The organism is Pseudomonas gingeri (assembly GCF_013385425.1).
GTDB classification, from domain to species: Bacteria; Pseudomonadota; Gammaproteobacteria; order Pseudomonadales; family Pseudomonadaceae; genus Aquipseudomonas; species Aquipseudomonas gingeri_D.
Genome location: NZ_JACAQA010000025.1, coordinates 1 through 56,496, shown reverse-complemented (window position 1 = coordinate 56,496; position 56,496 = coordinate 1). Strand labels below are relative to the sequence as shown.

General features: G+C 62.7%; 54 protein-coding genes (1 of these 54 only partly in view). 17 read left to right on the top strand and 37 right to left on the bottom strand.

The genetic code is table 11. The annotated features are described in order from the left end of the window. The 4 genes from HX830_RS25120 to pdxR form a co-directional block, all read right to left on the bottom strand. Window positions 1–332 carry the 5' end (the start) of an NAD(P)/FAD-dependent oxidoreductase gene (locus tag HX830_RS25120; protein WP_177103277.1) on the bottom strand. Its footprint begins 784 nt before the window's first position, so the window shows 332 of its 1,116 coding nt (coding positions 1–332); it begins with the start codon at window positions 330–332; its stop codon lies off the left edge, out of view. Then, complete coding sequence (locus HX830_RS25115; protein ID WP_177103275.1) at window positions 329–1,261, bottom strand: 4-hydroxyproline epimerase; 933 nt, start codon at window positions 1,259–1,261, stop codon at window positions 329–331. Before HX830_RS25115 ends, HX830_RS25120 begins: the two co-directional genes overlap by 4 nt. A gap of 114 nt (window positions 1,262–1,375) precedes the next feature. Then, window positions 1,376–2,047, bottom strand: coding sequence for an FCD domain-containing protein (locus tag HX830_RS25110; RefSeq protein ID WP_177103273.1), 672 nt, complete (start codon window positions 2,045–2,047; stop codon window positions 1,376–1,378). Window positions 2,048–2,145: 98 nt separating this feature from the next. Then, the gene (gene pdxR / locus HX830_RS25105; RefSeq protein WP_177103271.1) at window positions 2,146–3,633 is read right to left on the bottom strand and encodes a MocR-like pyridoxine biosynthesis transcription factor PdxR; all 1,488 of its coding nucleotides are present in this window, start codon (window positions 3,631–3,633) and stop codon (window positions 2,146–2,148) included. A gap of 78 nt (window positions 3,634–3,711) precedes the next feature. On the opposite strand from pdxR, the gene HX830_RS25100 reads away from it, so the two are divergent. After that, window positions 3,712–5,382, top strand: coding sequence for a M24 family metallopeptidase (locus tag HX830_RS25100; protein WP_177103269.1), 1,671 nt, complete (start codon window positions 3,712–3,714; stop codon window positions 5,380–5,382). 40 nt (window positions 5,383–5,422) lie between these two features. On the opposite strand, the gene HX830_RS25095 is transcribed toward HX830_RS25100, so the two are convergent. From HX830_RS25095 to HX830_RS25070, 6 genes are all read right to left on the bottom strand, one after another. Beyond that, window positions 5,423–6,058, bottom strand: a complete 636-nt coding sequence (locus tag HX830_RS25095) for a LysE family translocator (RefSeq protein WP_100941674.1) — start codon at window positions 6,056–6,058, stop codon at window positions 5,423–5,425. Window positions 6,059–6,230: 172 nt separating this feature from the next. Next, window positions 6,231–7,073: an ABC transporter ATP-binding protein gene (locus HX830_RS25090; RefSeq protein WP_177103267.1), complete on the bottom strand. Its 843-nt coding sequence runs from the start codon at window positions 7,071–7,073 to the stop codon at window positions 6,231–6,233. After that, window positions 7,061–7,864: an ABC transporter permease gene (locus HX830_RS25085; RefSeq protein WP_100941672.1), complete on the bottom strand. Its 804-nt coding sequence runs from the start codon at window positions 7,862–7,864 to the stop codon at window positions 7,061–7,063. The genes HX830_RS25090 and HX830_RS25085 overlap by 13 nt, the downstream gene beginning before the upstream one ends. An 8-nt stretch (window positions 7,865–7,872) precedes the next feature. Continuing rightward, entirely contained in the window at window positions 7,873–8,859 is a 987-nt protein-coding gene (locus HX830_RS25080) for an ABC transporter substrate-binding protein (RefSeq protein ID WP_103499576.1), read from the bottom strand. Between the two features lie 298 nt (window positions 8,860–9,157). Next, entirely contained in the window at window positions 9,158–10,792 is a 1,635-nt protein-coding gene (locus HX830_RS25075) for a GMC family oxidoreductase (RefSeq protein ID WP_177103265.1), read from the bottom strand. Window positions 10,793–10,866: 74 nt separating this feature from the next. Then, window positions 10,867–12,357 (bottom strand): aldehyde dehydrogenase, encoded by a 1,491-nt coding sequence (locus HX830_RS25070; protein WP_177103262.1) that lies wholly within the window; start codon window positions 12,355–12,357, stop codon window positions 10,867–10,869. A 348-nt stretch (window positions 12,358–12,705) separates the two neighbouring features. Here HX830_RS25070 and HX830_RS25065 point away from each other — a divergent pair, with 348 nt between their 5' ends. Then, window positions 12,706–13,620 carry a LysR substrate-binding domain-containing protein gene (locus HX830_RS25065; RefSeq protein ID WP_177103260.1) on the top strand — a complete coding sequence of 305 codons (915 nt, stop codon included), beginning with the start codon at window positions 12,706–12,708 and terminating at the stop codon, window positions 13,618–13,620. 4 nt (window positions 13,621–13,624) lie between these two features. Here the strand turns inward: HX830_RS25065 and argE are convergent, their stop codons facing one another. The 3 genes from argE to HX830_RS25050 form a co-directional block, all read right to left on the bottom strand. Then, complete coding sequence (argE, locus tag HX830_RS25060) at window positions 13,625–14,776, bottom strand: acetylornithine deacetylase (RefSeq protein WP_152742012.1); 1,152 nt, start codon at window positions 14,774–14,776, stop codon at window positions 13,625–13,627. Continuing rightward, window positions 14,777–15,451 (bottom strand): DUF1028 domain-containing protein, encoded by a 675-nt coding sequence (locus tag HX830_RS25055; protein WP_152742011.1) that lies wholly within the window; start codon window positions 15,449–15,451, stop codon window positions 14,777–14,779. Between the two features lie 174 nt (window positions 15,452–15,625). Further along, the gene (locus HX830_RS25050) at window positions 15,626–17,008 is read right to left on the bottom strand and encodes an aspartate aminotransferase family protein (RefSeq protein WP_177103258.1); all 1,383 of its coding nucleotides are present in this window, start codon (window positions 17,006–17,008) and stop codon (window positions 15,626–15,628) included. A gap of 130 nt (window positions 17,009–17,138) precedes the next feature. On the opposite strand from HX830_RS25050, the gene HX830_RS25045 reads away from it, so the two are divergent. The 3 genes from HX830_RS25045 (at window position 17,139) to HX830_RS25035 (ending at window position 19,698) form a co-directional block, all read left to right on the top strand. Next, entirely contained in the window at window positions 17,139–17,771 is a 633-nt protein-coding gene (locus HX830_RS25045; protein ID WP_103499583.1) for a TetR/AcrR family transcriptional regulator, read from the top strand. 114 nt (window positions 17,772–17,885) lie between these two features. Continuing rightward, window positions 17,886–19,205 (top strand): flavin-containing monooxygenase, encoded by a 1,320-nt coding sequence (locus HX830_RS25040; protein ID WP_177103256.1) that lies wholly within the window; start codon window positions 17,886–17,888, stop codon window positions 19,203–19,205. Window positions 19,206–19,260: 55 nt separating this feature from the next. Then, entirely contained in the window at window positions 19,261–19,698 is a 438-nt protein-coding gene (locus HX830_RS25035; protein ID WP_152742008.1) for a RidA family protein, read from the top strand. Between the two features lie 3 nt (window positions 19,699–19,701). Here HX830_RS25035 and HX830_RS25030 read toward each other — a convergent pair whose 3' ends face one another. The 6 genes from HX830_RS25030 to HX830_RS25005 form a co-directional block, all read right to left on the bottom strand. Next, the gene (locus HX830_RS25030; RefSeq protein ID WP_152742007.1) at window positions 19,702–21,087 is read right to left on the bottom strand and encodes a PepSY-associated TM helix domain-containing protein; all 1,386 of its coding nucleotides are present in this window, start codon (window positions 21,085–21,087) and stop codon (window positions 19,702–19,704) included. Window positions 21,088–21,132: 45 nt separating this feature from the next. Continuing rightward, complete coding sequence (locus HX830_RS25025) at window positions 21,133–23,529, bottom strand: TonB-dependent receptor (RefSeq protein WP_177103254.1); 2,397 nt, start codon at window positions 23,527–23,529, stop codon at window positions 21,133–21,135. A gap of 105 nt (window positions 23,530–23,634) precedes the next feature. Next, the gene (locus HX830_RS25020) at window positions 23,635–24,009 is read right to left on the bottom strand and encodes a DUF2946 domain-containing protein (RefSeq protein ID WP_177103252.1); all 375 of its coding nucleotides are present in this window, start codon (window positions 24,007–24,009) and stop codon (window positions 23,635–23,637) included. A gap of 96 nt (window positions 24,010–24,105) precedes the next feature. Then, window positions 24,106–25,128: an FUSC family protein gene (locus HX830_RS25015; protein WP_256350632.1), complete on the bottom strand. Its 1,023-nt coding sequence runs from the start codon at window positions 25,126–25,128 to the stop codon at window positions 24,106–24,108. A 47-nt stretch (window positions 25,129–25,175) separates the two neighbouring features. Then, on the bottom strand, window positions 25,176–26,243 hold the full coding sequence (mdtN, locus tag HX830_RS25010; protein WP_103494275.1) for a multidrug transporter subunit MdtN: 1,068 nt from the start codon (window positions 26,241–26,243) through the stop codon (window positions 25,176–25,178). 15 nt (window positions 26,244–26,258) lie between these two features. Then, entirely contained in the window at window positions 26,259–26,561 is a 303-nt protein-coding gene (locus tag HX830_RS25005; RefSeq protein WP_177103248.1) for a YtcA family lipoprotein, read from the bottom strand. A gap of 208 nt (window positions 26,562–26,769) precedes the next feature. On the opposite strand from HX830_RS25005, the gene HX830_RS25000 reads away from it, so the two are divergent. Together HX830_RS25000 and HX830_RS24995 are read left to right on the top strand one after the other, a co-directional pair. Then, the gene (locus HX830_RS25000) at window positions 26,770–27,792 is read left to right on the top strand and encodes an AraC family transcriptional regulator (protein WP_177103246.1); all 1,023 of its coding nucleotides are present in this window, start codon (window positions 26,770–26,772) and stop codon (window positions 27,790–27,792) included. Window positions 27,793–27,941: 149 nt separating this feature from the next. Beyond that, window positions 27,942–28,292 carry a BON domain-containing protein gene (locus tag HX830_RS24995; protein ID WP_103494278.1) on the top strand — a complete coding sequence of 117 codons (351 nt, stop codon included), beginning with the start codon at window positions 27,942–27,944 and terminating at the stop codon, window positions 28,290–28,292. A 93-nt stretch (window positions 28,293–28,385) separates the two neighbouring features. Here the strand turns inward: HX830_RS24995 and HX830_RS24990 are convergent, their stop codons facing one another. Together HX830_RS24990 and HX830_RS24985 are read right to left on the bottom strand one after the other, a co-directional pair. Continuing rightward, the gene (locus HX830_RS24990) at window positions 28,386–28,841 is read right to left on the bottom strand and encodes a hypothetical protein (protein WP_248764446.1); all 456 of its coding nucleotides are present in this window, start codon (window positions 28,839–28,841) and stop codon (window positions 28,386–28,388) included. A 41-nt stretch (window positions 28,842–28,882) separates the two neighbouring features. Further along, window positions 28,883–29,791, bottom strand: a complete 909-nt coding sequence (locus HX830_RS24985) for a helix-turn-helix domain-containing protein (protein WP_177103244.1) — start codon at window positions 29,789–29,791, stop codon at window positions 28,883–28,885. A 229-nt stretch (window positions 29,792–30,020) separates the two neighbouring features. On the opposite strand from HX830_RS24985, the gene HX830_RS24980 reads away from it, so the two are divergent. The 5 genes from HX830_RS24980 (at window position 30,021) to HX830_RS24960 (ending at window position 34,304) form a co-directional block, all read left to right on the top strand. Beyond that, on the top strand, window positions 30,021–30,632 hold the full coding sequence (locus HX830_RS24980) for a paraquat-inducible protein A (RefSeq protein WP_177103241.1): 612 nt from the start codon (window positions 30,021–30,023) through the stop codon (window positions 30,630–30,632). A 23-nt stretch (window positions 30,633–30,655) separates the two neighbouring features. Continuing rightward, window positions 30,656–31,243: a paraquat-inducible protein A gene (locus tag HX830_RS24975; RefSeq protein WP_218171388.1), complete on the top strand. Its 588-nt coding sequence runs from the start codon at window positions 30,656–30,658 to the stop codon at window positions 31,241–31,243. Next, window positions 31,236–32,909 (top strand): PqiB family protein, encoded by a 1,674-nt coding sequence (locus HX830_RS24970; protein ID WP_177103239.1) that lies wholly within the window; start codon window positions 31,236–31,238, stop codon window positions 32,907–32,909. Before HX830_RS24975 ends, HX830_RS24970 begins: the two co-directional genes overlap by 8 nt. Window positions 32,910–32,914: 5 nt before the next feature. Then, the gene (locus HX830_RS24965) at window positions 32,915–33,523 is read left to right on the top strand and encodes a PqiC family protein (protein ID WP_177103237.1); all 609 of its coding nucleotides are present in this window, start codon (window positions 32,915–32,917) and stop codon (window positions 33,521–33,523) included. Window positions 33,524–33,629: 106 nt separating this feature from the next. After that, window positions 33,630–34,304, top strand: coding sequence for a DUF3313 domain-containing protein (locus HX830_RS24960; protein ID WP_177103235.1), 675 nt, complete (start codon window positions 33,630–33,632; stop codon window positions 34,302–34,304). Between the two features lie 46 nt (window positions 34,305–34,350). On the opposite strand, the gene HX830_RS24955 is transcribed toward HX830_RS24960, so the two are convergent. From HX830_RS24955 to HX830_RS24910, 10 genes are all read right to left on the bottom strand, one after another. Continuing rightward, window positions 34,351–35,379 (bottom strand): DUF2157 domain-containing protein, encoded by a 1,029-nt coding sequence (locus HX830_RS24955; protein WP_177103233.1) that lies wholly within the window; start codon window positions 35,377–35,379, stop codon window positions 34,351–34,353. Then, entirely contained in the window at window positions 35,376–36,365 is a 990-nt protein-coding gene (locus HX830_RS24950; protein WP_177103231.1) for a hypothetical protein, read from the bottom strand. The genes HX830_RS24955 and HX830_RS24950 overlap by 4 nt, the downstream gene beginning before the upstream one ends. Window positions 36,366–36,463: 98 nt before the next feature. Then, the gene (locus HX830_RS24945; protein ID WP_177103229.1) at window positions 36,464–37,435 is read right to left on the bottom strand and encodes an oligopeptide/dipeptide ABC transporter ATP-binding protein; all 972 of its coding nucleotides are present in this window, start codon (window positions 37,433–37,435) and stop codon (window positions 36,464–36,466) included. Further along, window positions 37,435–38,424, bottom strand: a complete 990-nt coding sequence (locus HX830_RS24940; RefSeq protein ID WP_371317543.1) for an ABC transporter ATP-binding protein — start codon at window positions 38,422–38,424, stop codon at window positions 37,435–37,437. Before HX830_RS24940 ends, HX830_RS24945 begins: the two co-directional genes overlap by 1 nt. A gap of 2 nt (window positions 38,425–38,426) precedes the next feature. Further along, on the bottom strand, window positions 38,427–39,308 hold the full coding sequence (gene ddpC / locus HX830_RS24935; RefSeq protein ID WP_103494290.1) for a D,D-dipeptide ABC transporter permease: 882 nt from the start codon (window positions 39,306–39,308) through the stop codon (window positions 38,427–38,429). Window position 39,309: 1 nt separating this feature from the next. Continuing rightward, window positions 39,310–40,326, bottom strand: coding sequence for an ABC transporter permease (locus tag HX830_RS24930; RefSeq protein WP_100941645.1), 1,017 nt, complete (start codon window positions 40,324–40,326; stop codon window positions 39,310–39,312). 75 nt (window positions 40,327–40,401) lie between these two features. Next, window positions 40,402–41,982: an ABC transporter substrate-binding protein gene (locus HX830_RS24925; protein ID WP_177103225.1), complete on the bottom strand. Its 1,581-nt coding sequence runs from the start codon at window positions 41,980–41,982 to the stop codon at window positions 40,402–40,404. A gap of 208 nt (window positions 41,983–42,190) precedes the next feature. Continuing rightward, window positions 42,191–42,730 (bottom strand): D-alanyl-D-alanine dipeptidase, encoded by a 540-nt coding sequence (gene ddpX, locus HX830_RS24920; protein WP_103494293.1) that lies wholly within the window; start codon window positions 42,728–42,730, stop codon window positions 42,191–42,193. 36 nt (window positions 42,731–42,766) lie between these two features. Further along, window positions 42,767–43,627, bottom strand: a complete 861-nt coding sequence (locus HX830_RS24915) for a MurR/RpiR family transcriptional regulator (protein WP_152741991.1) — start codon at window positions 43,625–43,627, stop codon at window positions 42,767–42,769. Window positions 43,628–43,958: 331 nt separating this feature from the next. Next, a complete protein-coding gene (locus tag HX830_RS24910; RefSeq protein ID WP_152741989.1) occupies window positions 43,959–44,867 on the bottom strand; it encodes a LysR family transcriptional regulator in 909 nt (302 codons plus the stop codon). A 137-nt stretch (window positions 44,868–45,004) separates the two neighbouring features. Here HX830_RS24910 and HX830_RS24905 point away from each other — a divergent pair, with 137 nt between their 5' ends. The 3 genes from HX830_RS24905 (at window position 45,005) to HX830_RS24895 (ending at window position 48,517) form a co-directional block, all read left to right on the top strand. Continuing rightward, a complete protein-coding gene (locus tag HX830_RS24905; RefSeq protein WP_177103223.1) occupies window positions 45,005–46,060 on the top strand; it encodes a tartrate dehydrogenase in 1,056 nt (351 codons plus the stop codon). Between the two features lie 106 nt (window positions 46,061–46,166). After that, entirely contained in the window at window positions 46,167–47,480 is a 1,314-nt protein-coding gene (locus HX830_RS24900; RefSeq protein WP_177103220.1) for a dicarboxylate/amino acid:cation symporter, read from the top strand. A gap of 50 nt (window positions 47,481–47,530) precedes the next feature. Then, window positions 47,531–48,517, top strand: coding sequence for a sugar-binding transcriptional regulator (locus tag HX830_RS24895; RefSeq protein WP_152741986.1), 987 nt, complete (start codon window positions 47,531–47,533; stop codon window positions 48,515–48,517). 54 nt (window positions 48,518–48,571) lie between these two features. On the opposite strand, the gene dhaL is transcribed toward HX830_RS24895, so the two are convergent. The 6 genes from dhaL to HX830_RS24865 are packed head-to-tail and all read right to left on the bottom strand — an operon-like array spanning window position 48,572 to window position 54,635. Then, window positions 48,572–49,219, bottom strand: coding sequence for a dihydroxyacetone kinase subunit DhaL (gene dhaL / locus HX830_RS24890; RefSeq protein WP_152741985.1), 648 nt, complete (start codon window positions 49,217–49,219; stop codon window positions 48,572–48,574). Window positions 49,220–49,222: 3 nt separating this feature from the next. Further along, window positions 49,223–50,224 (bottom strand): dihydroxyacetone kinase subunit DhaK, encoded by a 1,002-nt coding sequence (locus HX830_RS24885; RefSeq protein WP_152741984.1) that lies wholly within the window; start codon window positions 50,222–50,224, stop codon window positions 49,223–49,225. A gap of 35 nt (window positions 50,225–50,259) precedes the next feature. After that, window positions 50,260–51,018 carry an SDR family oxidoreductase gene (locus tag HX830_RS24880; RefSeq protein WP_152741983.1) on the bottom strand — a complete coding sequence of 253 codons (759 nt, stop codon included), beginning with the start codon at window positions 51,016–51,018 and terminating at the stop codon, window positions 50,260–50,262. Between the two features lie 54 nt (window positions 51,019–51,072). Then, complete coding sequence (locus HX830_RS24875; protein WP_177103219.1) at window positions 51,073–52,110, bottom strand: substrate-binding domain-containing protein; 1,038 nt, start codon at window positions 52,108–52,110, stop codon at window positions 51,073–51,075. A gap of 45 nt (window positions 52,111–52,155) precedes the next feature. Continuing rightward, window positions 52,156–53,151 carry an ABC transporter permease gene (locus HX830_RS24870; RefSeq protein ID WP_177103218.1) on the bottom strand — a complete coding sequence of 332 codons (996 nt, stop codon included), beginning with the start codon at window positions 53,149–53,151 and terminating at the stop codon, window positions 52,156–52,158. Beyond that, a complete protein-coding gene (locus HX830_RS24865) occupies window positions 53,148–54,635 on the bottom strand; it encodes a sugar ABC transporter ATP-binding protein (protein WP_152741980.1) in 1,488 nt (495 codons plus the stop codon). The genes HX830_RS24870 and HX830_RS24865 overlap by 4 nt, the downstream gene beginning before the upstream one ends. A 268-nt stretch (window positions 54,636–54,903) precedes the next feature. Between HX830_RS24865 and rpiB the strand changes: the two genes are divergently transcribed. Further along, complete coding sequence (gene rpiB / locus HX830_RS24860; RefSeq protein WP_177103217.1) at window positions 54,904–55,383, top strand: ribose 5-phosphate isomerase B; 480 nt, start codon at window positions 54,904–54,906, stop codon at window positions 55,381–55,383. A 78-nt stretch (window positions 55,384–55,461) separates the two neighbouring features. Beyond that, entirely contained in the window at window positions 55,462–56,433 is a 972-nt protein-coding gene (tal, locus tag HX830_RS24855) for a transaldolase (protein ID WP_177103216.1), read from the top strand. The last annotated feature ends 63 nt before the right edge of the window (window positions 56,434–56,496 follow it).

The following is a 56,496-nucleotide window of genomic DNA, read 5'->3' as shown; positions in this document are numbered from 1 at the left end:
TGGGCCTGCAAGTTCAGGTATTTAGCCTGGGCGACGGCCATTTCTTCGGCATTGGCCGCCAGCCACAGGGTGCCGTTGCTGCGGTAGGCGCAACGGTCGGGTAGCGTCGGGGCCGTTTCGCGCCAGCGTTGCAGGGAGTATTGGCTGAGGGCCAGTTCGGCCGGGTTGTCGTCGAGCACCAGCAAATGCCCCATGCCCGCCGCAGTCGCCCCGGGCAGGCCGGCGTCCAGCACCAGGACCTGCAAGCCACGCCGGGCCAGCGCTTGGGCACAGGCGGCACCGATGATACCGGCGCCGATCACGATCACATCGGCTACCCGGCCCTCGTTCACGGGCGAATGCCCCAGGCGAAGGGGTCGTCCTGTTCGAGGATCAGGCTGGCCTCGGCGCTGATAAAGGCGCGGCCACGAATGGTCGGCACAATGCGCTCGCCCTGATGCTCGTAGGAACCCTCGAACTCGCTGCCGATCACACTGGCCTGACGCCAGATCTGCCCCGGTTGCAACTTGTCGTCGGCCGCCAGGCACGCCAGTTTGGCGCTGGTGCCCGTGCCGCAAGGGGAGCGGTCGTAAGCCTTGCCGGGACAGAGGACAAAGTTGCGACTGTCGGCGTGGGCGTCATCGGCGAACAGCTCGATATGATCGATCAGCCCGCCATCTTCACCGCGAATACCCTGGGCCTCCAGGGCTTGCTGGACGGCGAAGGTATAGGCGGTCAGGGCCTCGAGATTATCGCCGGCGATATCCAGGCCATGCTCGGCAATCAGGAAGAACCAGTTGCCGCCCCAGGCGATATCGCCAACCACCTCCCCGATACCCGACACCTCCAGCGCCAGGGCTTTCTGGTAACGATAGGCCGGGACGTTGCGCACGCTCACCGAATGGTCGTCGTGCAAGGTCGCCTGCACCGTGCCCACCGGTGTCTCGATGCTGTGGGTGCCGGGGCCGATTCTGCCCAGGTGCGCCAGGGAGGCCACCAGGCCGATGGTGCCGTGGCCGCACATGCCGAGGTAACCGGTGTTGTTGAAGAAAATCACCCCGGCACAGGCGCTCGGGTCCACCGGCTCACAGAGCAGGGCGCCGACCAGCACATCACTGCCCCGTGGTTCGAGGACGCAGGCCGCGCGCCACTGATCGTGCTGTTCGGCCAGCCGCTGCCGGCGCACGGCCATGCTGCCGTTGCCCAGGTCAGGAAAACCGGCGATCACCAGGCGGGTGGGTTCGCCGCCGGTGTGGGAGTCGATCACGCTGATGCGTTTCATGGGAGGGCCACGTCCGTTCCGATAAGTGACGGACAGAGTGGCCTGGAGAGGGGCGCGGCGGCTTGAGGGTTTTAGCCTGTGCCGATGACGAAATCAGCACAGTACGCGATACCGTCAATGGCTGTGGGGCAGATGCTCGAACAGGGTCTTGCAGACGCCGGCGATATGCTCGTCAAGCAGCGTCACCGCGCGATCCACATCGCCTGCGCGGCAGGCCGCGAGAATTTCCCGGTGTTCGTGGTCGGCGCGTTCCTTGCCGGCGGAAAGGCTCATCTGCATGCGCAGGTAGCGTTCCAGCTTGTCGTTGACCGAGCGGATCAGGCCCACCAGAAACGGCCGTTGCGCCGGTTCGTAGAGGCAGGCGTGCAGTTCCCAGTTGAGTTCGGCCCAGCGACCGACGTCATCTTCACCGATAAATTCCTGGCAGATGCGTTCGGCACGGGCGAAGGTTTCTTCGGTCATGTTCGGAATCGCCAGGCGCAGGGCCTTGTCTTCCAGCAGCATGCGCACTTCGAACATCTGCGCCAGTTCCGCATCCGACACCCGGGTGACCATCGCCCCGCGATTGCGCTGGAACATCACCAGGCCTTCGGCCTCCAGGCGCTTGAGGGCTTCGCGCACCGGAATCTTGCTGACGTTGAACTGCCGGGCGATATCGTCCTGGCGAATCGGCTCATCCTCGGCGAAGTGCCCGGCGACAATGGCGTCGCGCAGATGGCGGGTGATGATTTCCGACGTCGAAGGCGAGTTGCCGAGGTCGGGAGCGTTGAGTTTTGGTAGGGCCACGGTTCTGATCGTTCGCAATGAGTTGTGCAGATGGTATACGAAATCTTCTGGCTGTTCCTTGGCGATGGTGCGGACGGTCAAGCCAGTGGGCACGGCATCTAGCCGGCGATGGCTTGGGCCGCCTGCGCCAAACGCCGCGTGGCCTCGCGGATTTCATCGCGATCCAGTGAGGCAAAACCCAGGCGTAATGCATTCTCCGGTTGATCCGTGGGCGCGAACTGGCGGCTGTTACGCACCACCAGGTCGAACTCCAGGGCTTTCTCCACCAGTTGGCCGACGTTTATCTTGTCCGTGAAACGCACCCACAGTGCCAGGCCGCCTTCGGGCTCCTGCACCGAAATGCGCTCGCCAAAGCCCTCCACCAGGCAACGGTGGAGGATTGCCCGACGCTGGCGGTATTCCTTCGAGACTCGGCGCAGGTGCTTTTTCAGTTCACCGTCATTGATCAGGTCCGCCAGCATCTGCTGCGACACCGCGTCACCGTGGCCCAGGGTCAGCGCGGCGTTGCGGTTAAGCACCTCGATCACATTGCCGGGCGCGACCACATAGCTGCAGCGGAAGGTCGAGCCCAGCGACTTGGACAGCGAGCCGATATAAATCACATGGCGCTGAGCGCTGTCGCTGGCCAGGGGCAGGTAGGGGCGACCGTCAAAGTGATACTCGTAGTCGTAGTCTTCCTCGATCACGCAGAAATCATGCTGCCTGGCCAAGGCCAGCAGTTGTTGTCGACGCCCGGCATGCAGGCTGACGGTGGTGGGGAATTGGTGATGGGGCGTGAGATAGATCATCCGCACCTTGTGCAGCCGGCACAGCGCGTCGATCTGATCGACCCGGCAGCCTTCGCTGTCCAGGTCCACGGTCACCAGGCGCGCGCCCAGTTTACGGAAGATCTCCCACGCCGGCGGATAGCTCAGGCGCTCCACCAGCACCACGTCACCGGGCTCCAGCAGCGCGCTGGCGGTCAGGTACAGCGACATCTGCACGCCCTGGGTCAGGCAGATATGCTCGGCCTCGACGGCCAGGCCGCGATTGTTGCGCAGCATCTCGGCCAGCGCCCGGCGCAGCGCATGACTGGTCCCGTCGCTGCCGTGACGCACGGTATTGGACACGAAGCTCTTGCGCAGCGCGTTGCGGTAATAGCGATGCAGGACGGCTTGCGGCAGCAAACGGTGGTCACAGGCGCCGTTGTCGAAGAACAGCGCGCCGGGATGCTGTTGCAGTGCCGTCGCCGGCTGGCCCGGGGTGAAATACGGCACGGCGGGTTGTGCCCGTAGTTCCAGCGCGAAGGCGGGCGGGGCGCTGCGGGGCGTGGCCGTGGGGGCCAGTTGCGCGTTGACGAAGGTGCCCCGGCGCGGTTCGCTGACCAGCCAGCCCTTGGTCATGGCTTCCTCGTAGGCCAGGATCACGGTCTTGCGGTTGACGTCGAGCAAGCGCGCCATTTCCCGCGTCCCGGGCAGCAAGGTCCCGGGCGTGAGGCGTCCGTCGACAATCGCGGTCACCAGGCCTTCGACAATCTTGCGGTAGGACGCTTGAGTCTCGCCTCCCTCCAGGTTGAGCAAGGGGCGCCATTTACGCATCTGGACCATCTGAACTATCCAAAACTGGAGGTTTTAATGGTCCTAGTCTAACGCAACAATTGGCGCACATTCACCCCCGAGGTCCTTATGAACGCACGCCATGTCATTGAGTTGTCGCCCTCGGGCAAAACCTTCGAAGCCGGTGACGAGTTGTTGCTCGACGCCATGCTCGCCAGTGGCCTGTCGGTGCCGTTCTCCTGTCGTCGCGGGGCCTGTGGTTCGTGCAAGGTCAAGGTCGTGGCCGGGCAGTACCGCGACAAGCTCCTGGCTGCGGACGCTCCGGCACCTTCCTATCCGCTGGCCGCCGATGAAATGTTGTTGTGCCAGAGCCACGCCTGCGCCGATATGCGCCTGGAAATCCCCGGCTGGTCGCTGGACACGCCCAAGCTGGAAATCCCCGTACGGGTCCTGGGCAAGCGTGCACTGAGCTCCGATATCACCGAGCTGGTGCTGATGCCGGAAACCCTGGAAGCGGTTGAGGTTCGCGCCGGCCAGTACGTCCGGTTTCGTCTCGACGATGGCGACAGTCGGTGTTTCTCCATTGCCAATCTCCCAGCGCAGGATTGCGGCCAACTGGTCTTTCATATCCGCCGGGTCCCTGGCGGCGTTTTTTCCGAGCAGATCCTGGCGACGCTGGACGTCGGTCAGACGCTGAAGCTGGAAGGCCCTTTGGGTGCCTGCACCTGGCAGCACGAGGACGCTCGGCCCGTGGTGTTGTTTGCCACGGGGACCGGCTACGCCGGGATCAAGCCGCTGCTGCTGACCGCGCTGGCCCGGGGCACCGAGGTGACGTTGTACTGGGGCGGCTCGCAGCCCGGGGACTTTTACGACCGCGAGTTCCTGGACCAGGCGCGCATCGAGTATCCCGGGTTTGTCTGGTACCCGGTGCTGTCGTCAGAGGCCCGGGTGCAGCAGGTTGCTTTTGAGCGGGCGCATCCTTGGGCGGATGCCCAGGTCTATGCCTGCGGTAACAGCGCGATGATCCGCGATGTCCGCGAGCACTGCCTCGCGGCGGGCGTGCCGGCTCACCGTTTTGTCGCGGAGGCCTTTGTGCCCAGCGGCGTGTCGCTGCCCGGGTCGGCGCCCAAGCCGCTGGATCCGGTCTGGGAAAAAGTCGGTCCGCGTTATTCCCTGGATGGCATGCTGGCCGCCCGCGAGCAATCGGTCCGCGCCCTGGCCTTGATCGCCAGCCAACTGCGGGTCGGGATGACCACCGCCGAGGCCCTTGAGATGGCCAATCAGCAGTTGCAGGCCATGGGCGCGTCCCACACCTGGCATCCGACCTATATCCGTTTTGGCGACGATACCGTGCGCACGCCACGCCAGGGCATCGATCCGCAGCGCAAGCTACGCGCGACCGATATCGCCGTGGTCGATCTCGGCCCGGTGTGGGACGGTTATGAAGGCGATTACGGCGACACCTTCGTCTTCGGCGAACATCCGCTGCACCAGGACTGCGTCAAGGCATTGCATGAAGTGTTCGACGAAACCCGCGAGGCTTGGCACCAGGGGCTGACCGGCCGCGAGCTCTATGATTTCGCCGAACGCAGCGCGGACTCAAAGGGCTGGCGACTGGAGCGAAACCTGGCCGGGCACCGCATCGCCGACTTCCCCCACGCCTTGTTCGGGCAGGAGAAGCTGGCTGAACTGGAGATCGTGCCGAGTGAGATGGTCTGGGTCCTGGAAATCCAGCTCTGCCATCCCACCGAAGCGGTGGGGGCGTTCTTCGAGGATATCCTGATCGGTCAGGGGGGCTGATGGCTGTCGCCCTTTTGCGTTCAAGCGCAAACAGCCGGCTTTAGCGCCGCCCCTCGACGGCCATGCGCACGGCCAAGCCTGTGAGCACCGTGCTCATCAGCCAGCGTTGCACGATCTGCCACACTGGCCTGTTGGCGAGAAATGCCGCGATGGAACCCGCCATCACAGCGATCAGCGCGTTGACGCTGACGCTGATGACGATCTGGGTAAAACCGAGTACGAGGGATTGCGTCAGCACGCTGTCGTGGCCGACGGGGTCGATGAATTGGGGCAACAGTGACAAGTACATGACCGCGACTTTGGGATTCAACAGGTTGGTGACAAAGCCCATGGTGAACAGTTTGCGCGGGCTGTCCTTGGGCAGGTCGCGCACCTGGAACGGCGAGCGGCCGCCGGGCTTGACCGCCTGCCAGGCCAGGTAGAGCAGGTAGAGCGCGCCGCCGAGACGCAGGACGTCATAGGCGTAGGGAACCGCCAGGAGCAGGGCGGTGATGCCCAATGCGGCGCAAAACATGTAGACGACGAAACCCAAGGCCACGCCGCCCAGGGAAATCAGCCCGGCCATGCGCCCCTGGCAGATCGAGCGCGAGATGAGATAGATCATGTTCGGCCCGGGCGTCAGCACCATGCCGAGTGAGATCAGGCCGTAGGCAAGCAGGTTGGACAGTTCGGGCATGGCGTAGCTCCTCGAGGCACCTGGGTGGTGCGCAGGATAATAGAGGGGGCGATGCGAGCCTGTTAGATACAGATTGACTGACAAAACGTCATACAGCGGTCACCGTATTGATTCGGCCCAATCGGTTACGATTGGGCTTTCTCATCCTCGGGAAAAGCGCCCTGCCTGATTCTTAACCGGCCTGGTGATCTTGCGGCCCATCATGCAGCAGATGAAAGATCTCCCGCTTCATCCGGATAAACCCCGGGTCCATGACCATGTCCAGGGTTCTCGGCCGGCCTATTGGAACGTCCAGCACCTCCTTGATCCGCCCCGGCCGGGCACCCATGACGAAGATGCGGTCACCCAGCAGGATGGCTTCGTCGATATCATGGGTCACGAACAGCACGGTCTTCTTGGTGTGCTCCCAGACCTTGAGCAACAGTTGCTGCATCTGCAGGCGCGTCTGGCTGTCCAGCGCCCCAAAGGGCTCATCCATCAGCAGGATCTGCGGGTCGTTGGCCAGGGCGCGGGCTATCGCGACCCGTTGCATCATCCCCCCGGAAAGCTGCTTGGAATAGTTATCGGCAAACTTCAGCAGGCCGACTTCATTCAGGTAGTAGTCCACCGTCTCGCGGCGCTCCGCGGCAGCGATGCCACGGCGCTTGAGGCCGAACTCGATGTTCTTGCGCACCGTCAACCAGGGAAACAGGGTGTAGCTCTGGAACACCATGCCACGGTCGGCCCCCGGGCCGTCGACCAACTGGCCACCGACATAGATATCGCCCGAGGTGGGTTCGGCCAGCCCCGCCGTCAGGTAGAGCAGGCTGGACTTGCCGCAGCCCGAAGGCCCGACCAGCACGGCGAACTGCTGATCGGGGACTTCGAACGAGACCTTCTCCAGGGCGGTGAAGGTTCCGCCCGAAGGCGTCTTGTACTGCAGGCTGACGCTGTCGACACGCAGGCGCGGGGCGGCGCTGGGGGCGATGCTCATTGGCGTGACGAGCCGGGGGGATGTTGCCGTTACTGAGCCCATGCGGCCACCTTCAAGCGAAGAAGTCTGAACAATTGATCGGTGACCAGCCCCAACAGGCCGATAACAGCGATCGCCAGGAAAATCACGTCGACCTGGAAGCCGCGCATGGCCTTGAGGCTGAGGTAGCCCAGGCCGCTGGAGGCCGCCACCAGTTCGGCCACCACCAGGTAGGTCCAGGCCCAGCCCATGGTCACCCGCAGGGTGTCCAGCACCCCCGGCAGTGATGCCGGGGCGATCACATGCAGGACCGCATCCATGCGGTTGGAACCCAGGGTGTAGGAGGCGTTGACCAGGTCCTTGGACACGCCCTTGGACACGTCGGCAATCATCACCAGTTGCTGGAAAAACACCCCGAAGATAATCACCGAGACCCGTTGTTCCAGGCCGATGCCGATCCACAGGATGAACAGCGGCACGAACGAGGTGACCGGCAGGTAGCGGATAAAGTTGACCAGCGGCTCGAGGAACGCCTGCACCACCCGGAAACTGCCCATCAGCAGGCCGATGGGCACCGCCACCAGCGAGGAGATGATAAAACCGACCATCACCACTTCCACACTGGCCCAGACATGCGGCCCCAGGGTGCCGTCACGGCTCAGGCGCAGCGCCGCCTCCAGCACGGCGCCCGGGGTGGGCAGGAACATCGCCGGCACCACGCCGCCATAGGACAGCACGGCCCAGAGCCCGATCAGCAGTACCCAGGCCAGTCCGCTGGCGCTCCAGACCACCTGGACCGGCAAGCCGGTCTTGGGCGTGAGGCAGCGGTTCAACCACGAATTACGCTTGGACATGCCGCCTCCTATTTCGGGGTGATGAAGCGATTGTCGATCAGGTCGGCGTAGCTGACGTTGTAAGGCTTGCCTTGCAACTCGCTGGCGGTTTCGTTGGCCAGCTTGAGCACGCCTTCGGCGGCACCTTTGCTGCCATTGCTGCCCAGCAGGGCTTCGCTCATGGCCTGGTCATAGAAACGCACGCCCTTGGCCGCCGAGGCCAGTTCCGCCGGGTCCGCCAGGTAGCCGCCGACGCCCTTGGCCATGATCGCGTAGGCCTCCTTCGGATGTTCCTGGGTGTACTTCACCGCCTTGTACAGGCCGGCGACCAGGGCTTTGACATCTTCCGGCTGCTTGTCGACGACCTCGCAGTTCAAGGCCACCACATCGACGATCACCCCGGGGGTACTGCTGCTGTCGATCAACACCTTGCCGGTGTGTTTTTCACGCACGGTGCTCAGGTGCGGTTCCCAGGTCACGGCGGCGGGTACGCGGCCGGCGATAAAGGCGGTGGCCGCATCGTCGGCGGTCATGTTCTGGATGGTCAGGTCGCTCATCTTCATGCCGGCGTTCTTCAGCAGGTAGTTGAGCCAGAACTGCGAGACGGAGCCTTCATTGACGGCCACGGCCTTGCCCTTGAGTTCCTGCAGGCTGTTGACCTCCTTGCCCACCAGCACGCCGTCGCCGCCATGGCTTTCATCCAGCGCGGCGACAGCCTTGAAGCAGAATTGCGGGCGATACTTGAGGATTTCATCCAGGGTCGAGGCCGAGCCGGACAGCTTGCCTGAGGCCTGCGCGGCCATGTACATGGAAGCTTCCTCGATGGTCGGCAGTTCCACGGTCAGGCCCTTGTCCTTGAAGTAGCCCAGGTCCTGGGCCAGGTACAGGGTGCCGTAGCCGACCCAGGTGGTGTGGCCGATCGACAGGGTGCCGGCCTGGGCACCACCGGCAACGCCGGCTGCGATAGCGGTCAAGGCCAGTGGACGTATGCAGCGCGAGACGAAAGACTTGATCATTGTGCACTCCCGGAATGTTGGTTTTTTAGTTGGTATATCTCGGGGCAGTGGGGCAAGACGCCAAAAACTGAACAACCTGGGGTCTCTGACGGACCTTGTGCCTCTGTTGGGGCGAGATTGATATTGGCTGATGTGGCGGGCCAGGAAAATGAGTAAATATGTCGTCGCTAAAGAGGAAAAAACTGGGTAGGCCTGCTGGGGCGAAAAGCCTCTGCGGCGGGGGTTCTGGCGGGCGGGCAAGCTGAAAAACGCCGCCGCCCGGCTTCGGGTGGCAGCGTTTTTCCTTGGGGGGCTGCTATCAACCGGTCAGGCGCTCGTTGTCGCGAATGCCGGCGGTGGTCAGGGGGCCACGGAGCAGGATCAGGTCGGCGGCTTTCTCGCCGATCATGATGCACGGTGCATTGGTGTTGCCGCTGATCAGGGTCGGCATGATCGAGGCGTCGACCACTCGCAGCCCTTTCAGGCCATGGACCTTCAAGTCCGGGCCGACCACGCTCATGGGGTCGACGCCCATCTTGCAGGTGCCCACCGGGTGGAACACCGTCGAGGCGTAGTCGCGCACGTAGGTCAGCAGCTGCTCATCGGTCTGTACGGCCTCGCCGGGAAGCATCTCTTTACCGCGAATGCCATCGAACTGCGGGGCGGCGAGAATGCGCCGGGCCAGCTTCAAACCTTCGATCAGCACCTTGGCGTCGGCGGGATCGGAGAGGAAGTTGAAATCGATCACCAGCTTGCCGTTGCGGTCCAGGTGCAGCTCGCCGATGCTTTTGGGCCGTAGTACACAGGTGTGGACCGCATAACCGTGGCCCCACTCGAACAGCTGGCCTCGATGGCTGCGATAACCGGGCACGAAATGGAACTGCACATCCGGCAGCATCTCTGCGAGGGGCGTTCGGGCAAAGCCGCCGGCCTCGACATAGTTGGTGGTCAGCCAGCCTTTTTTGGCCAGCAGGTAGCGCAGCGGCGCGCTGAGAATGCTGGGCAGGGAGCCGAGGGAAAAGCCCAGGGTCAGCGGGCTTCTGGAGCGAACGGTGACCAGGCCGTCGAGATGGTCCTGCAAATTCTTGCCGACGCCGGGCAGGTCGTGCTCGACCGGGATCCCGGCGGCTTGCAGTTCCTGCGCCGGGCCGATGCCGGAGGCCAGCAGCAACTGCGGGCTGCCCAGGGCGCCCGCGCAAAGGATGACTTCACGGTTGGCGTGCAGGGTCTGCTGGCTGCCGGCCATTTCGAGCCTGACGCCCTTGGCCGTGCGCCGCTCAAGGATCAGCGAATGCACGGCGCAGTCGGTCAGCACGGTCAGGTTCGGACGATCGATCACCGGTGCGACAAAGGCCCGGTAGCTGGAGAGGCGGCGGGCATCCTTTTGCGTCAGGTTGTAGATGCCGCAGCCTTCGAGCTGCTCGCCGTTGAAGTCGTCGTTGCGGCGCAGGCCCAGGCGTTCGGCGGCCTGGACGAACAGCTTCGACAGCGGATTGGGATCGCGCGCGGCCTCGACGTTCAGCTCACCGGCGCTGCCATGCCGGTGCGGGTCCTGGCCGAGTCGGTTGTTCTCCGACTTCTTGAAGTACGGCAACACACTGTCCCAGTCCCAGCCGGGGCAGCCGGCCTGCGCCCAGCGATCATAGTCGCTGGCGTGGCCGCGAATATAGATCATGCTGTTCATCGAGCTGGAGCCGCCGAGGGCCTTGCCCCGTGGCGTGTGCAAGGTGCGGCCGGCGAGGTTCTTCTGCGGAGCGCAGAAGAAGTTCCAGCTGTACTTTTTGCTCTTGTACAGGGTGATGGTGCCGGCCGGCGTCTGGATTCGCGGGCTGTTGTCGTGGCCGCCGGCTTCGATCAGGCAGACGCTGAGGGTCGGGTCGGCACTCAAGCGGTTCGCCAGTACACAGCCGGAGGAGCCGGCACCGACGATGACATAGTCGAAGTGCGTCTTCATGCGCTTTTCCCTGCTGGTTGATGGATTGACGCGGGCGGCGGTGCCGGCCCGCGAGGTGGTGGACTACCGGGGATTCAGCGCAACTGAAACCAGGTGGTCTTCAACTGGGTGTATTTGTCGAACGAATGCAGTGACAGATCGCGGCCAAAGCCGGACTGCTTGCCGCCGCCAAAGGGCACGCAGACGTCCAGGGCATCCACGGTATTGACCGAGACGGTGCCGGCATTCAAGCGGGCCGCGACGCGGTGGGCGCGGTTGAGGTCGTCGCTCCACAGCGACGCGGCCAGGCCGTAGATATGCTCGTTGGCCATCCGTACGGCATGGTCTTCATCGTCGAAGGCGGTGATCGCCAACACCGGGCCGAAGACCTCCTCACGGGACAGGCGCATCTCGGGGCTGACCTGGGTGAACAGTGTCGGCTGGATAAAATTGTTCGAGCCGTTGATCGTCACCCGTTCACCACCGGCTACCCGTCGGGCGCCGTCGGTACTGGCTTGGCTGATGTAATCCATCACCCGAGTGGCCTGCCGGGCGTCGACCATCGCACCCATCCGGCTGGCCGGGTCAAGCGGATCGCCCGGTTGCCAGTGGCGGGCCTTTTCCTGCAGGCGTTCGACGAACTCATCGTGAATGCAGCGCTCGACCAGCAGCCGCGAGTTCGCCGAGCAGACTTCACCCTGGTTGAAGAAAATCCCGAAGGCGGCCTTTTCCGCCGCCAGGTCCAGGTCCTGGCAATCGGCGAACACCAGGTTCGGGCTCTTGCCGCCGCATTCCAGCCAGACCTGCTTGAGGTTGGATTGCGCCGCGTACTGCATGAAGTATTTGCCGACCTGGGTCGAGCCGGTAAAGGCCAGCGCATCGATATCCGGGTGCAGGCCCAGGGCGCGCCCGGCCTGTTCGCCAAGGCCGGTGACCACATTGAACACCCCGGGCGGCACACCGGCCTCAAGCGCCAGCTCGGCCAGGCGCAGGGCGGAGAAGGGCGATTGCTCGGCGGGCTTGAGAATCACACTGTTGCCTGCCGCGAGGGCCGGCGCGACTTTCCAGGCCGCCATGTCCAGGGGGAAGTTCCACGGCACCACGGCCGCGATCACACCCAACGGTACCCGGGTGATGGTCGCCAGGGTGCCGGGTCCGGTGGGCGCCACCTGGTCGTAGAGTTTGTCGAGGCTTTCGGCGTACCAGGCAAAGACCTGGGCCGCGCCGGGGACATCGATGTTGTAGGCATCCATGACCGGTTTGCCCATGCTCAAGGAGTCGAGCAACGCCAGCTCCTCGCGGTGGGCCAGGGTCAACTCGCTGAGCCGCAGCAGGATCGCCTTGCGCTCCCTGGGCTGCATCCGGGCCCAGGGCCCGTTGTCGAAACTGTTGCGGGCCACCCGCACGGCCCTGTCGATATCGACGTCCGAGCAGGCCGTGACCCGCGCGAGCAAGGCGTTGGTGGCGGGGTTGATCACGGCGAATGTGGCGCCGTCCCGGGCCGTATGGGCCCGCCCGTCAATACAGGCGACATCGATCAGGCGCTGCTGTCCCGCCAGGCGTTGCCACGTGTTCAAGTCAGTCACTGCACCCTCCAAAATAGCCTCTGATGGGCCATGTCCACGATCCGTTGTGCCGATAGTGGGGGAAGTGCGCGGTCCACGAAATGAGTAAAAATGTCTTCGCTATCGATAAAAAAACTCATCAGGCGTGCACTGAAATGGCGCGTGCCTGGACAGGTTTTTTAGCGTCAGGCCCCAGGAAATTAATGGTTTCTCGCGTTTCGTGAACACCGCAGAATCGGCTGGATGCTCACGTCGTCGGGGCAGTGCGCGCGGTACGGTTTTTACCGGTGGCGTGTAAGCTTCTGAGGACCCGGCCCGATTCTTGATGGGCGATGTGGATGCATTCGCTTTGCCATTTCCGAGGTAGCCATGGCCGCTTACAACTTGCGACAACTCAGATATTTCGTCACCACTGTCGAGTGCGGCAGCGTCGCCGAAGCCTCCCGCAAGCTCTATATCGCCCAGCCTTCGGTGTCGACCGCGATCAAGCACCTGGAAGAAAGCTTTGCCGTGCAATTGTTTATCCGCCATCACGCCCAGGGCGTATCGCTGACCCCCAGTGGTGCACGGTTCTACCGCAAGGCCCAGGAGCTGCTGCGGGTGGCCCACGAGTTCGAGCAGAATGCCTTGGCGGACAACGATGTGGTTGCCGGGCAGATCGATATCGGCTGTTTCGAAACCGTCGCGCCGCTCTATCTGCCGCGCCTGATCGCCGGCTTTCGCGACCGCTGGCCGGGGGTGGAGATCCGTATTCGCGATGGCGAACAACAGGAACTGGTGCAGGCGCTGACGTCGGGCAGTATCGATCTGGCCATTCTTTATGAACATGACCTGGACAGCACCATCGATACCGTACCGCTGATGGCGCCGCAGCAACCCTATGCGCTGTTGCCGGAAGGGCACCGTTTCGCCCACCAGGCCAAGGTCTCGTTGCACGACCTGGTGCTGGAGCCGATGGTGCTGCTGGATGTGCAACCCAGCCGGACCTACTTTGTGAGCATCTTCGAGGAGCTGGGCCTGACCCCGCATATCCTGTTCAGCTCGCCTTCCATTGAAATGGTCCGGGGTATGGTCGGGCGCGGGTTCGGCTTTTCAATTCTGGTCACCCGGCCATATTCCGATTACACCTACGACGGGCAGAAGGTGGTACGCGTGCCGTTGGCCGAGCAGGTCACCGGCTCCGGGTTGTCCGCCGCCTGGTTGCACCGTGGGCAACTGACCAAGCCGGCGCAGTTGTTTGTCGACCATTGCCGCGAGGTCTTGGCGCCCAAGCTGGACGCCTGAGGGATCAGCTTCGCAGCGCCTGGATCAGGCGCTGGAGCATGGCATCGCAGCCCTGGAGCTGCTCAAGGCTGACAAACTCATCGGGCTTGTGGCCCTGGTCCATGCTGCCGGGGCCGCAGACTACCGTCGGAATGCCGATGGCGTCGAACAACCCGCCTTCGGTGCCGAAGGCCACGGTGCTGAACTCGCTCGATCCACAGAACTGCGCGATCAACCGCGCCGCTTCGCTCTGCGGGTCGGTGGCCAGTCCGGGGTAGGCCGAGAGTTCGGAAAAGCGGATGTTGCTGGCCTCGTTGACGGCACGCATTTTCGGCAGTACTTGTTGTTCGGCGTACTGCTCCAACTGCTGGGCGACTTCACGGGGATCGAGGTTGGGGAGTGCCCGCACTTCGAAATCGAAGCGGCAGTCGGCGGGGACGATATTGAGCGCCTTGCCACCGCTGATCAGCCCGGTCTGCACGGTGCTGAAGGGTGGGTCGAAGCGTGGGTCGTGCAAGTGCGGGGCGCGCAGCTGTGAACCGATACGCCCCAGTTCGCCGATCAGTTCGGCGGCGTATTCGATGGCATTGACGCCCTGGGGGGCGTACGCCGAGTGACAGGCCGCGCCGTGGACATCGCAGCGCATCGCCAGCTTGCCCTTGTGGCCGAGCACCGGCTTGAGTTCGGTGGGTTCGCCGATAACGCACAGCAGCGGCTTGTGCGGCCGCTGTTCAAGTTCGGCGAGCAGCGAGCGCACGCCCAGGCAACCGACTTCTTCGTCATAGGACAGGGCGATGTGCACCGGCATGCGCAACGGCGCGGCCAGCAATTGCGGCACGGCCGCCAGCACACAGGCGATATAGCCCTTCATGTCGGCGGTGCCGCGACCGTAGAGCTTGCCGTCCTTTTCGCTCAGTTCGAACGGCGCGACAGTCCAGGGCTGGGCGTCCACCGGTACCACGTCGGTATGGCCGGAGAGCACGATGCCCGGACGGTCGTCCGGGCCCAGGGTGGCGAACAGGTTGGCCTTGCTGCGCGCCTCGTTGAAGATCAGTTGGCAAGGAACATCCAGCCGCGCCAGGTAGTCGCGGACAAACTCGATCAAGTGCAGGTTGGACTCACGGCTGGTGGTGTCGAAGGCGATCAGCGCGGCCAGTAGATCGCGGCTGCTGTTCATCTATTCATCTCCGGGCACGCCGTAGCTGGGCGCCTTGGTCGGGTCCAGGGCGCGGACGATATAGTCCTGCACTTGCGGGCTGTAGTCGGCCCAGAGTTGCGCCAGCTTGCCCACCGGGTCTTCATCCGCCCAGTCGACCCGCAGGTCGATGATCGGCCAGATCAGTTCGCCGACCACCACCATGGCCGCCGAATGCACGGGTCCTGCTTCGCCACCGGCCGCCACCGCGGCTTGCATGGCGGCGACCAGGCGATCGGCGAGTTGCCCGCCGCTGGTTTCGAAGGTGTACACCAGGGCTTCGATCACCCCCGGGTTCGCCAGCATGTTTCCGGCGGCCACACACTGCTCGCCGGACAGCGCATTGTGGCAGCCCAGGGTTTCGCCGCCACTGAAGTGCGCGGTGTTGCCCAGGTGATCGATGGCGGTCAACTGCCTGAATTGACTGTAGCCGTTGCGGGTCAGCGCCTTGTCCAGGGCTTGCGCAGGCGACAGCCCGAGTTCCAGCTGGTCGAGCACCTGCGGGCCGAGAGCGGGGAGGGTGATGTTCTGGGTGGCGACCGCCCCCACACTGGGGCGCAGCCAGGGGCAACGGGCGCCGACGGCAATGCTGGATGAACTGATGGCTATGCCCAATTGGCCTGTTTCGGCACAACGGGCGACGATTGAAAACGTCATGGTGGGGTGATCCTGTTTCCGTCCAGAGTCGCCATCCGCGCCCCGGACAGCCTGCGCAGAGGCTGCCCGGGCGGGGATTGGGTATGACTGCATTCTGTCCATCAGCGGCAGCGGGCGAAACGAGGTTTTTTATGGCGCTTGGTTAAGTAAAAACTTGTCAGTGGGCGTCGGGCGTTACAGGCGGCCGTACTCGCGGGCTGTGCGATCAACCGCGATGCGAGTCTTGTCCACCAGTTCGTCCAGCTCCGCCCGCGTGGCGATCAGGGCCGGCGCCATGATCATGCGGCCCAGGGTCGAGCGGATGATCAGGCCTTCCTCGAAACCGAGGGTGCGGCAGCGCCAGGCGATCTCGTTCTCGTTGGCAAAGCGCTTGCGACTGGCCTTGTCTTCGGCGAACTGCAGCGCGGCGACCAGGCCGACGCCCTGGATCTCGCCTACCAGCGGATGCTCGCCGAACACTTCCCGCAAGCAGTTCTGCAGATAAGGCCCGGTGTCGGTTTTCACCTGCTGCACCACGCCTTCATCACGCAAGGCCTTCAAGTTGGCAATGGCCACTGCCGCCGCCACCGGGTGGCCGGAGTAGGTCAGCCCGTGGGCGAAAACACCGCCTTTTTCCACCAGGGCTTCGGCCATGCGCCGCGACAGGATCAGGCCACCCATGGGGATGTAGCCCGAGGTCAGGCCCTTGGCAATCGACAGCGTATCGGGCTCGAAGCCGAACGTCTGGTGGGCGAACCATTCGCCGGTTCGGCCAAAGCCGCCGATGACTTCGTCGGCGCACAGCAGCACGTCGTACTGACGGCAGATGCGCTGGATTTCCGGCCAATAGGTGGCGGGGGGAATGATCATGCCGCCGGCACCCTGGAAGGGCTCGGCGACAAAGGCGGCGACCTTGTCGGCCCCCAGTTCGAGGATTTTCTCTTCCAACTGGCGGGCCGCGCGCAGGCCAAATGCCTCCGGGCTCAGATCGCCATCGTGGGCGAACCAGTAGGGCTCGTCGATGTGCGCCACATCCGGGATGGTGCCGCCCATTTCATGCATGAACTTCATGCCGCCCAGGGCGGTCGCCGCCAGGGTCGAGCCGTGGTAGCCGTTCCAGCGGCCGATCATGACTTTTTTCTCCGGCTTGCCCATCACCTGCCAGAACCGGCGCACCGTGCGGATCAGCACCTCATTGGCCTCTGAGCCGGAGTTGGTATAGATGGCGTGGCTGTAGTGGGACGGCAACAGGCTGAACAGCAGTTCGGAGAGTTCGATCACCGCCGGGTGGGTGGTGTGGAAGAACATATTGTAATAGGGCAGTTGTTCCAGCTGCGCGTGGGCAGCGGCGGCCAGGTCCTTGCGGCCATAACCGAGGTGGGTGCACCACAGGCCCGACATGCCGTCCAGGTAGCGCTTGCCATCATTGTCCCAGAGCGTCAGGCGGTCGCCGCCGACCATCACCCGCGGGCCTTGCGCATTGAGCGCTTTCTGGTCGACGAACGCATGGATGTGGTGGGCGGCATCGGACGCCTGGTAGTCGCGGGTGCTGCGATTGGGGTCGAGTTCGGCGGACATGGATTATCTCCTTGGGGTGGGGTGGCTAAATAATATTTGGCACTTAAAAATATTTTTGTAAAGAAAATATTTGTTGGTGGAAAACTATTTCAGTAGGCTTGGACCTACGAAAAATCACCTCAGGACCTACATGAGCGGACTCAGAGAGCGGCAAAAGGAACAGCGCCGGCAAGTGATCGCCGAGGCCGCGCTGCTGCTGTTCAAGGCCAACGGTTTCGCCGCCACCAGCCTGGAGCAGATCGCCAACCAGGCCGGGGTCTCGGCACCTACGGTGGTGAATTATTTCGGCGGCAAGCAGGAGATTCTCGTGGCCTTGCTCAAGGCCCCCGACGAGCAGGCGATGCGCGAGGCGCGCGCCCATCTCGATGACAACAGCGACCCGCTGGAGGCCTTGTGCGAGCTTGAAGGGCTGATGACCCATTATCAGTTGCAGGCCATGCCCGCTTCCCTGTGGCGGGAGCTGGCGCCGTCGCTGTTTACCGGCGAGCTGTCCCAGGCCTTGCAGCCGTGGAACAGCGCGGTCATCGAGGAAACCAAAGCGCTGCTGGTGCACTTTCAACGCCTGGGCAAAGTGCGCGACAGCGTGGATATCGAGGTGGCGGCGACACTGTTCAACCAGTACGCCAATGTCGCCTTTATCCGCCTGGCCACTGAACCGACCCCGGACCGTGAGGCCCACGCCCGGCACATGCGCAGTGTCCTGGGGCTGATGTGCCACGGCATGCTGGTCCAACAGGAGGGGGCCACTCCAGCGCCGGCCTGAGGTTTCCCCCCAGGCCTAGTTTTTTCCTGCCTTGCGACGACAAAAATCATAATTTCGCTATTCCCTGTATCTGCACAGAATGCCTGCACACTCGCCTTCGAGAAGGACACAGGCATGACAGCTGGAATCATTGAAATCGATACGCTTGTTGTGGGCGCCGGCCAGGCCGGCGTGGCCATGAGCGAGCATCTGAGCAAACTCGGCGTGCCGCACCTGGTGCTCGAACGCAATCGTATTGCCGAAGCCTGGCGCAGCGGCCGCTGGGATTCGCTGGTGGCCAATGGGCCGGCCTGGCACGATCGTTTTCCAGGCCTGGAGTTCGATGATCTCAGTCCGGATGCCTTCGCCCCGAAAGAGCGGGTGGCGGATTATTTCGAGGCCTATGCCCGCAAGTTCAATGCGCCGATCCGCACCGGTGTGGAAGTGAAAAAGGTCGAGCGCAATAGCGGCCGGCCGGGCTTCACCGTGGAAACCTCCGAGGGCGTGATCCAGACCCGTCGCGTGGTGGTGGCCACCGGGCCGTTCCAGCGCCCGGTGATTCCGGCGATTGCGCCCCGGGACCCCGGCCTCAACCAGATCCACTCCGCGCAGTACCGCAATCCCCAGCAATTGCCCGCGGGCGCCGTGCTGGTGGTGGGTGCCGGTTCTTCGGGGACGCAGATCGCCGATGAGCTGCAACGCGGCGGCCGCACCGTGTACCTCTCGGTGGGCCAGCACGACCGGCCTCCACGGGCCTATCGCCAGCGTGATTTCTGCTGGTGGCTGGGGGTACTCGGCGAATGGGATGCGGCGGCCATGAAGCCGGGTAGGGAGCACGTGACCATTGCCGTCAGCGGCGCCGAGGGCGGGCGCACGGTGGACTTCCGCGAGCTGGCCCAGCGCGGCCTGAAACTGGTGGGGCTGACCCGGTCGTTCGATAACGGTGTGGTCAGTTTCCAGGCCGACCTGGCGGACAATCTGGACCGGGGCGACGAGAATTATCTCGCGCTGCTCAATGCCGCTGACGCCTATATCGAGCGCAACGGCCTCGACCTGCCGCCGGACCCGGAGGCCCGTCGCACCTTCCCGGATCCCGAGTGTGTGACCCGGCCGATTCTCCAACTCGACCTGGCCGAAGCGGGCATCACCACGATTATCTGGGCCACCGGCTTTGCCACCGATTACAGCTGGATGAAGGTCGATGCCTTCGACGACAAGGGCAAGCCACGCCATCAGCGCGGTGTGTCCAGCGAGTCGGGGATCTACTTTCTCGGGCTGCCGTGGCAGTCACGCCGGGGTTCGTCGTTTATCTGGGGTGTTTGGCACGATGCCAAATACATCGCCGATCAGATTGCCATCCAGCGCCAGTACCTCACCTATCGCGATGCCGCCCAGCGTGAGGCGGATATGGCCGCTGCCAGCCCCTCAGTGACCCGGTCCGCCGTCAGCGCTTGATGTCCGCCCGCCGCACTGCGCTGTGCGGCGTTGTCTTTCTTTCGAGGAGTTATCAATGTCCACGCCCACCCATACGCGTATCCGCATGTTCAACACCAAGGACACCTACCCGAACCAGTCGCTGGACAATGACCTGTGCCAGGCCGTGCGGGCGGGCAACACGGTGTATGTCCGTGGCCAGATCGGCACCGATTTCGACGGCAATCTGGTGGGGCTCGGCGACCCCGGGGCGCAGGCCGAGCAGGCGATGAAAAACGTCAAGCAACTGCTGGAAGAGGCCGGCTCGGACCTCTCTCATATCGTCAAGACCACCACCTATATCATCGACCCGCGTTACCGCGAGCCGGTGTACCAGGTGGTCGGCAAATGGCTCAAGGGGGTGTTCCCGATCTCCACCGGCCTGGTGATCTCGGGGCTTGGCCAGCCGCAATGGCTGATGGAGATCGACGTGATTGCGGTGATCCCCGACAACTGGCCGGCGCCCCGGGCCTAGGCCTTATCCGGCGGCCAGGCCGAGGAAGTTGCGCAGCGGCCTGACCCGTGACAGCAGGCAACGCTCCAGCAGCCATAGCATCAGCATGGAGGCGCCGAGCAAGGGCAGGTACAGGCCGAGCAGCACCAGCACACCGAGCATGACGGCCGGATAACGGCTTTCGGCCAGGGCCGGCGGTGCGCCGAGGGCGCCCTGGGGGCGTCGGCGCCACCAGAGCACCAGGGCGCTGAGGGACAGGGTCATCAGGCCGAAGGTGGTGAGCAGGCCGAGCAACTGGTTGGCCAGGCCGAACAGTTGGCCTTCGTGGACCGCCACGCCGTAGCCGATGACACGGTCGAGCAGGGGACGCTGGCTGAAGTCGACACGCTTGAGCACCGTGCCGCCGACCGGGTCTAGCGTCAGGTTGACCCGCTGTGGGCGGTTCGCAGCGTCGGAGCGGGCGGTCCATTTGGGTGACTGTGCCGAGGGCGGGGTGATCAGAACCGGCGACGGCAGGTGTAGCGCCTGGACCATTGGCACCAGGCGCTCCAGCGGGCTGTAGTCCGGAGCGATGGGGGGGCTCGTCGGTATCGGCATATCGTGGTGCATGCCAGGCATATTGGCGTGCTCGTCGGTCATGGGCATGTTCATCGCCCGCCGCTGGGCCATTTCCGAAGCCCGGCCGGTGGTCCAGTCCTGTTCCACGGCGTGGCTCGCGGCCCACTGCCGCACTTCCTTGAGGGCGCCGCCCCAAACGGTCGCCCAGGGCAGGCCGCTGAGGATCAGCAGGACCGCGAACAGCGAGATCCAGAAGCCGACCACCGCATGCAGGTCCCGCCAGAACAGCCGGCCACGTTGGCCCAGTCGCGGATAGATGACCCCGGCCAGGCGACCGCCTTTCGGCCACCAGAGATAGAGCCCGGAAAGCAGCATGACAATGGTCCAGCCGGCGGCCAGTTCCACCAGCGCCGAACCCAGGCCGCCCATCAGCAATTCACCGTGCAAGTGGAACAGCTGGCGGGTGAAGCGCTCGTCATCCGCCACCTGGTGCACCACCTTGGCCGTCACCGGGTCGATATAGACCCGCTGCAACGCATCGCCTTTACCCACCAGGATCTGCACGGCCTCGGTCGGGCCGTCCGGCAGTTGATAGGCGTTGACTACGCTGCCGGGCACCAACGCCAGGGCCGCTTGTATCTGTTCACTGATCGGCCTCCGTGACGCATCGGCCTGGACGTGGTTGTAGGGGCTGTCGAGCAACGCGTCGATCTGCGGACGGAACAGGTAGATCGAACCGCTCAGCGACAGGGCGAGGACAAAGGGAATGCAGAACAGGCCGGCATAGAAATGCCAGCGCCAGATCAGCCGATAGAGCCCTGCGCGCTTGTTGGCCGTTGTGAGCGTGGTCATGGGGCGTGGCTCCCGCTCTGGTGAATGGCGTCGTGCAGTGCCGGATCAATAGTCATAGTTGAGCCCCAGGAAGGCGGTGCGCTGCTGATAGGGATGCGGGCTGACGAAGTACTTTTCATTGCCCAGGTTGTCGACGCCGGCCGAGGCCGTCAGGTGCGCGTCGATCTTGTAGCTGGCCTTGATGTCGAACACGCTGTAGCTGCTGATGCCGCCATAGGTGTCATGGTTGCTGTCGGTGTTCAGCAGGGTGCTGTAGGCGCCGCTGGAGTAGCGGTAGCCGAGGGCGTAGGTCAGCTGCGCGTTCTGGTGGTAGACCGCCGAGATCCGGCTGCGCCAGCGCGGGATACGCGGGAACTCCTTGCCTTCGGCGGCCGGCGCCAGGCTGTCCTGCTGCACCTCGGATTCGGCATAGGTGAGGCTGCCCGACAGGTCCAGTCCGTCGAGGCCGACGTCGTGGGCATCGAGGGCGGTTTCCACGCCACGGATACGTGCGCGGTCGATGTTCTCGACCTGGGTCAGGTTGGGGCTGACCGTGGTGTCGGTCTGCGAGAACAGGGCGTTGCGGCGATTCTCCTGGAACAGCGAGACGCGCATCTGGTACTGGCTCCAGCTGTACTGCGTGGTCCAGTCGTAGGATTGCACGTCCTCGGGTTTGAGGTTGGGGTTGTTCTGTACCAGCTGGTTGCCGCTGGTGACCTGCTGGAACAGCTCGGTCACCGTCGGGTAGCGCACCGCTCGGCCGTAGGAAAAGCGTGTTTGCAGTTCCGGAGTGATGTCGAAGGCCAGCGCCGCCTTGGGCGAGAAGTTGTGGCGACGCTGGTCGGGGTAGCTGACCTGGGCCGGGGTGGTCGCGGTGTTGAGGTTGAAGCCGTCGAAGGCTTGCCAGTATTCCTCGCGGCCACCGAGGGTCAGGGTCCAGCGCGGCGCCAGTTTCCAGACGTCCTGCAGGTACAGTGCCTGGGTGCGGGTCTCGCCGCCGGAGGCCGCGCTCTTCGCTCCGCCGTTGCCGTTTTGCCAGTCGCTGACCTGGTAGGTGTCCTGCTTCAGCAGGTAGTCATCGATGTGATAGCCGAAGGTGACTTCATGGGCCTGGCCGAACAGCGGTTGCGGACGCCAGATCCCGCGCAGCTCTCCGGTCTGCCAACCGGTACCGTCCTGCACCTGGCGGGTGCCGGCCGAGGTCTGGCCATAGTTGGAAGCCGAGCGCGATTCTTCGTTGAGGTACTGGTAGTTGCTGTAGGCGGCATGCCAGTCGAACGGGCCCCGGGTATCGCTGCCCACCGACAGGGCATTGAGGATATGCAGCTCGTCGGTGCTGCCGGGGTTGAGGCCTGACACCGTGTAGGCCTTGCCGCCGATATTCACCGGGCCATTGTAGAAGGTCTGGCCGGCGCTGTTCTTCAGGTAGCTGTCGACGCTGGTATGGGAGTCGTCGGCCCACAAACCCAGGGTGTAGATCGCAGTGACGTCCGGGTTGATGTCCCAGCCAAGCTTGAGCTTGCCCTGGTCCTGGACGCTGTGGTCGATGGAATAGCCGCCGAACACCAGGCGCGGGTTGCCGTTCTGGTCGGTGTCCTGCTGCGCGCCGCTGACGCGGGTGGCCGAGGCCGCGGCGGTCCTGCTCGAGAGGCTGGAGGTGGCAAAGCTCATCGGCTGGCCCTGGGCGTCGAGATGGTCGTAGGAGACCCAGGCCGAGAACGGCCCGACGCGGTTGCCGCCGGCCAGGCTGACGTTGCCGCTGTTGTAGTTCTCGTGGGTGCCGTAGAGCTTGAAGTCCTGTTGCGCGCCAGTGATTGCCGCGTGGAATTCCGGGCGGGTCGGCATGCGGGTTTCCAGGGTGACCACGCCGCCCAGGGAGTTGCCCGGGTAAAGCGCGCTGAACGGCCCATACATGACGTCGACCCGGGAAATCTCGCTGGGCGAGACCAGGCCCCAGCGCGGCGGGAAGCTGTAGCTGTTGCCCAGCAGGTTGGAGAGCAGCAGGTCGTCGGCGTAGACCAGCGACTGGGCGCTGGACACGGTCCCGGTGGTGCGGGTGGAGACGATGCCGTTGCGGTCGCCGATATAGCGTTCGCGCACTTCGAGGCTTGGCAGGTATTTCAGGGCCTCGGCCGAGGTCATCAGGTTGACGCTGTCCTGGATCTGCTCGGCGCTGCGGCTTTCCACCACCGCCGGGGCGCTGGCGATAGCATGGGGCAGCGGCTGTACCTGGTCGTCGGCGGTCACCGTGACATTGCCGAGGACGATGGGGTTGGCGTCGGCACTGCTGGTGCTCGGCGCCGGGGTGTCGGCGTGTACCGGCAGGGCGGTCGGCAGCAGCACCAGGCCGCTGGCCAGAGCCGAGAGCAGGGCGTGGTTCAGGGTTGACAGGCGTCCAGCCGGCAAAAGGGCGGCCGGACGCTTCAACGCGCCGAGGGCGCGTTGCTGGGGAGTCATGGGCATCGGTATGGATCCGTGATTCAGGGCGACAAAACACGCGGAAAAACCACGGGCGCCAGGGCGCTCGCGATGTTCAGCGGATGGTTTGTTGTTGGGGAACTGCCTGGATCAGGCCTGGGGCGGCCCGCGCGGACACAGGTCCAGGGGCCATTGATAGGCCGGGCTGGGTGTTTTGCAGGAAATAAGGGTTGGGGTGGCCGGCACCAGCGGCGGCAGTACCGCCACGGCCCAGAGCAGGGCCGGGCTGTCGTGAAACAGTGAGCAGTAGCCGCAGGCGTCGAGCGTTTCGTGGGTGCCGTTATGCTCGTGCCCGCCCGCGTGGTGGGCCATGTCCATGGCATGTTCGGGGCACTCGATGCCACTTGGTGGCTGGTGCTCCAGGGCCTGGACGGTACGGGAAATCGTCGGCACGAACAGCAGCAGACCCAGGGCCAGCATGGCCATCCAGGTTGCGAATCGCTGCTGGGTTCGAGTGCGGGGCACGTGGGTTCCCGGTCAGGGGCAGGAAGAGGGCTGTGATCTTGCCACGTCGAGCACGGCGGGCAAAGGCCAGCGGCAATCTGCCGCAGAGGGCTGGCCTCAGGCTTTCGCGGACTCCGGCCACAATCCGGCATGAATCAGGGCTGTCACGATGACCCCCAGCAATATGCCCACCAGCCGATCGCGGATTTCGCTCAGATTGGTCATCGGCGCGAAGTCGGCCAGCAGCGCCAGGGCGAAGCCGAACACGATCTGGATCCCGGCATAGCTGCTGCGCGGCGAACCGGCGCTGACCCAGGCGGCCAGGCCCAGCACCGGCAGGCTCATCAGCAACAGGCCGACGATGCTGTCGATCTGTGGCACCACCCAGACCATGCACATCAGGGCCAGGGCGCTGCCGACCAGGCAGCCGATGATGCGCAACAGGCCTTTGTGCAGGGTTTTTTCCAGGCTCGGCATGGCCGTGATCAGGCAGGTAAGCATGGCGGTGTGGATACCCGGCCAGTCGACCGCCGTGTACAGCAGGTAGCACAGCAGCGCGGCGAGCAGGGTCTTGAAGGCGAACTGCAGATAGACCGGGTTTTCAAAGGCATCGGCCACCAGCAGCGGTGGCTTGGGGGCCGATGCCGCTTCACCGGGTGGCGGCGGTGCCGGCAGCAGCAGGGTGTTGACCACCACGGTCACCAGCGTCGGATAGACAATCGCGATCCAGGCCCAGAGGCAGGCCCGGGTCAGGGCTTCGGGATCGTTATTGAGGTCCACCTGGCTCTGGATATAGATGGTTATCAGGGCCACCACGAAAAACAAAGGGCTGAGCCGACAAGTGCGCATGAAAAACACGCTGGCGAAAAACACCAGACTGGCGCCGGTGATGCGCAGCAGGGGATAGTCGAAGCTGAATTTGAGCAACAGGATCGCCACGCCCACGGCCAGCGTGGTGCTGACGATAAACAGCGTGCCGAGCATCCGGGTCAGGGCCACGCTCGACTGGCTCACGAAGAACACCAGCACCAGGGAGATCGACAGCAACGGCACCTGCAAGCTCATGGCGATCAGGATGACGATCGTGCAGGCGAGCAGATGACGAAGGACCGCGTTCACTCGGCCAGGGTGATCGCTCATTTCTTCCTTGAAAATGTCCCATAACGATTGTCCCCGCGCTTCTCCCTTCATGGCGTCGGGGTCGTCGAGGCGGGCGTCGGGCTGTTACCGGTGTTGATGACCGCCACCGCCGACGCCCCAAGGCGAAACGGCTGCAGGTCCGAGCCATTGACCCGGATGCGCACCGGAAAACGTTGTGAAACCCGGACCCAGTTGATCGACCGCGCGACCTTGGGCAAGCCGTTGACATCACTCCCGCCATCGTCCGGAAATACGCCAAAGCCGATCGAGTCGACATTGCCGCTGAATGTCCGGCGGGTATCGCTCATCAGGTAGACGGTGGAGGCGTCGCCCGGGCGAATGTTTTTCAGCTCGGTTTCGCGAAAATTCGCGACCACGAACCAATGCCCGGTGTCGATCAGGCTGAACACCGACTGGCCTGCCGAGGCGAACTGGCCGGCGGTGGTCTTGAGGCCGACCACACGGCCGTCGAACGGCGCGCGAACAGTGCTGTACTCGACGTTCAGTGCCGCCCGGGCGATCTGCGCTTCAATCACCGCCCGATGGGCCACCTGGGCATCGACGCCGCTGACCGCGGTGCTGGCCTGGCGCGCTTGCAGTTGGCTGACATTGAGTTGCGACAAGGCGCTGAGCCTGGAAGTTCGTGACTGGTCGATGGCTTCCGCGGAGATATAACCGTGGGACAGCAGGGCTTCCTGGCGCCTGAGGGTGTCGCCGCTTTGCTTGGCCTGGGCCTGGACCCGCTCGATTTCGGCATGGGCGGCCTCGGCGTTCAAGCGTTGGGCGGCGATCTGCCGTTCGTTCAGGCCGATCTGCCGATCCAGCTCCACCAGCGACGCCTTGGCCTCGTCCAGTGCCGCCTGGTAGGGGCGTGGATCGATGCGCATCAGCACATCGCCCTGATGCACCTGCTGGTTTTCCCGCACCGGCAACTCGACGATGCGCCCGCTGACCTGCGGGGTGACATTGACGGTATCGGCATAGGCGTAGGCGTCGTCGGTGCGCGGCTGCGCATCCAGCCGGGCGATCACCCAGAGCAGCAGGCCCAGGGCGGCGATGCAGAGGGCGGCGATGAGCAGTCGACGAGGAACCTGTGATGACGAATGTGTTTGCATGGGGAAACGCCCGGGTTAGAAAAAGACCAGCCAGCTCAACAGCGAAAAAACCAGCGCCAGCAGTGGGTAGCTCAGCACCCATGGCTGTAGCCATGGGGTACGCTGTGTCCTGAGCAGCACGGCCCTGACCAGAAGGGTCAGCAGGACGCCGGCGATCGCGCAAAACAGCCAGTCCGGGAAATACGCACCGACCACGCTGATCGACGGCGGTTGCTTGCAGCCTGCCAGTGCCAGGCAGGCCAGTGCTCCGGCCAGCACTTTTGCGCTGCCTGGCAGGCGTCTGTCCGGACGGGGGATACGGGGAGGGCGGGTGTTCATCTCGGTCGAGGCTTCTGGTCAAATGGGCAAAATGGAGAGCGCCGCTGACGGTTAGTGTCCGGATCGAAGCGGGCGAGTGTTGCGCGGTCTTGCGTTAGCAATAGTCTAGAGATGGCGTCTGGGGTGAACATGATCTGTTCGGCCATATTATTGATAGGGAGTGCACTGTGATCGACCTTGGGTTCCTTTTGGCGGAGTCGACGCGCGAGTGAATAATCAACAGCGTAGCATCAGCAGTGCGGTGATCATGGCCAAGGTCGGCGTTGAGCGTGGCCTGTCGACCGTGGACTTTCTCGCGGGCTCCGGGCTTGAGCTCGCGGACCTGGAAACCCCGACCCATCTGGTTTCCTTCGAGCAGGAATTTCGCCTGATCCGTAACCTGCTCAAGCACTGTGGGTGCGTCACAGGCCTGGGCCTGGAAGTGGGTTCGCGCTACCGCTTCACTTCGCTGGCCGCGCTGGGCTTTGCCCTGGTCAGCAGTTCCACGTTGCGCGATGCCTTTTCACTGATTCCGTATTACTCGGAGTTGAATGCCAGCCTGGTGCGCGTGGTGGTCGACGCCCAGGCGACGGACCTGCGGATCGAATGCGAAGAGAGCGATATCCCCCTGGATTTGCGCCCGTTCATCGTCGAGCGCTCCTTTGTCGCCGGATTGAAGATCGCCAGCGATCTGCTCGGACGCACGGCGATCCCTCGGGCCATCGAGTTCAGCTTTGCCGAGCCGGCCGATATGGCGCTCTATCAGCAATTCATCGGTGTACGCCCGCGCTTCAATGCGCCGAAAAGCGCCCTGGTCTTCAGCCAGGCCGACGCGGATATCCTGCTGGCGTTGGCCGATCCCCTGGCGCTGCATATCGCCCATGACCAGTGTCGCCGAGGTTTGCCGGTCGGGCCGAAGAGCGCCGGGTTGGCCGGGCGGGTACGCGAGTTGCTGGCCGCGCAGCCGGCCGCCATGCCGGCGATGGGGCAGCTGGCTATCACTTTGTGCATGTCGGTGCGGACCTTGCGGCGCCGCTTGCAGGAGGAGGGCGCGACCTATCTCGGCTTGTGCGACGAAGTGCGCCAGGCCATGGCCGAACGTTTGCTGACGGGCTCGCGCCTGCAGATCGAGCAGATTGCCGAGACGTTGGGGTATTCGGAATCCGCCAGCTTTATCCATGCGTTCAAGCGCTGGACGGGGGAATCGCCCCATGCCTTCCGGCGGGTCCGGGCTCAGTCGCGTTCCGAGTAGGGGTTGGATGGGGTGCCGCCGGGCGCCTGCCGTCGCTTTTGGGCAGAGCGCACTATAATTAATCAGCGTCTGTGTGGCGGTGGCGCGTACTCCACAGCCGCGCCCCGGGTATGAACAGTACGTCTGAAGACTCGACAGAGGGTTCTGCCATGAAAAACCATTCCTTGCAGCATTACTCCCACGATCTGGGCATGGCCGTGCACGACACGTGGACCACCGCCCGGGTCAAATCCGCCCTGGCCATGGCGGACTCCGCGCAAAGCCTGCATATCCATGTGAAAACCCATGCCGGTACGGTGTCGTTGAGTGGCCGGGTGCTGACCCATCGCCAGTGCGAGCAGGTCATTGATCGGGTCCGCGCAGTGCCTGGGGTGCTCGACGTCGATGCCCGCGAGCTGCTGACCCATGTATTCATGCCCGCGAGCTCCATGCAAGCGCCCGATGCCGAAGAGGCCAATGAGTACCGGCCGCCGTTGCCACGGCGTGAGGATGATCAATAACACTCTCGGTATATCAGCGGCAGGGCTGGCGGTTGTCAGTCGGCCCTGCCGGGATGCGCCCCAGCGTCAGCTCTGGACGTGATACCTGGCAGGCTACGGCTCCTCAGACCTGGGGGCAGGTTTGTGTCGAACGCTGGACGCGAGCGCCCAGGCGGTAATGAGCTCCACCAGTACGGCCGACAAGATACCCGGCCCCGCATGACCCGCCCACAGTTCCCCCACACCCAACACCGCCAGGACGCCGCCGGTCACGGCGAAGCCATCGGCTACCGCCGTTCTGGCAACTGAGGGCGGGGCGCTGCGCAAGCGCGCCAGCATCAGGGCGATGCCCAGGAATAGTGCGGCCGAGCGCCGCGCCACCAAACCGGTTGCCTCGGTGTAGCCGACATTCCAGCTTTGCAGCAGAAGTTCTGGCACCCACATCCAGATCAGGGCCAGTGCCAGGCACAATGCACAAACCCATGTACAGACGGTATGAAATCGAAGTGTCATTTTATTGGGCGGCCGATTCGCCTCGGAGTGGAACAGACCTCGAATATATCCGTGCAATCCGGCGCCGTATTGAATGTTTCGGACAAACTGGAAGGGGCCTAAGCCCAGATGCGGTAGACCCAGAAGCTTTCATGGTCCAGGCAGCGTTTCAATTCATCCGGACTGAATCCGGTGTAGCGTCGGAACTCTCGGCAAAGATGGGGTTGATCGGAGAAACCGCTGTCAGCAGCCAGCTTGGACCATGCTGGCGCGACACCCGATGCGACTGGATTCGCCGCCAGTAGCACTTCTTCTATCCGACCCAGGCCACGCAGTTGCCGTAGCGTCTGGCCGGTCCAGCTCTTGATCCGCCTGTCGACCTGTCGTTCGCTCTGGCCTCGGCCTTGAACGGTTGCGCGCAGGGCCACATCGCTGGACCAGGCTGCCAGGCGATGTGCACGGGCCATTGCCGCCGAGTAAGGGGGCACGGTAGTCACTGAGTCGTGGCTCTGCGTGGCTGTCGCCCAGCGCGGCCCCAGGAATTCCTCGATCAACCTGACCCGCGCCCCATCATCCGGGGCCGTCAGTACCGCGTGTGCCATGTCCTGCCAGTCTGAATCGAACAGTGAGGCGAACGGGCTGTAACAGTTGATGTGCGGCCTGATCTCCAGGCCGGTGAGTGCCTGTATGGCATCGGGATAGATCAGCAGCGTGAAGAAATGAACCTCGTTTCCGTTGTCGCTGAACGAGGGGCGCGTGTGTGGGCCTGAAAATGCAACGGGCAAGGACGTGCATTTGTCGGGCACGCGAGAATCCTGCCCGCGGATAACCCAAACGATGACGCAGGTAGAGGTGGGTGGGAAGTGATTGCGACGCTCCTCGGGAGTCAGGGCGGCGATTTCGCGGGTGCTGCGCGATAGATAGGCTCGGATGCAGCCGGTGAGGGCTGAATGAGGGGCGTACAAGGCGCTGTGAGTCGAGCCAAGTTTGCCCTGTACTTCTCTGATCGGCCGAGTTTCATCTGTCATCGATTCAGACTAACACACGCGGCGCGCTGGTCAGAGTTGCGCACCACCAGTAACACCGGTGTCCGCTGTGGGTGCTTTGGAGCGGGACCGTTGATTTTATGCGTCAAATAGCAACCGGTTTCGATCCGGGCTTCTATGATGATTTGATCCCACAAGAAACTCGTCCCTTGAGCCTGGCGATCTTGTCCGGCTCGTGGGAATGAATCCTCTGTAAGCCACGGACGAGCCTATGACCTCTTCTCCAGCCTGGATCATCTGCGAGCATTGCGATTCGGTGTACACAGCCGTACCGCTGGCCAAAGGGCAGACTGCGCGTTGTGTCCGTTGCTCGGCCATTCTGGCCCGTGGCGGCCAACTCAGCCTTCAACAACTCCTCGCGCTGTCCATCAGCGCGGCGCTGCTTTTCGTTTTCGCCAATGCATTTCCGGTGATCTCCATCAGCCTGCAAGGCCTGAGTAACCAGGCGACGCTGTGGCAGTCCGTGGAAGCCCTGGCACAGGGACAAATCAGCGTAATAGCGGCCGTGGCGGGACTGGCGATCATCCTTGCGCCTATGCTGCAAATCATCTTGTTGTGCTGGGTACTCAGTTTTGCCCTGGTCGGGCGCGCGGCTCCCGGCTTCAAGATCTGTATGCGAACCCTGGAGCAATTGCGTCCCTGGAGCATGCTCGAAGTGTGTTTGCTGGGGATTCTGGTGGCCATCATCAAACTGGCCGGCATGCTCGATGTGCATCCGGGACTCGGGTTGTGGGCACTGGCCATGCTGACGGTGTTGATCATCCTGATTTCGGGCAAAGGTATCCGTCGGCTGTGGCAAGACCTGGAGGGCGTTATTCCGTGAGCAGGCCGCCCTATGCCAGTGAAATGAATCTGGCCCTGTGTCACACCTGCGGGCAGGCCTGCCCATTGGCGGACGCGAGCTGCTCCCGCTGTGACGCCCGGCTGCATCGGCGCAAACCCGATAGCCTGGCCCGCACCTGGGCACTGCTGCTGGCCAGCATGATCTGCTACATCCCGGCCAACCTGATGCCGGTGATGTACACCGACATCTTTGGCAGTGGCAGTGAAAACACCATCTTCAGCGGGATCATGGAGTTCTGGCAGGCCGGCGAGTGGGACCTGGCGCTGTTGATCTTCATTGCCAGCGTGGCGGTGCCGTGCATGAAGTTTCTGGTGCTGGGCACGCTGCTGATTACCTGTCAACGCCGCAGTCGCTGGGCCATGCGTGAGCGCTCCAAACTCTATCGGTTGATCGAAGTGGTGGGTTACTGGTCCATGCTTGATGTGCTGGTGGTGGCCCTGATCGCCGCCCTGGTGCAGTTTCGCTCTCTGAGTACCATCGATCCGAGGATGGGCATCCTGTTCTTTGGCCTGGTGGTGGTACTGACGATGTTCGCCGCCATGAGTTTTGATCCCCGGCTTATCTGGGACGCAGAGGTTGAAAATGCCTGACTACCCGAGTTCTGCCGATACGCCGGCTCCAGGCAGCCCCGAGGTCAAGCGTCGGCGCTTCAACGTATCGCTGGTGTGGCTGGTGCCGATTGTCGCGGCGCTGATCGGGTTGTCGATGGTGGTGCATAACGCCAGGCAGGCGGGGCCGCAGATCACCGTGAGCTTTCTGACGGCTGAAGGGCTGGAAGTCAACAAGACCCAGGTCAAATACAAGAACGTGGTGATCGGCAAAGTGACGTCGATTGCCTTGGCAGACGATCGCAGCCACGTCGAGACCACCCTTGACCTGGACGCCTCCGCCAAGTCGTTTGCCACCGATGACTCGCGGTTCTGGGTAGTGCGCCCGCGCATCGGCGCTAACGGTGTCTCGGGGATCGGTACACTGCTGTCCGGCGCTTTCATCGGCGCCGATGCCGGCGAATCGGAGAAGAGCAAAAAGGACTTCATCGGCCTGGAGACCCCACCGCCCATCACCTACGGTCAGAAGGGCAAGCGTTACACCTTGTACACCGACAATCTCGGCTCGCTGGATATCGGCTCCAACGTCTACTACCGCCGCATTCCGGTTGGCGAGGTGGTGTCCTACAAACTCTCGGAGGACGGTAAAGGTGTCGAGGTGGAGATCTTCGTCCACGCGCCAAACGACCAATTCGTGACGAGCGATACGCGCTTCTGGAATGCCAGTGGCGTTGATATCAGCCTGAGCGCCGACGGCCTGAAGGTGAACACTGAGTCCGTGACCTCGATTCTCGCCGGAGGGATAGCCTTTGTTGAACCCAAATACAGTCCCAATCCTCAGCAGGCTGAAGAACGGGCGCGGTTTACGCTGTTCAAGGATCAGGACACCGCCATGGCACCCGCCGATGGCGAGCCGCGCTACTTCCGCATGCGTTTCGATCAGCCCCTGCGCGGCCTGGTGGTCAATGCGCCGGTGGATTTTCACGGGGTGACCCTTGGCCGAGTGGTGTCAGTAGACCTGGATTATGACGAGGTCAAGAAAGACTTCCCCACCCTCGTAGGGGCCGTGATTTACCCGAACAGGCTGGGTAAGGCCCATGAAAAAATATTGAAGCTTCGGGGTGGGGACGATGAAACCCAAGGTGCGCAATTGATGGCCGAACTCGTCTCGCGAGGGCTCAGGGCGCAGGCCCGGAACGGCAACCTGCTCACCGGACAACTCTACATCGCCCTGGATTTCGACCCTGGTGCGAAACCTGTGACGTTCGACGTGGCGGCACGGCCGCTGGAGATTCCGACGATACCGGGCAGTCTGGACAAACTTCAGGAGCAATTGCAAAGCGTGGTCGACAAGATCAGCAAGCTGCCGATCGAGCAGATTGCTGGAAACCTCAATGGTAGCCTCGGCGAACTGCAGAAAACCCTGAAAAAGGTCAATGGCGAAGTCTTGCCGCAAGTGCGCGATACCCTGGCTGAGACCCGGAAAACCGTGGCCTCGGCCAATGACAGCCTTTCCGAAGACTCACCGCAGCGCCAGCAGTTGGGCCGGACGATGGAAGAGCTCCAGCGTACTGCTCGCTCGGTGCGGGTGCTGACCGATTTCCTGGGGCGGCATCCCGAGGCACTGATTCGTGGACGCCTCAAAGAAAACCAGCCCGATCGCTATCAATCCTCGCCGTCCACCTCTCGGGACATTGACCAGGAATGAACACCATGACCCGTCGCTTCCTGGCCGTTTTCACCACCTTGGGCCTGGCGGCCTGCAGCTCGGCGCCGACCCACTACTACACGCTGGTGCCGACGGCGACAGATAGCACAGTGCGCACGAATGTAGCCGCGCCAGCCTTCCAGTTCGAGATGCTGCCCGTGCGCATACCGGTCCAGGTCGACCAGCCACAAGTGGTTGTTCGCCAGGGCAGCGGAGCCTTGACGATCCTCGAAACCTCGCGCTGGAGCGCGCCATTGGCCGACGAGTTCCATGACGCCCTGGCCGGGCAGATGGAACTCAAACTGGGTATCCGAGATCTGGCGGGCTTACCCAAGGCCCAGGGCCTTGCGACACTCTCTCTGCAAACCGACGTCCGACGTTTCGACTCACTGCCGGGTCGGTACGCCTTGATCGATGTGGTCTGGAGTATCAGCCTGCGCGGCGACGGCGAGAAACGTCGCAGCCTGACGTGCAGCAGTGTCATCCGCCAATCGGCCGGCCCGCAGGTACAGGACCTGGTGCTGGCCCATCAGCAGGCCATCGGGCAGTTGGCGAGCATTATTGCTGGCGCCGCGCGCAACTGGTCGACATATCAGGGTATAGGGTGCCCTTAGGGGATGCGCCGGCAATCTGTGGCTACACTCGTTCCTGCCACATTGATTCGCAAATGACGTGGTCGGCTTGCCTGAAGGAACAATCAAACCCAAAAGTGAGGAACACATGAACACGGTCCGTAAATGCCTGTTAGGTGTTGCATTCGGTAGCCTGTTGCTAGGTGGCTGTACCTCGAAAATCACCGAGAAGTCGCAGTACTCCGGCTTCTTGTCCAACTACAACAACTTGCAGGAAGTTACTACCAGCAGCGGCCAGAAGGCGATGCGCTGGGTCATCCCCTCCTGGAACCCGAACGCCTACGATACGGTCGCGTTCAAGCAACTGGATCTCTACCCGGCACCTCGGCCCGACGATAGGGTCAATTTCAAGACCCTTGAAGAGTTGCAGGCGTACATGACCAACAACGCCAAAAGCGTCCTCGGCCAGAAATACCGGATCGTAGCGAACGCTCAATCTGCGCCTGTCGGTTCGCGCACGCTGATCATGCGTGCTGCCATCACTGGTGTTACGGCGTCGAACGAAGGCATGCGCTGGTATGAAATCGTTCCGGTCGCCGCCGTCGTCGGCGGCGTGACTGCCGCCACGGGCCATCGCGACCAGAGCACCGAACTTTACATCGAAGCCGAACTGATCGATGGGAGCAGCGGCCAGACTGTGGCCAAAGTGGTGCGTAAAGTCTTTGGTGAAACCCTGAGAAATTCGAGCCAAGCCGTCACCACCAATGACTTTAAAGTGGCGATCAGGGCTCTAGGCAGCGACTTGCAGGCGTTTATCCGGTAACGCCGGGCACCCTGCGAGGGTTTTGCTCTCGCAGGGTGAATCTGCCTCAAGCCTCGGCAGCCGTGCCACGGCGTTTCTGCCGCTCGGACTCCAGCCAGATCACCAGCGCCAGCAGGCTGCCACCGGCTATCAGCAAGCTCATCAGCCAACCCAGGGTCTCGGCGATCTGGGTGAAGAACAGTGTGTAGAACTGGATGATGAAGAAGGTCGAGCCATAGCCCACCAACATGCCGAAACGCAAGCGAATCCCCAGCGCCAGAATCCCCAGGCTGACCAGCGCCCAGAGCACGTTATACATCACCAGTTCTCCGGCATCGGCCAGGTGCCAGGGGCCATCGATCAGCTCGTAGCTGCCAAACAGCGACAGTAGCCACAGGGACATTTCGCCGACAAACAAACCGCAGGAAATCCACACCTTGGCAAAGCCGCCATAACGTCCCAGCCACCCGGCCTCGCCGCGCAGATGCACCACGCCCGCCGCGATCAACGCGACCGCAGCGCCGAGAAAACGTAGCGGGTAGTTCATGCCGAACCAGTAGGCGCCCCAGCCGGACTGATAGCCGCTGCGCCCGCCAAACCAGACAAAGAACAGCACGCTGCACAGGGTCAACAGCAAGACGTTGTTCAGGGCGTAACTGAGGACCAGCAGTATCAGCAGATCGACCAGCAGCAGCGCCGGCCAGTTGCCCGAACCGTCCGAATAGATCATGCCCAGCACAAAACTGGTGCCGATCAAGGCAAAACCACCGAGCAACTCAAGGGTGCCGCCCAACAGTTTCAGCTGCCTGCCGATCAGCCAGCGCCCGCCAACAAACAGTCCCAGGGTTACCAGCGCCAGGCTGACGGCCAGTTTCGGCAAGGTGAATTCCAGGTGTTCGCGCAGAAACAGCAGTAATCCCGCCGCCAGGCTGATCGCGCCAAAGGTCAGGAACCAGCGGCCCAGCGAGCGCCAGTCCCAGCGCGTCAGTACATAACGCTCGCCAATGCGGGCGTGCTGGTCGATGTCGATCTGGCCGTCTCGCAGCCATTGATCCAGTGCGTTGTGCACCTGTTGATTACGCTGATCCGGGCTCATTGTGCTGCTCCCTTGACGCGCAGGGCCATGCGTTCAAATGACCAGCCCAGTAACAGGCCGATGATCCCGGCCACCGCGAAAAACGTTGCAATACCCAGGCGGTCCCAGGAGTACTCATAAAAGCGGGTGTACAGGTCGATGCCCAGGAACACCACGGCGAAACCGGTAAAGCTCGGATGCTTGAAGCGCGCGCCGACCACCAGTTGCCCGATGGCTGCCAGGGTAAACAGCAGGGTCCATATGCGCGTGTCGCTGCCTAAATCATCGAGGCTGAGAAACCAGAGGGAGCAGTTGAGGTAGAGCAGCCCGAAGATCACATACAGTCGGCCAAACCCACAGAAGCGGCGCAATTGGCGCTCCTCGGCCAGCTGGTGGCCTAAACCCAATGCCGCTGCCAGCGCGGCAATCACGGCCATCGAACGCGGGTCCTGGATATCGAAAAAATAACCGCCGTGCCCAACATACCGGCCCCACGCGCCCAGCCCATGGAATGCACACAGCAGGCCCAGGAGAAGCGGCCAGCGCAGACGATAACGGTAGGCGGTGAGGGCGCTCAGCAGCGCGGTGACCAGCAGCGCCAACGGTAGATTGCCATACTCACCCACGTCATTATCTGAAGTGCCCAGCAACAGGCTGGCGCCGATCAGGATCAGGCCGATGGTCAGGATCGCCACACCGGTAACCGGCGTGCGCTGGGCCGGATCGCGGGCCATGCGCACACCGCCCCACCACAAGCCGGCCCCGGCGAAGAAGAACAGCACGGCGCCGACCGTCACCGACTGGCTGAACAGGCTCAAGCCCCCCAGCACCGCCATGCCGATCAGCAGGACCGCGCCGATCCCCAGCCATTGCAGGACGTTGGATAACAGCTGGCCCGGTTGTTCGTAGGGCGCGCTCAGCCGCTTGCGGGCGTCGGCATCGATCAGGCCGCGGTGATGCCAGTCGGCAATTTCGTGAACCAGCAGCTGCTTTGTTGTTTTTCTCATGGTGTCCAGAGGTCCGTGACGTGAAAAATCCAAATGGCCTACAGAACATTAGTGTCATTCTCAGCCCGCGGCGTCACATTTTGAAAACCGAACGCCTGTCAGCCTTGCACATGGCACCTGACCCGCTGCGGCTCCTCTCCCAGCAAGGCCTGCGGCTTTTCACAGCCGGCAGTACACAAGCTGCACCTTTCACGAAAGAAACAGCCCTCTGGAAGGCGCCGGTTCCCCGGCAGTTCGGTCGGCGCCGCTACCTGTTCCGCCTGCAGGGGCACGCCGAGTCGCGGCACCGCTTCGAGCAGCAGGCGGGTGTAGGGGTGACGTGGCTGCTCCAGCACCTGGGCGGCGCTGCCCAGTTCGACGATCTGCCCCAGGTACATCACCGCCACCCGGTCGGCCATATGCCGCACGACCGACACGTTATGGGAAATCAGGATGTAGGTCAGGTTGCGGGCGCGTTGCAGCTCCGCCAGCAGGTTGAGGATCTGCGCCTGAACCGAGATATCCAGGGCTGAGGTCGGTTCGTCGAGGACAATGATGTCCGGGTCTGAAGAGAGGGCGCGGGCAATCGCGATCCGCTGGCGCTGGCCACCGGAAAACTGATGGGGGAAGCGGTCGAGGTATTCCGCACGTATGCCCACCTGGGCCGCGACCCGGGCCGCGATATCACGCATTTGCCCACGCGGTGCATGACCCTGGGCGTACAGCGGCTCGGTGATGATTTTCCAGATCGGCAGGCGCGGATCTAGAGAGGATTGCGGGTCCTGGAACACGATCTGGACATTGCTGCTGCCTTTGCCGTCGGTGCGAGCGGCCCAGTTCAGTGCGCCGCTGCTCGGTGCCACCAACCCCATCAGCAGTTGGGCCAGGGTGCTTTTACCGCAGCCCGACTCGCCGACGATACCCAGGGTTTCGCCGGCCCTGACTTGCAGGTCGATACCGTTCAGGGCGTGGGCGTAACCCCGTGGTCGGCCCAGCCAGTCGTTGCTCACCGGGAAACGTACGCGCACGTCGTCCAGCCGGAGAATCTCGGGGGCCATGTCGGTCACGGCGTGAATCACGGCACTGTTCATCACGAAAGCTCCTTGACCGGTAACCAGCACGCACTTTTGCGTTGCTCACTACCGTTGATGGGGTTGAGGCTCGGACGCTGGGCGCAGATCGGCATGCTGTGGGCGCAGCGTTCCGCGAAAGTGCAGCCGACGGGTAGGGCGGCCAGGTTCGGTACTTGCCCGGGAATGGTCATCAGTGGCAGCCCCGGCTCGACCATCTCGGGCAGGCCGCTGAGCAGCCCCTGGGTATAAGGGTGCCGCGGGTTGTTCATCACATCGGCGGTGAGGCCCTGCTCGACCACGGCCCCGGTGTACATCACATAAACCCGATCGCAGAACTGCGAGACCAGGGCCATGTCATGGGTGATCAGCAAAATGGCGGTGCCTTTCTGCCGGGCTTTCTCCCTGAGCAGCAACAGCACCTGGCGTTGTACGGTGACGTCGAGGGCGGTGGTCGGTTCGTCGGCGATCAGCAGTTGCGGTTCGCAGGAGAACGCCAGCGCGATCATCACCCGCTGGCGCATGCCGCCGGACAGCTCGAACGGATAGCTCTCCAGGACTTGCTCAGGACTGGCGATATGCATGTCATGCAGCAGCGCGATGGCCTTGAGACGGGCCTCGGCCGCGCTGATCTTCTGGTGATGGATGATCACGTCGAGCATTTGCCGGCCGATGCGTCGGGTCGGGTTCAGGGCGGTCATCGGCTCCTGGAAAATCATCGCGGCATCACGGCCGCGGATCTGCAGCAGCTCCTTCTCGGAGGCCGCCAGCATGTCGCGATCAAGCATGCTCAAGCTGCCGGCGGTAATGCGATAACTGCGCTCGGGCAGCAGGCGCATGCTGAGCATCGCGGTGACCGACTTGCCCGAGCCGGACTCGCCGACCACGCCGACGATTTCGCCGGGATTGACGTGCAGGGTGACGCCATTCAAGGCCTTGACGTTGTTCTTGTAGGCCGGGAATTCCAGGCTCAGGTTGTCGATGGCCAATACGGGGGTGGAGGTCGGCATGGTCATTTCCCCTGTTGCCGTGGGTCGAGCAGATCGCGCACGCCATCGCCCAGCAGGTTGAAACCGGTGGCGGTGATCAGGATCGCCAGGCCGGGAAAGGTCGAATACCACCAATTATCGAGGATGTAGTTGCGCCCGGTGGCGACCATCGCGCCCCATTCGGCGGTCGGTTGCTGTGCCCCCAGGCCGATAAAGCCCAGGGCCGAGGCCATGAGAATGGCGCTGCCGATATCCAGGCTCAGTTGCACCAGCAACGGTGGCATGGCGTTGCGCGCCACGTGCCAGTGGACCATATGCCAGCGTCCGGCGCCGAAGGTCTGGGCGGCCTTGACGTAGCCCATCTGGCGGATGCTCAAGGCCTGGCCGCGGGCCAGCCGCACATAGGATGGGATTCGCACCAGGGTAATCGCCAGCATGGCGTTGAACAGGCTCGCCCCCAGCGCGGCGGCCAGGGCCATGATCAGCACCAGGGATGGCACCGACAGCATGATGTCCATCAGGCGCATGATCAGCGCGTCGAAACGCCCGCCGATCACCCCGGAAAAACAGCCCAGCAAACCACCGATCAAACAGGAAGCAAAGGCCACGAACAGGCCGACGCCCACCGATTGCTGGCTGCCGAACAAAACGCGGCTGAACAGGTCCCGGCCGACCTCATCGGTACCGAACCAATGTTCGGCGGACGGTGGCATCAGGCGCGCGCCGAGGTCCAGGGCATTGGGATCGTGGCTGGCTAGCCAGGGGGCGAAGATCATGCATAGCAGGACGATCAGGCTGATCGTGAGGCCGGCCATGGTCAGCGGGCTGCGGCGGACCTGATAGGCCAGGTAGGCGAGTTTCTCGCCCCAGCGCGGGCCGCGTGCGGCGGTCAGGGTCACGGACATTTCAATTCACCTCGCCGATGCGTGGATCGATCACGCGGTACAAAAGATCGATGGCCATGTTCAGCAGTACATAGATAAATGACACCAGGATCGCGAAGCCCATTACCGCCGGGAAGTCCAGCGACTGGATCGACTTGACCACATAGGCGCCCATGCCGGGCCAGGCAAACACGGTTTCGGTCAGGACGGCGCCATAGAGCAGGTCACCCAGGGTCAGCCCGAGCACGGTCACCGAGGGTATCAGCGCATTGGGCAGGGCGTGGCGCAGGATCACTGTCCAGCGCGACAGGCCATAGGCGCGGGCGGTGCGGATATAGTCCTCGGACAGTTGCTCCAGCATTGCCGAGCGAATCTGCCGGGCGACCACGCCGAGGGTCACGAAACCCAGGGTCGCGGCCGGGAGAATCAGGTGTTGCAGCACATCGAGAAACAGCCCGCCGTCACCGGCAAGCAGCGAATCGATCAGGTAGAAACCGCTGAAGGTCGGTGGTGGTGCCAGTCCCTCGGACAAGCGGCCGCCACCAGGCAGCCAGCCCAACTGGCCGTAGAACAGCACAATCGCCCCAAGTCCGAGCCAGAAGGCCGGGGTGGAAATACCAGTGACCGCGAGTGTCCGGGCGATCTGGTCAATGGCGCGGTTGTGATAGACCGCCGACAGCACCCCCAGCGGCACGCCCACCAGGATCGCCAGCACCAGCGCCACCAGCGCCAGCTCCAGGGTGGCCGGGAAGAACGCCTGCAGGTCTTCGAGGACCGGGCGGTTGGTGCGGATCGAAGTCCCCAGGTCGCCGTGCAGCAGGTCCATCAGGTAACGGCCATATTGTTGATACAGCGGCAGGTCCAGGCCCAACTGGTGACGGATGCCCGCCACCAGCGCATCGCTGGCACGGTCGCCGGCGATCAGTCGGGCCGGGTCCCCGGGAATCAGGTGCGAAATTGCAAAGGTAATCAGCGAAACGCCGAACACGACCAATACCAGGCCGAGCAGGCGCTTGCGCAATAGAGTCAGGAAGGCCATTGGGCACCTCAGTCACAGCAACGACGAGAATCAGACGCCGCGCCGGCCGCGAACGGCCGGCGCGGGGGAGCCGCTTTACTTGCTCATGCTGCCCAGGTTGAAGACCTGTTCGAGCATCGGGTTGAACACGTAGCCTTTGACCGAGTCACGCATCGGCAAGGTGTAGCTCTTCTGATAGAGGTAGGCGTAGACGCTGTCCTTGAGCACCATTTTCTGTGCGGTCTGGTACAGCTCGACGCGCTTGGCGGTGTCGCTGGTGGCGGCCGCTTCGCGGATCAGCTTGTCGACTTCGGGGTTGCTGTAGAACGAACGGTTGCCTTGCAGGCCCTGCATCTTCGAGTCGAACCAGAAGTTCATGAACATATAGGGGTCGGCAAAGTCCGGGCTCCAGGCGCCTGAGGCAATGTCGTAATCGGCCTGGCCGACGCGCTCGCGCAGGGTGGCGTTGGCGAGTTTTTCCATCTTCAGGTTGATGCCCAGGGGGGCCAGTGCCGCTTGCAGCGTCAGGCCGATCGGTTCCCAGTTGGGATCCTTGTCCGAGTACATGTAGCTGAGGGTGGTGATTTTCTGCGGGGCCTTGGCCAGGCTGTCCTTGGCGGCGGCGAGGTCCTGTTTCATCGGTGGCAACGAGCTGTCGTAGGCCCACATGCCGTCCGGGATCGGCCCGTTCATCAGCTTGGCCTTGTCCTTGAGAATACCTTTGACGATGCCGTTGTAATCCACCGCCTGGGTAATCGCTCGACGGGCATCGACGCTGGCCAACGGACCCTTCTTGTTGTTCAGGTAGAGGTAGGTCACCCGCAACGACGGGAATTCCCGGACCACCACGCCGGACTTCTTGGCCAGCGCGCCGAGCTGGTCTTCGGGCATGTCTTCGATGATGTCCAGGTCACCGTGTTCCAGTTGCAGGCGACGCACGGAAGGCTCGGCGATGATCTTGACCACCACGGTTTTCAGCGCGGGCTTGGGCCCGGCGAAGTAGGTGTTCGGCTCCAGGGTCAGCGACTGGCCTTTCTGCCAGGTGCTCAGGCGGAAGGGGCCGGAACCCGCGGTGTGGCTGGACAGCCAGGCATTGACGTCGGGTGTCTTGGTCACCACATCGGGGTTGATGATCGAGGCGCCGTTGTGGGCCAGGGTAAACAGGAAGGGTGCAAAGGGCGTCTTCAGGGTGAAACGGATGGTCTGCGGATCGACCACCGCCACCACCATATCCTCGGGGAAGGCCCCGGACGGACCCTGCTTGAGGGTCATCAGGCGATCGAAGGAAAACTTCACCGCGGCGGCATCCACCGGGGCGCCGTCATCGAACTTGTTGCCGGGTTTGATCTTGAATTCCCAGACCAGGTTGTCCGGGGAAACGGTCCAGCTTTCGGCCAGATCGCCCTGGACTTCGGTGCTGCTTTTATCGCCCTCGACCTTGTAACCGACCAGGCGCTGGTACGACGGATAGGTGATGGTCCAGTCGTTGTTGTCAAAGGTCACGGCCGGGTCGAGGGTCTGCGGGTCGGCGGGTTTGCCGATGACCAGCGTGTCCTTGGGCACCGCCGCGGTCGCGGCCTGCCAGGCGCCGAGGCTCAAGGCGCTGCACAGAACGCTCAGCAATAGTTTGCCGGTGCCGGGAAAGGGTTTGCGGGTCACGGTGTTCGTTGGGTTCATGCCGGTTTCCTTGATCATTCGATGTATGGAAGTTCGTCAGGTTTTTTATAAAAGCTATAACCGGGCAGTTGCAGGTGAAGCATCAATAACGCTGTTTTATTGTTGTTTTCAGCCGCACCTGAGGCGGGCTGCGCTGTGTCGCTTGCGAAACTCTGTGGTTTCGTCAGTGCTGGCGTTGCGGTTTGATTGGGGTTCTCAGGGCCGTGGTTTACACCTCCTCCAGCAGGGGGTAATCGTCGGCATTCGGTAGTTCGTAATGCCACCATTCGGTATCGATCGCCTGGAACCCGGCGCCGAGCATGATCCCCAGCAACAGCAGGCGATTGCGTTGCACGTCGGCGGGCAGGTCGGGGTAGAACTGATGGGAGCGCTCTTCCATGGCGTCAAAAGCGGTACCCATGTCCAGCGGCTCGCCATCGGCGTCCACCAAGGTCAGGTCCACGGCCACGCCACGGCTGTGGTGCGAACCCAGGTGCGGGTCGCGCACGTAGTCGTTGTTCGGCAAGGCTTCCCATAGCAGGTATTGGGCGTAGGGCGGGCGGTAGGCGTCATAGATGCGCAGGGTCAATCCGGCCAGGCGCGCCAGGTAGCTGGCCTTGTTCAAACAGTCGGCGGCTTGACGATGCAGCAGGCAACGGGCAGTCGGGTAGATCACTTTTCCAGCCAGGTTGTCCGCGCTGGCGTAGATCAGGTCGATTTGCACCTGATAACGCTGGGCATCGATCTCTACAAGGGGGCTGTTGTTCACGCAAACACTCCAGTTGGGATTCGCAGAGGCGGTGGGTCAGCCTTCGAACTGGCCGAAGGCTTTTTGCAATTGGCGGTTCTTGGCCAGGCGTTCATCGAGGCGTTCGCCGTACTTCTCCGCGACGGCCGAGACCACCAGGTTCAACAGGCAGGCCAGCGGAGCGGGGGAGTCCCAGAACTGCCCGACATCGGTTTTCAGCTGCAACAGATCCAGCGGGTAGTCCCGGGCCCAGGGGCATTGCAGGTCGGTGATCAGGGCCAGGGGCAGGTTGTTTTCCAGCGCCGCGTCACAGAAGGTCTGGGTCACGCTGGAGTAGGCGCGGAAGTCGGCAATGATCGCGTAGGGATTGGCGAAGCCGGAGTTCAGGGTTTCCGCGTAGATGCCCGAAAGACCATCGACGTAGTAGACCTTGGGGCGAATGTATTCGAGGTGGCTATGGAACGCGGTGAGAATCCCGCGGGTCGACTGGATCCCGAGAATGAACACGGCATCGGCTTCATGGATACGTTGCACGATCTTGCCAAAGGCTTCGCTGCGGGCCAGGCCATAGGCGTGCTGGATGGCTTCGATTTCGCGAGTCATGGAGCGGTCGAGCGCGTCGTCCTGGTTGGTTTCGGCGCGAAAGGCGGCAATCCGGTCAGTGATCAGCCATGAGCTCGGCGCTTCTCCGCGCAGGCTTTTTTTCACTTCATCAAGGTTGCGGTAGCCCAGGGAGCGCAAAAAGCGCCCCACGGAAATCCCGGTGGTGGAGGCTTGCTGCGCGATGCTGTCGGCCGACTCGAACGGCAACTGCTCCGGATTGCCCAGCAGATAGCTGGCGATGCGCTTGCCGGTGGGGGTCAGGCTGGAGAACTGTTGCTCCAGTCGCTGGAGAAAGCTGTTTTTTTCCATGGACATATCGGTGCGCCGAGATCTGCTATTGTTATGTTTATGTCATTTGTTTTTCTGTTGTTATAAACATAACATCAACTTTCCAGGTAGCACAATGCCTTTTCCCGGCGATTTCGTATGGTGCTATCAGGCGAGAAGAGGGGAGCTGACTCACCCGAAGGAGGCGTCAAGTTCATGATCGAGCGCCATCGAGACGACGCGGTCGATATGACTGCGGAAGTACGGGTCAGGCTCTACCAGCCCAGTTCGGAACCGCTGGAGGTCGAACAGGTCCAGGCGTTGGTCGGTCGGGTGGTGGAAATGTTTCTGCTAGGAGCGGCTTGCGGCCAACGTCGATTCAATTGTCCTCGACATTGTCGATATGCTTGAAACGCTCGATCAGAAAGTCGATCAGGCTGCGCACCCGCGCGGACAAATGCAACTGCTGCGGGTACACCGCATAAACATCGGCGCGGGTTGGCGTCTGGTCCTCCAGCACCAGGCGCAGCCGGCCGCTGCGCACATAGCGGGCGATGTCCCATTCGGCCCGCAACAAGATCCCATAGCCTTCCAGCGCCCAGTTCAGGGCCACCTCGCCATCGTTGCAAGCCAAGGCTCCGTGTACCTTGATGTTTTCCGTGTGCCCGCTGTTGTTGAAACTCCAGACGCCATAGGGCGACTCGTTCTGGCGGATGAAAATGCAATTGTGATTTTTCAGTTCGGCGAGCTTGCAAGGGGTTCCATATTTGTCCAGGTAGAGCGGCGAGGCGCATAGCAAGCGACGATTGGAGGCAATCTTGCGGGCGTGTAAGGCGGCGTCCGGCAAGCTGCCGAAGCGAATGCCCAGGTCGAAGCCGTGGGTGGCCAGATCCAGTGGGTGGTCGCTGATTTCCAGCTGAATTTCCACCTCGGGGTATTGGGCAAAAAATGCAGCGAGGGCCGGGCCGATATGCCGGCGGCCAAAACCCAGCGAAGCGTTGACGCGAATCAGGCCCTTGGGCGTGGCGCGGCTGCTGCTGAGCAACTGCTCAAGCTCATCGATCTGCGTCAGGATGCGGGCGGCATGGGAGAAGTACAGCTCGCCTTCCGAGGTCAGGCTCATCGAGCGCGTGGTCCGGTTGACCAGGCGTACGCCCAGCCGGGCCTCCAGCGCCGTCAGGCGTTTGCTCACCGCCGGCGGGGTGACACCCAGTTCCCGGGCAGTCGCTGCCAGGCTGCCTTTGTTGGCCAGCAGGTAGAAAAAAGACAAATCCAGCGTCTGGTTCATTCGTAACTCAAAGTTATTTATGTAGTGATTTGGAGTCACTCACGTCTCCAGATTCACTACATATACTCCGTTCACACCCTGCTTGGACAGCCCAGGCCAACGGGAACAACAAGAACGTGACGAGAGTGGAGTTGACGATGAACGCATACAGAATTGCTGCGGTGCCTGGTGATGGGATTGGTGTCGAGGTCATCGCCGCCGGCGTCGAGGTGCTGCAAGCCCTGTCGAAAAAGTCGGCTTTCGAGCTGGATTTCAAACACTTCGACTGGAACTCCGATAACTACCTGAAAAACGGCTACTACATTCCCGAGGGTGGCCTGGAAGAACTGAAAACCTTCGATGCCATTTTCTTTGGTGCCGTCGGCGCGCTCAACGTACCGGACCACATTTCCCTCTGGGGGCTGCGCCTGCCGATCTGCCAAGGCTTCGACCAGTACGCCAACGTGCGTCCGGCTCGCGTTCTGCCCGGGGTGAAAAGCCCGCTGCTCAACGGTGACCAGATCGACTGGGTGGTGGTGCGGGAAAACTCCGAGGGCGAGTACTCCGGCAACGGTGGTCGCGTCCACCGGGGCCTGCCCGAAGAAGTCGCCACCGAAGTGTCGGTGTTCACCCGGGCCGGGGTCGAGCGCATTCATCGCTTTGCCTTCGAGCTGGCACGCAGCCGTCCGCGCAAGCACCTGACCATGGTCACCAAGTCCAATGCCCAACGTCATGGCATGGTGTTGTGGGACGAGATCTTCTACGAAGTCGCCAAGGACTTCCCGGACGTCAGGATCGACAAGGAACTGGTCGATGCCGTGACCACGCGCATGGTGCTCAAGCCAGCGACGCTGGACGTTATCGTCGCCACCAACCTGCACGCCGATATCCTCTCCGACCTGGCCGCTGCCCTGTCCGGCAGCCTGGGCATCGCGCCGACGGCCAACCTCAACCCTTCGCGCCGATTCCCCTCGATGTTCGAGCCGATCCACGGCTCGGCCTTCGATATCACCGGCAAAGGTGTTGCCAACCCGATCGCGACGTTCTGGACGGCCGCCATGATGCTTGAACATCTCGGCGAGCCCGCCGCGGCGAAACAGCTGATGTCGGCCATCGAAGCGGTGACCGAAAGTGGTTTGCACACCCCGGATCTTGGCGGGAAGGCCACCACCCGCCAGGTCACCGATGCGGTGATCGAACTGATCAGCCGCTGATATTTTCCACCGATTCAACGGAGTACTGCGGCGCAACGCCAAGGGGCGGATCAGCGATCCGAGCCCTTGGCATTTCCTGACAACAATAAAAAATCAGGGCCCTGTCATGAAAAGAATATTTGGCAAACTCTACGTACAAGTCCTTATCGCGGTCATCCTCGGCGCTATCGTCGGGGTACTCGCTCCCGAAACCGCCGCCGCGTTCAAACCCTTGGGCGACGCGTTCATCAAGCTGATCAAGATGCTGCTCGCACCGGTGATCTTTCTGACCGTGGTCACGGGGATCGCCCGTATGGAAAGCATGAAGGAGCTGGGCCGGGTCGGCTTCCGGGCGCTGCTCTACTTCGAAGTGGTGTCTACGCTGGCATTGGTCATCGGCCTGGTGGTGGTTGATCTGTTCAAGCCCGGTGCTGGCATGAACATCAATGTCGCCACCTTGGATACCTCCAGCCTGGCCACCTACACCTCTGCGGTGAAACACGACTCGTTCATGGACTTCGTCATGAACATCATCCCCGACACCATCGTCGATGCGTTTGCCAAGGGCAACGTACTGCAGATCCTGCTGTTTTCCATACTGCTCGGTATTGCGCTGGCCAATGTGGGGCCTCGGGCAAAGGTCTTCGTCGATACGCTGGAGAGTCTGATGCAGGGCATGTTCCGTATCGTCAACATGGTCATGCGCCTGGCTCCCATCGGGGCCTTCGGCGCCATTGCCTTCACCATTGGTAAATACGGCTTTGGCTCGCTGTTCTCGCTCGGCAAGCTGATGGCCTGTGTCTACCTGACTTGTGCGGTGTTCGTGATCTTCGTACTGGGCCCGATCTGCCGCTACAGCGGTTTCAGCCTGTGGAAGTTTCTGAAGTTCATCAAGGAAGAATTGTTCACCGTGCTTGGTACCAGTTCCTCGGAATCGGTGCTGCCGCAGATGATTGCCAAGATGGAAAAGGCCGGTGTCTCCAAGCCGGTCGCCGGGATGATCATTCCCTCGGGCCTGACTTTCAACCCGGATGGGCAGGCGATCTACTACACCATTGCCGCCATCTTTATCGCCCAGGCGACGAATACCCCGCTGACCCTGACGGATCAATTGATCGTGCTGGCGGTGCTGATGTTCACGTCCAAGGGTTCCGCGGGGGTGACCGGTTCGGGATTCATCATCCTGGCGGCTACGCTGTCTTCCCTGGGGACCATTCCGGTCGCGGGAATGGTGCTGTTGCTGGGCGTCGATCGGTTCATGTCGGAGGCACGGGCTATCACCAATACGATTGGTAATGGCGTCGGCACCCTGGCCATTGCCAAATGGGTCGGGGCGCTGGACACCGTGAAAATGCACAAGGCGCTCAACGGCGAGGTCGAAGAGGAGAAGCCCAAGGAGGTCCAGGCCGAGGTCATCCCAATGACCCGCCACTGGACTTAACCCGTAGCAAATAGGGACAATGGGTTTTTGACGCGGAAATGGAAGCTCTCATGAGTGACAGTGCACAGCGCGGCGCCAGTGACATCGATCTGATGACCGACGTCGCCATGCTTTATTACCTTGAGAACATCACCCAGGAGGCCATTGCCAAACGCTTTGAGCTGTCCCGGGCCAAAGTCAGCCGGCTGCTCAAGCGTGCGCGCGACGAAGGGATCGTCGAAGTGCGGGTGCTGCAACATCCAGCGATGAACAGTGAACTGGAGCAGGCGCTGGTCGAGCGTTTCAAGCTGGACCGGGCCTTGATCGCCGTCGATCACGGTGACCCCGATACCCAGCGTTCGGCGGTCGCCAGCCTGGTCGCCCACTACCTGAACAAGACCTTGAGCGATGGCGTGATCGTTGCCGTCGGCATGGGCCGTAATGTCGGGGCCGTGGCTGAAAACGTGTTCTTGCCGGTTACCCGCAACTGCACCTTTGTCTGTGCCATCGGTGGTTCGCTCAAAGCCGGCGAGTATATGAATCCCGACCATATCTGCCGGCGCCTGGCCTTGCGTTTCGGCGCGGAGAGCGAAACGCTCTATGCCCCGGCGTTGGTGGCGAATCCGGAATTGCGCAGTATCCTGATCAATAACGACACCGTCCGTTCGACCCTTGACCGTGCCCGTCGCGCCGACATTGCGCTGATCGGTATCGGCGATATGAGCGAGAACAGCAACATGGTCCGCATGGGCTGGTTCTCGCCCCAGGAAATTGCCCAGGCGCGACTCTCCGGTACGGTGGGCGACATGATGGGCTACGACTTTATCGATATCCATGGTCAACCGGCCGTCAACACCATGCAGGGGCGGGTGATCGGCCTGACCGTGCAGGAGTTGGCGCGGATTCCCGATGTGGTGGCGATTGCCAGTGAGAACACCAAGGCCGCCGCGACGCTGGGAGCGTTGCGCTCCGGGGTGATCAATACCCTGGCGACGACGGTCTCGAATGCCTACACCATCCTTGCGCTGGATGATGCGACTCGCAAGCTGAAGGGCTGAAACCTCCCGCGATCGGGCGGCACTCGACGAGGGCCCGGTCGGGGAGGTGCCAGGTTAATCGCGCAGTTGGGCTTCCACCGATTCGGCGAGATCGGTGAGGATCAGGCAGCAGGACACCGCACCGGCGTCCAGCACCCCCAGGGAGCGCTCGCCCAGGCGGCTGGCGCGACCGATTTTCGCCACCAGGTCGCGGGTCGAATCGCGGCCTTGGGAGGCGGCGATTTTCATCCGGCCCAAGGCCTCGCTGAAAGAAATACCCGCGGCCACGGCCTGTTCGAAGGCTTCCACGGAGGGGATCAGGGTGTCCATCAGGCACTTGTCGCCGACCCCTGCATCGGTGATGTCCTGCAGTGAAGTGAGGCCACCGCGCAGCAGTCGGGCGAAACTCGCCGCATCGATCTCTTCACGGCCGCGTACTTCGTCGGCCATGCCGATGAACAGGCTGCCGTAGAGCGGCCCCATCGAGCCGCCGATACCTTCCATGAGGGCCAGGGTCAACTCGTCCAGCGCTTCGGCCAGGGACAGTTGGCGACCTTCAAGGCTCTTGCCGCAGCGGGCGAAGCCCTTGGCCATGTTGATCCCGTGGTCGCCGTCGCCGATGGCGCCGTCGACTTCGCTGAGGTATTCGCGGTTGGCGACGATCACCGTAACCAGGCTGGTGACGATGGCGCTGCCGTTGCTACTCGAGAAATGCTGGCCCATGGTTTACTCCGACTGGGACATGCCGATGGAGCGGCACGGTTGATCGATCAAGGTGGTCAGTTCGGCATCGAGCCCGAGCAGGGTCAAGGTGACGCCCATCATTTCCAGTGACGTGAAGTAATTGCCCACATAACAGCGGTGAACCCGCAGGCCCTTGGTCTTGAGCAGGCGTTCGACCTCGGCGTAGAAAATGTACAGCTCCATCACCGGGGTGGCGCCGAGGCCGGAGACCAGCACCACGACGCTTTCATCCTGGCCGAAATCGCGGTCGGCGAGAATCGGCGCGAGCATGCGCTCGGCCATGGCCGCCGCGGACTCCACGGGGATGACTTCGATCCCTGGTTCGCCGTGATGACCGATACCCAACTCCATCATGCCATTGGCGATCTGGAAATTCGGTTTGCCCACCGCCGGGATGATGCACGGGGTCAGGCCGATGCCAATCGAGCGGCAGTGGTCGACGGCCTTCTGGGCCACGCGAATCACGCCGTCCAGGTCATAGCCCTGGGCGGCGGCCGCGCCGCCGACTTTCCACATGAAGATTTCCCCGGCAACACCACGGCGCTTGGCGATATCGGCCGGCGGGGCGGAGGCCACGTCGTCGTTGGCGACGACGGTGCGAATGTTCATCTCTTTGCTGGCGGCCATTTTCATCGCCAGCTTGACGTTCATATTGTCGCCGGCGTAGTTGCCGTACAGGCAGGCGACACCAGCGCCCTGGTCGGCGGCGCGGAAGGCATCGAAGAAACTCTTGGCGGTGGGCGAGGAGAAGATTTCGCCGACGGCCACGGCATCCACCAGGCCGGGGCCGACGTAGCCGAGGAAGGCCGGTTCATGGCCGGAGCCGCCGCCGGTAACGATCCCCACCTGGCCGGCCGGGGAAGGCTGGCGCTTGCGGATGACCCGTGGATTGGCTTCGTACTGGGCCAGTTGCGGATGCGCCACGAGGATGCCCTGAAGCATGTCCTCGACCACCTGGTCCGGATCGTTGATGATTCGATTCATGCAGTGTTTCCTTGTTCTTGTAAGGCCTGAGCCGATTACTGGATGCTGTAGCCGCCGTCGATCACCACGTTTTCCCCGGTGATCATCTTGGCCGCATCGCTGAGCAGGTAAAGCACCAGCCCGGCGATCTCCTCCGGCTGGGCGAAGCGCCCGATCGGGATCTGCAATTTGGCCCGCTCGCCGAGTTCACCGGCCCAGGCCTTCTTGCCCAGCGCCGTTTCGACGATGGTCGGCGACACCGCGTTGACGTTGATGCCATGGGGGGCCCATTCCATGGCCAGGACCTTGGTCATGCCGACCACCGCGGCCTTGCTGGCGCAGTAGGCCACATGCCGATCCAGGCCAATCACGGCGGCCTGGGAGGCGAGGTTGACGATGCGCCCGTGGCCTTGCTCGATCATATAGCGGGCGCAGGCCTGGGCCACGAAAAAACTGGCCTTGAGGTTGATGTCCAGGGTGGTATCCCAGGCGCTTTCATTGACGTCCAGGGCCTTGTCAAGCAAGGCGACCCCGGCGCTGTTGACCAGGTAATCCAGCCGGCCGAGTTGTCTGGCGGCCTGGTCGACGGCGCTTTGCACCTGGTCCAGCTGACGCAGGTCGACGGCCAGGCCGATATGCCCGGCGCCGAGGCTGGCGGCCATCTCGACCACGGCCGGATCACGGTCCAGCAGGGCGACCCTGGCGCCGCGCTCCACCAGCAGTTGGGCGCAGGCCAGGCCGATACCGGCGGCACCGCCGGTGATCACGGCGCAGCGACCGTTGAGGTCGAACGCCTGATTCCAGAAATTGGACATTGCATACACTCCATACGGGCCGGATCCGGCCCGGGTTCTCGGTTGGGCAGACGCTTACTTGGTGCCGGTGACCTGGGCGTACAGGGCATCGGCGTTGTTGCTGGTGACCGGCACCCACGGCAGGATGTAGGTCTTGGCGCTGCCATCGGCCCACTTTACGTCCTTGGCATAACGCTCCCAGATCAGTGATTGCGGTTTGTAGTCCTTGCCCGCCAGGGTGTGCAGGGCCATATCGAGGGCGCCCTGGGATTGTGCCTGGGCGTCTTGCAGGAAGGTGGTGACTTCACCTTTCTTGGCCGCCTGGATGGCATCGGGCATGCCGTCGATAGCGGTGATCGGCAAGTCGTCTGGCGACAGGCCGTGGGATTTCACCGCTTGCAGGGCGCCCAGGGCCATGTCGTCGTTCTGCGCAATGATGCCGGAGATGCCGCCCTTGGGATGGGCGTTGAGCCAGTCTTCGGTCAGGGTCAGGGCTTCGGCGCGCGACCAGTTCGCGGTCTTCATTTCGATGACCTTGATCTGCGGGTTCTTCAGCAGGACTTCGATCTCGCCTTTTTGCCGGTCGATCTGTGCCGACTGGCCGATCGGACCCTGGATGATCGCCACGGTGCCCTTGCCTTGCAGCTTGTCGACCATGGCCTGGGCCTGGAGGCGACCGCCTTCGACATCGTCGTTGCCGATAAAGGGCACGTTGGCGCTGGCGACCTTGGTGTTGGACGCGATCACCAGCACGTTGCTTTCCTGGGCGCGTGCCACGGCACCGACCCCGGCCTTGGTGTCGATCGGAACGAAAATGATCGCGTCGTAATGCTGGGTGACCATGGTTTCGATCTGGTTGTTCTGGGTCAGGGCGTCATAGTTGCCGTCGAACACGGTGAGCTGCACGGTGCCGTCCTTGACCGCCGGGTGCTCCTTCAACTCGCGCACCCAGTTTTGCATGTATTGGCCCTTGAGGCCGTATACCGCCGCACCAATCTTGTAGGTCTTTTCCTGGGCCAGCGCAATACTGCTGGTGAGCAGGGAGAGCGCCGCCAGCGCAGTGAGGGATTTGCCGAGTTTTTGGGTGGAAAGTTTTACGCTGCAAAGTTTCATGGGGAACTCCTTTATTGTTGTAGTCGGTTGGTTCAGTGAAACGGCTTAACGTTTTTTCTTGCGCCAGACATCGATGAGCACCGCGAGCACGATGATCAAGCCCTTGGCGACTTGTTGGTAATAGGAGGACACGCCGAGCAGGTTCAGGCCGTTGTTGATCACGCCGATCAACAGGGCGCCGAACAAGGTACCGATCACGCTGCCGGTGCCGCCGGAGAGGCTGGTGCCGCCAATCACCACGGCGGCGATGGCGTCCAGTTCGTAGGAGGTGCCGGCCTGGGGCAGGGCGGAGGTGGTCCGGGCCGAGAGGACGACCCCGGCGAGGCCGGCCAGCAGACCCGAGACCACATAGACCGAGAACATTACTTTGCGTACGCCGATCCCGGAGGTCCGCGCGCTTTTTTCATTGCCGCCCACGGCGTAGATATAGCGGCCATAGGTGGTGTAACGCAGCACCATCCAGAAAATCAGCGCGACCACCGCGAAGATAAGGATGGGAACGCTGATCGGGCCGAGCTTGCCGATGCCCAGGGCCAGGTAGCTGTCGGGCAGGTCGGTGACCGGGCTGCCGTCGTTGAGAATGAAGGTCATGCCGCGGGCCACGCTGAGCATGCCCAAGGTGGCGACAAAGGGCGGGATCGCCAGGTTGGCGACCATGAAACCGTTGACCACGCCGAGCATGGCGCCGGCGAACATGCCGGCGCTGACCGCCGCCAGCAGGCCATGGCCCTGGGTGGCGACCAGGGCGCTGCACAAACCGGCAAACGCGAGAATCGAGCCGACCGACAGGTCGATGCCCTTGGTCAGGATCACGTAGGTCATGCCCACGGCGAGAATGCCGTTGATCGAGGTCTGGCGCAGGATGTCCATCCAGTTGCGCCAGGTCATGAAGTACTCGCTGGCGAAGGCCATGACGATGCACAGCATAATGAACACCAGCGGCAGGCCGAAGCGGTCCAGGGCCAGGCGCAGGCGCGCGCCTGGGCGGGTGGTTGCGGATACGCGGGCAGGAACAGGTGGGGCAAGGGTTTTGGCGTTCATGAGGCGAGACTCAACAAGGCTTCCTGGGAAAGGGCGGTATCGCAGCTGACGGTGACCAGCCGGCCACCTTTGAAGACGGCAATGCGATCACTCAGATGGAGCAGTTCCGGGGCTTCGGACGAGACCACGATGGCCGCCCCGCCGGCGCGCACGAACTCATCCAGCAGGTGATAGATTTCCTGCTTGGCGCCTTCATCGATGCCGCGGGTCGGTTCATCGCAGAGCAGGCAGATCGGCTGGGTCGACAGGCACTTGGCGAGCACGACCTTCTGCTGGTTGCCGCCGCTCATGGATTCCACCGGCAGGTCGAGGGAGGAAATCTTGATCTGCAGGCGCTTGACCATGCGCTGGGCCAGTTCGTTTTCCTTGCGCGTATTGATCACTGACCAGCTCGACAGCTGCTTGTAGGCGGAGAGGGCGATATTGGCCAGGATGCTGCCGCTGAGGACCAGGCCGCTGTCCTTGCGATCTTCGGTCACCAGTGACATGCCGGCGCGAATGGTCGCCGCCGGCACGCCGATCGGCAGGGGCTGGCCCTGGAGCGTGGCGCTTCCCGAGTCGGGCGCGGTGAGGCCGTAGAGGCAATTGAGGAACTCGCTGCGGCCCGAGCCCATCAGGCCGTAGATGCCGAGGATCTCACCCTGGCGTAGTTGCAGGCTGATGTCCTGGAACTCACCGTCGCGGCTCAGCCCTTCGATGTTCAGGCAGTTTTGCGCGGCGCATTCGCGTCCGACCTTGTGATCGATGCGTTGCAACTCCTGGCCGACGATGCCACGGACCAGGTGGGCGCGGTCGATATCGGCCATGCGTCCGCTTTCGACGAAGGCGCCGTCGCGGAAGATGCTGTAGTCGTCGGCGATCTGCGCCAGTTCGCTGAGGCGGTGGGACACATAGATGATCCCGGCGCCACGCGCGGTCAGGCGGCGGATGGCCTTGAACAGGGTTTCAGCCTCGCGCTCACCGATGGCCGAGGTCGGCTCGTCCATGATCATCACCTGGCAATCGTGGCTGAAGGCCTTGGCGATTTCCACCAGTTGGATCTGCGCCACGCTCAGGCGATGCATCGGGCTGCTGGCGTCGACGTCGAACTCCAGGCTTTTCAACAGTTCCCGGGTACGCCGGTTCAGCTCCTTGCCGTCGACGATACAACCGGCGCGGCGTGGTTCGCGGCCCAGCCAGATGTTTTCGGCGACGGTCATGTAGGGGATGGGCTCCAGCTCCTGGGTGATCATCGCCACCCCGGCGGCCAAGGCCGCGCTCGGACGATCGAACTGCACCGGCTGGCCATTGAGCAGGATGCTGCCCGCGTCACGCTGGGTGATGCCCATGAGGATGCTGAGAAAGGTTGATTTGCCTGCACCGTTGCCGCCGCACAAGGCGTGCACGCTGCCGGCTCGCAGAGAGAGGCGCCCGTCACGCAGGGCGGGGATCCCTGCATAGGCTTTGGCGACATTTTCAGCCTGGAGCAGTAATGGCATCGCCATCGGGAAATCCTCTTGCTGATTTTATTGTTAGGTCTCACCGATCAAATGATCGGCGAGTGATCATATGTTTAAAGCAATTTTCCGTACCCTGTCAACGATGTCTTCTATTTTTTGACGATTTAGCTCGTTATAAGCTGTTTTTGCTGTTTTTTGTCAAAGAAATAGCTTGACAGAAGCCTGTTTGTGGCTGGGTAATGCTTGTGCAAAATTTCATTGCGTGATCATTTGATCGTTACCTGTGCTTCTGTCGGGCAACGGAGGAAAACTTATGGATGCAAACACACTGTTTTCGGTGGCCATCGGCAGCGATGAGGCGGGCTACGAACTCAAGGAACTGCTCAAGCCCTACATTGCCGCCCTGGGCTACAGGCTTCAGGACTTTGGTTGCTACTCCTCGAGTCCGGTGCTTTACCCGGATATCGCGGCCGCGGTGGCGACCGCGGTCAGTGCCGGCGAGCACCGCCTGGCGGTGCTGATTTGCGGAACCGGTATCGGCATGGCCATTTCCGCGAACAAGATCAAGGGGGTGCGTGCCGCGCAGGCCCATGACACCTATTCCGCCGAGCGCGCACGTAAAAGCAACGATGCGCAGATCCTGTCCATCGGTGCACGGGTGATCGGTCCTGAGCTGGCCAAGAGCATTGTCAAAATCTTCCTCGAATCCGAGTTCGAAGCTGAGCGTTCCGGCTCGAAGGTCGAGCGGATCACGGCCGTCGAGGCCGCGAACAGGGGGTTGTCCGGCACATAGGTCGGGGACCGCCGTGACTGATGAAGTCTGGTCAGGGTCAGTGCCAGGGACTGAACAAAATCAACAAGAGCCCAAGAAATGTCCAACCTGCTTGAACAATTGAGACAACACAGCGTCGTGGTGGCCGATACCGGCGATCTCGATGCGATTCGCCGCTTCGTCCCCCAGGACGCAACCACCAACCCGTCGCTGATTTTCAAGGCGGTGCAGTCCGGTCAGTACGACCTTCTGGTCGGTGAGATCCTCGGTGAGGTGCGTGGCCAGGGGATCAGCGGCGATGCGGCGATAGATGAGGCCTGCGATCGGCTGGTGGTGGCCATGGGTAAACAGATTCTGGCCCTCGTGCCGGGACGTGTCTCGACCGAGGTGAGCGCCCGGCTGTCCTTCAACAGCGCGGCGAGTATTGCCAAGGCGCAGCGCCTGGTGGAGTTGTACGAACAGTCCGGTATCGCTCGCGAGCGGATCCTGATCAAGCTGGCCGCGACCTGGGAAGGCCTGCGCGCCGCCGAGGTGCTGGAGGGGCAGGGAATCCAATGCAACCTGACGCTGATCTTCAACTTCGTCCAGGCGCGGGCCTGTGCCGAAGCCGGGGCCTACCTGATTTCGCCGTTCGTGGGGCGCATTCTCGATTGGTACGGCAAGGCCGAGCCCGGGACGGTTTACGCGCCCGACGAAGAGCCGGGCGTGCGCTCGGTGCAACGCATTCTGCAGTACTTCCGTCAGCACCGGTATTCGACCGTGGTCATGGGCGCGAGCTTTCGCAATGTCGGTGAGATCAAGGCGCTGGCCGGTTGCGACCGGTTGACCATCAGTCCGGCGCTGCTGGAGGCGCTTGAGGGCACCGAGGGTCTGCTGGTGCCGGTACGGATCGATGGCGCCGGGCAGAGGGGGATCTTGCCCAGGCCACTGAGTGAAGCCGAGTTCCGCTGGCAGATGAACGAGGATGCCATGGCCACCGAGAAGTTGGCCGAAGGCATCCGGGGTTTTGAAGCGGATCAGTTGAAGCTTGAAGCGTTGTTGCGGGAAAAACTTGCCGGAGGTGTTGCTTGAACCAGTCTGAGTCGATTTTGAAAAACAGCCGGCGTATCCGCGCCAACGCCATTCGTGCCCTCA

Coding starts and splice junctions, on each gene's coding strand:
- HX830_RS25115 (WP_177103275.1), bottom strand. CDS start 1,261: ATGAAACGCATCAGCGTGATCGACTCCCACACCGGCGGCGAACCCACC.
- pdxR (WP_177103271.1), bottom strand. CDS start 3,633: ATGGTCCAGATGCGTAAATGGCGCCCCTTGCTCAACCTGGAGGGAGGC.
- HX830_RS25100 (WP_177103269.1), top strand. CDS start 3,712: ATGAACGCACGCCATGTCATTGAGTTGTCGCCCTCGGGCAAAACCTTC.
- HX830_RS25095 (WP_100941674.1), bottom strand. CDS start 6,058: ATGCCCGAACTGTCCAACCTGCTTGCCTACGGCCTGATCTCACTCGGC.
- HX830_RS25090 (WP_177103267.1), bottom strand. CDS start 7,073: ATGGGCTCAGTAACGGCAACATCCCCCCGGCTCGTCACGCCAATGAGC.
- HX830_RS25085 (WP_100941672.1), bottom strand. CDS start 7,864: ATGTCCAAGCGTAATTCGTGGTTGAACCGCTGCCTCACGCCCAAGACC.
- HX830_RS25080 (WP_103499576.1), bottom strand. CDS start 8,859: ATGATCAAGTCTTTCGTCTCGCGCTGCATACGTCCACTGGCCTTGACC.
- HX830_RS25075 (WP_177103265.1), bottom strand. CDS start 10,792: ATGAAGACGCACTTCGACTATGTCATCGTCGGTGCCGGCTCCTCCGGC.
- HX830_RS25065 (WP_177103260.1), top strand. CDS start 12,706: ATGGCCGCTTACAACTTGCGACAACTCAGATATTTCGTCACCACTGTC.
- argE (WP_152742012.1), bottom strand. CDS start 14,776: ATGAACAGCAGCCGCGATCTACTGGCCGCGCTGATCGCCTTCGACACC.
- HX830_RS25055 (WP_152742011.1), bottom strand. CDS start 15,451: ATGACGTTTTCAATCGTCGCCCGTTGTGCCGAAACAGGCCAATTGGGC.
- HX830_RS25050 (WP_177103258.1), bottom strand. CDS start 17,008: ATGTCCGCCGAACTCGACCCCAATCGCAGCACCCGCGACTACCAGGCG.
- HX830_RS25045 (WP_103499583.1), top strand. CDS start 17,139: ATGAGCGGACTCAGAGAGCGGCAAAAGGAACAGCGCCGGCAAGTGATC.
- HX830_RS25040 (WP_177103256.1), top strand. CDS start 17,886: ATGACAGCTGGAATCATTGAAATCGATACGCTTGTTGTGGGCGCCGGC.
- HX830_RS25035 (WP_152742008.1), top strand. CDS start 19,261: ATGTCCACGCCCACCCATACGCGTATCCGCATGTTCAACACCAAGGAC.
- HX830_RS25030 (WP_152742007.1), bottom strand. CDS start 21,087: ATGACCACGCTCACAACGGCCAACAAGCGCGCAGGGCTCTATCGGCTG.
- HX830_RS25025 (WP_177103254.1), bottom strand. CDS start 23,529: ATGCCCATGACTCCCCAGCAACGCGCCCTCGGCGCGTTGAAGCGTCCG.
- HX830_RS25015 (WP_256350632.1), bottom strand. CDS start 25,128: ATGAGCGATCACCCTGGCCGAGTGAACGCGGTCCTTCGTCATCTGCTC.
- mdtN (WP_103494275.1), bottom strand. CDS start 26,243: ATGCAAACACATTCGTCATCACAGGTTCCTCGTCGACTGCTCATCGCC.
- HX830_RS25005 (WP_177103248.1), bottom strand. CDS start 26,561: ATGAACACCCGCCCTCCCCGTATCCCCCGTCCGGACAGACGCCTGCCA.
- HX830_RS24995 (WP_103494278.1), top strand. CDS start 27,942: ATGAAAAACCATTCCTTGCAGCATTACTCCCACGATCTGGGCATGGCC.
- HX830_RS24985 (WP_177103244.1), bottom strand. CDS start 29,791: ATGACAGATGAAACTCGGCCGATCAGAGAAGTACAGGGCAAACTTGGC.
- HX830_RS24980 (WP_177103241.1), top strand. CDS start 30,021: ATGACCTCTTCTCCAGCCTGGATCATCTGCGAGCATTGCGATTCGGTG.
- HX830_RS24975 (WP_218171388.1), top strand. CDS start 30,656: ATGAATCTGGCCCTGTGTCACACCTGCGGGCAGGCCTGCCCATTGGCG.
- HX830_RS24970 (WP_177103239.1), top strand. CDS start 31,236: ATGCCTGACTACCCGAGTTCTGCCGATACGCCGGCTCCAGGCAGCCCC.
- HX830_RS24965 (WP_177103237.1), top strand. CDS start 32,915: ATGACCCGTCGCTTCCTGGCCGTTTTCACCACCTTGGGCCTGGCGGCC.
- HX830_RS24960 (WP_177103235.1), top strand. CDS start 33,630: ATGAACACGGTCCGTAAATGCCTGTTAGGTGTTGCATTCGGTAGCCTG.
- HX830_RS24955 (WP_177103233.1), bottom strand. CDS start 35,379: ATGAGCCCGGATCAGCGTAATCAACAGGTGCACAACGCACTGGATCAA.
- HX830_RS24950 (WP_177103231.1), bottom strand. CDS start 36,365: ATGAGAAAAACAACAAAGCAGCTGCTGGTTCACGAAATTGCCGACTGG.
- HX830_RS24945 (WP_177103229.1), bottom strand. CDS start 37,435: ATGAACAGTGCCGTGATTCACGCCGTGACCGACATGGCCCCCGAGATT.
- HX830_RS24940 (WP_371317543.1), bottom strand. CDS start 38,424: ATGCCGACCTCCACCCCCGTATTGGCCATCGACAACCTGAGCCTGGAA.
- ddpC (WP_103494290.1), bottom strand. CDS start 39,308: ATGTCCGTGACCCTGACCGCCGCACGCGGCCCGCGCTGGGGCGAGAAA.
- HX830_RS24930 (WP_100941645.1), bottom strand. CDS start 40,326: ATGGCCTTCCTGACTCTATTGCGCAAGCGCCTGCTCGGCCTGGTATTG.
- HX830_RS24925 (WP_177103225.1), bottom strand. CDS start 41,982: ATGAACCCAACGAACACCGTGACCCGCAAACCCTTTCCCGGCACCGGC.
- HX830_RS24915 (WP_152741991.1), bottom strand. CDS start 43,627: ATGTCCATGGAAAAAAACAGCTTTCTCCAGCGACTGGAGCAACAGTTC.
- HX830_RS24910 (WP_152741989.1), bottom strand. CDS start 44,867: ATGAACCAGACGCTGGATTTGTCTTTTTTCTACCTGCTGGCCAACAAA.
- HX830_RS24905 (WP_177103223.1), top strand. CDS start 45,005: ATGAACGCATACAGAATTGCTGCGGTGCCTGGTGATGGGATTGGTGTC.
- HX830_RS24900 (WP_177103220.1), top strand. CDS start 46,167: ATGAAAAGAATATTTGGCAAACTCTACGTACAAGTCCTTATCGCGGTC.
- HX830_RS24895 (WP_152741986.1), top strand. CDS start 47,531: ATGAGTGACAGTGCACAGCGCGGCGCCAGTGACATCGATCTGATGACC.
- dhaL (WP_152741985.1), bottom strand. CDS start 49,219: ATGGGCCAGCATTTCTCGAGTAGCAACGGCAGCGCCATCGTCACCAGC.
- HX830_RS24885 (WP_152741984.1), bottom strand. CDS start 50,224: ATGAATCGAATCATCAACGATCCGGACCAGGTGGTCGAGGACATGCTT.
- HX830_RS24880 (WP_152741983.1), bottom strand. CDS start 51,018: ATGTCCAATTTCTGGAATCAGGCGTTCGACCTCAACGGTCGCTGCGCC.
- HX830_RS24875 (WP_177103219.1), bottom strand. CDS start 52,110: ATGAAACTTTGCAGCGTAAAACTTTCCACCCAAAAACTCGGCAAATCC.
- HX830_RS24870 (WP_177103218.1), bottom strand. CDS start 53,151: ATGAACGCCAAAACCCTTGCCCCACCTGTTCCTGCCCGCGTATCCGCA.
- HX830_RS24865 (WP_152741980.1), bottom strand. CDS start 54,635: ATGGCGATGCCATTACTGCTCCAGGCTGAAAATGTCGCCAAAGCCTAT.
- rpiB (WP_177103217.1), top strand. CDS start 54,904: ATGGATGCAAACACACTGTTTTCGGTGGCCATCGGCAGCGATGAGGCG.
- tal (WP_177103216.1), top strand. CDS start 55,462: ATGTCCAACCTGCTTGAACAATTGAGACAACACAGCGTCGTGGTGGCC.